The organism is Pseudooctadecabacter sp. (assembly GCF_020627745.1).
Lineage (GTDB): Bacteria > Pseudomonadota > Alphaproteobacteria > Rhodobacterales > Rhodobacteraceae > Octadecabacter.
Window position 1 is genome coordinate 1 of the sequence record NZ_JAHDGE010000023.1, and the last position, 47,632, is coordinate 47,632.

Genomic DNA, 47,632 nt, shown 5'->3' on the forward strand with positions numbered 1-47,632 from the left:
GTGGCCGACAGCAAGTTCGTCATCAATTATTTCCGCCTTTCCGATGACAATCGTCTGCTGTTTGGTGGCGGGGAAAGCTACGGCTACCGCTTCCCCCGCGACATTGCGGCGACTGTGCGCAAACCCATGGGCCAGATTTTTCCGCAGCTTAAGAACGTGCAGATTGATTATGCCTGGGGCGGCACCTTGGGCATCACCATGAACCGCTTGCCGCATTTTGCACGTGTATCGGACCGCGTATTGTCGATCTCGGGCTATTCGGGCCACGGGGTCGCTATGGCGACCTTGGGCGGCAAACTCGCCGCGGAGGCGGTGCAGGGGCAGGCGGAACGGTTTGATCTCTTCGCGACCTTGCCCAGCCCGCGCTTTCCGGGTGGTGCGGCGCTGCGGTCGCCGCTGCTTGCACTGGCGATGATTTGGTACGGATTGCGCGACAGGCTTTAAGGCAACGCGCTGGCGGCTTTTTTCACGCTGTCTGCGATGACGCGGAATTGATCGGCCAAGGGCGACGTCTTGCGCCAGATCATCCCGATGGTGCGTTTGGGGCAGGGCGCGTCAAACCGCGCCACAGACACATTGGCCGACCGCGTTTCCACCGCCACGGCCATTTGCGGGATCAGCGTCACACCAATGCCAGCCCCGACCAGTTGCACAAGGGTCGAAAGCGACGACCCGTCCAACCCCTCACGCGGCAAGGCCGACCGCATGGAGCAAAACGCAAGCGCCTGGTCGCGAAAACAATGGCCTTCTTCCAGCAACAACAACTGCATCTTTGCCAAATCCCGCGCGGCGGGCACGGGTCTGTCGGCATCCTCATCCGGGCGGACCAGCACGAAGTCTTCGTCGAAAATGGCGACCTCTTCGAACGACGGTTCTGACACGGGCAGGGCCACGATGGCCGCATCAATACGGCCGTCCCCGAGTTCCGTGATCAGCTTCGGGGTAAGGGTTTCGCGGATGTGGATGTCCAACGTCGGGTGGTCACGGGTTAGATGGCCGATAAACGACGGCAGCAGATAGGGTGCAATCGTAGGAATCACGCCGATGCGCACACGTCCCGACATGGCCTGTTGGGATGACCGCGCCAAATCCGCAACCTCATCAACGGACCGCAGAATGGCCCGCACGCGGGGCGCCAGATCCTCGCCCAGACGGGTCAGACGCACCTGACGTGAGGCCCGTTCAAACAGTTGCGCGCCCAAGGTCGCTTCCAAATCCTTGATCTGCATGGACAAGGCCGGTTGGGAAATTCCGACCGCATCGGCGGCATGTCCGAAGTGTCGGTGTTCGGCCACGGCCTCAAAATACCGCATCTGTTTGAGGGTCAGGTTGTTCATAACCCTGCCTTATCGAACCCATCAGAAAATACAAGTTCAACTAATGATGCAGCCTTGCTAGACCGGTGCCAAATTCAGCATCTGGAGGACCACCCCAATGGACGGCACCGTCGAAAAAGACATGAACGATTCCCAAGCCAAATGCCCCGTGATCCACGGGCCGCGTCAGGCGACGGGCACCACGGCCAACCAGCATTGGTGGCCCAATGCGCTCAACCTCAAGCCGCTGCACCAGAACCATCCGGGCGGCGATCCGATGGGCGGCGATTTCGACTATGCCGAGGCCTTCAAGCAGCTTGATCTGGATGCAGTGATCGCAGACCTGACCGCGTTCATGACCGACAGTCAGGAGTGGTGGCCAGCAGATTATGGCCATTACGGCGGCTTGATGATTCGCATGGCTTGGCACTCTGCCGGGACGTACCGTGTGGGCGATGGCCGTGGCGGCGCGGGGTCTGGCCAGCAGCGGTTCGCACCGCTGAACTCTTGGCCGGACAACGGCAACTTGGACAAGGCGCGTCGTTTGCTGTGGCCAATCAAACAGAAATACGGTGCGAACCTAAGCTGGGCGGACCTGATGATCCTTGCGGGCAATGTGGCGCTTGAATCCATGGGCTTCAAAACCCACGGCTTCGCAGGTGGCCGTGCCGATGTGTGGGAGCCTGAGGAGGATGTTTATTGGGGGCCTGAGACCGAATGGCTGGGCGATGACGCCATGCGCTATGATGATCCGCGTGAATTGATCGGCAATCTGGCCGCCGTTCAGATGGGCCTGATTTACGTCAACCCCGAAGGCCCCATGGGCAATCCTGACCCGCTGCTCTCGGCCCATGACGTGCGTGAAACATTCGCCAAGATGGCCATGAACGACGAGGAAACCGTCGCCTTGGTCGCGGGCGGTCACACCTTCGGCAAAGCCCACGGTGCCGCCGATCCCGAGGCCTACGTCGGGGCCGAGCCTGAGGGCGCGGATATCGCCGAACAGGGCCTTGGCTGGAAGCAGGGCTTTGGCAAGGGCCACGGCGTTGACACGATTACCTCCGGCATTGAGGGCGCGTGGACACCTACGCCGACCCAGTGGGATATGTCCTATTTCGACATGCTCTTCGGGTATGAGTGGGAGCTGACCAAATCCCCCGCCGGTGCCAACCAGTGGCAGCCAAAGGACCTTAAAGAAGAGGACATGGCCCCCACGGCGGACGGCGAAGGCAAAACCTTCATCATGATGACCACCGCCGACATGGCGATGCGCATGGACCCGGCCTACGAAAAGATCAGCCGCGATTTCCATGCCAATCCTGACAAGTTCGCCAAGGCTTTTGCCAAGGCATGGTACAAGCTGACCCACCGCGACATGGGCCCTTATGAGCTTGGCTTGGGCAAATACGTCCCCGATCAGCCTGAAAGCTGGCAGGACCCCGTGCCCGCCGTGACCCACGATCTGATCGCGGGTGCCGATGTGGATGCGCTGAAAGCGGCGATTGCGGACAGTGGTCTGACGGCCTCTGAACTGGTGAAAACCGCTTGGGCCTCTGCGGCGTCTTTCCGTGGGTCCGACAAACGGGGCGGGGCCAATGGCGCGCGCGTCCGTCTGGACCCTGCGAAAAACTGGGCGGTGAACGATCCGGCGGAGTTGGACAAAGCATTGGCCAAGCTGGAAGAGGTCCGCGCGGCCTTTGGCAAGGACGTGTCGCTGGCCGACACGATTGTGCTGGCCGGTGGCGTGGGCGTTGAAATGGCTGCGAAAGCGGCAGGCCACGACATCACAGTACCGTTTAACCCGGGCCGCACAGATGCCACGCAAGAGATGACCGATGTGGAAAGCTACGCTTGGCTTGAACCCAAGGCAGACGGTTTCCGCAACTACATCAAAAGCGGTGCGATCCGGTCTTCTGCCGAACATCTGGTGGACCGTGCCCAGCTGTTGACCCTGACTGCACCGGAGATGACCGTTCTGGTCGGTGGCCTGCGGGTCATCGGGGCCAACACCGGTGGCACGACGCACGGTGTGTTCACCGACACACCCGGCGCGCTGGACCAGTCGTTCTTCAAGAACCTGCTGGACATGAACACCGTCTGGGCCCCCAAAGGCGCGGACAGCGGCATCATGGAAGGCCGCGACCGTCAGTCCGGTGATCTGAAATGGACCGGCACACAGGTCGATCTGGTCTTCGGGTCAAACTCCATCCTGCGGTCCTTGGCTGAGGTCTACGCCTCCGCCGATGCAGAGCAGAAGTTCCTGAATGACTTCGTATCCGCATGGGTGAAGGTGATGGAGCTGGATCGCTTTGACCTGAAGTAATCCCGAAACACAGAACAAACGACGGCGTCCCGCGCAATCGGGGCGCCGTTTTGCCTTTTGACGCGGGGTTTGCCCCCCAATGTGACGATTCCCCATGGAAACGGGCCCCAAGCCTTGCTAGCAATTCGCATCCTGAATCAGGCGCGATCAACGCGCAGGTCAGGGCCAGACCTTGGGAGAGGGGCACAATGGCAACGGATACGGTTCTCAGCGTCGCTGGGTTGACCAAAAGCTTTGGCGGCCTGCAAGCCGTGCGCGGCGTGGATTTTGAGGTTGAGCGCGGCGCGATCGTCGGGCTGATCGGCCCCAACGGTGCGGGCAAAACCACCACCTTCAACATGATCGCAGGTGAACTGCCGCCGACAGCGGGCAAGATCACACTGATGGGCGAGGATATCACCGGACAAAGCACCGATACCCTTTATCACAAGGGGCTGATGCGGACGTTCCAGCTGTCCCACGAATATGCGCGCATGACGTCCATTGAAAACCTGATGGTCGCCGCCCCCGATCAGACCGGCGAAAGCATCTGGTCCAGCTGGTTTGCAAACGGCCGCGTCAAAAAGCGTGAGGCTGAGGTGATTGAACTGGCCCGCGATACGCTTGAATTTCTTGGTCTGACCCATGTGGGCGAAGAACTGGCAGGTAACTTGTCTGGCGGTCAGAAAAAGCTGCTTGAGATCGGGCGCACCATGATGAACGACAGCAAGGTTGTTCTGCTGGATGAACCCGGGGCAGGGGTGAACCCCACGCTCATGCGCAAAGTCGCTGAAATGATTGAACAATTAAATCAGGATCGTGGCTATACCTTCTGCATCATCGAACATGACATGGACATGATCGCGCGGCTCTGCGGCAAGGTTGTTGTGCTGGCCGAAGGTCAGGTTTTGATGCAAGGCACGATGGATGAGGTCCGCAACGACACCCGCGTCATCGACGCCTATTTTGGCGGAGAAGTCGTATGACGCCTGTGCTGTCCCTTAACAACCTGAAGGCCGGCTATGGCCAGACGGAAATCCTCCATGATCTGTCGCTGCATGTGATGCCCAACGAAATCGTGGCGATCATCGGCCCGAACGGGGCAGGGAAGTCGACGGCGATGAAATCGGTACTGGGGCTTTTGAACATCCGCGAAGGATCGGTCGAGCTGAACGGTGAAAACATCACCGACACGCCCGCGCAAAAGGTCATCGAGCGTGGCATTTCGTATGTGCCGCAGACCAACAATGTGTTTGTGAACCTCAGCGTTCAAGAAAATTTGGAAATGGGCGCTTGGACGCGGCCAAGCGGGGTCGAGGCTCGGCTGGATGAGATGTATGACCTTTTCCCCGACCTCAGCGAGAAACGCAATCAGGCGGCGGGGTCGCTGTCAGGCGGGCAACGTCAGATGGTCGCCATGGCCAAGGCGCTGATGGTGGATGCCAAGATTTTGTTGCTGGATGAACCCACTGCGGGCCTCAGCCCCAAGTATCGGGGTGAGATTTTTGCCACCATTCAGAAGATTAAAAACACCGGTGTTCCCATTCTAATTGTTGAACAAAATGCCAAGCAAGCATTGGGTGTGTCTGACCGTGGCTATGTGTTGGTCGACGGGGCCAACCGCCACGAGGGCACGGGGGCTGGCCTTGCTGGCGATCCTGAAATTGCACGCATGTTCTTGGGCGGGGGGCACTGATATGTGGGACGCATTCGGCTTTGAATTCGTAAACTTCTACCTCATCCCCGGTCTTGTGCTGGGCTGTATCTATGCGCTGGGGGCCATCGGCATCACGCTGACCTTTGGCATCCTGCGGTTCGCCAACTTCGCCCATGGTGAGATCATGATGTCGGGGGCTTATATCGCCTGGACCTTGATGACACTGGTGGGGGCAGCGGGCCTTGTGATCCACCCGCTGGTGGCGCTGCCCTTTGCCGCGATCTTTGTGATTGGTCTGTTTTTGCTCTGTGACCGGTGGTTTTACAAACCGTTCCGCAAGGCCGACACGATCAAGATCGTGATCGCGTCCTTTGGTGTGATGCTGATCATCCGGTCCGCTGTGCAGGTCATCTGGGGGCCCAACCAAATCGCCTTCGTGCGCGGCATTTCGCAACCCAATGCGGTCCTGCGAGAGATCACCGCCGATTGGGGTGCAATGATCATCATGCCCAACAAACATATCTGGATTTTTCTGGGCACCATCGTGCTGGTTGTGGCCTTGGGCTACCTGTTGAACCGCACGCGGATCGGCAAAGCCATGCGCGCGGTGTCCGACAGCCCTGATCTGGCCCATGTGACCGGCATCAACGTCGATATGGTCATCCGTGCCACGTGGATCGTAGGCGGTGTTTGCGCGACAGCGGCCGGTGTGTTCCTTGTGATGGACACGCAAACCTTGGAAACCACCATGGGGTTCCGCATGTTGCTGCCCATGTTTGCCGCCGCCATTCTGGGCGGGATCGGCAAGCCCTATGGCGCGGTCTTCGGCGGGTTGGTGATTGGTCTGGCCGAGGAACTCAGCGCCTATCCTTGGATCGGCGACACGCCGCTGTTGTCGCCGGGCTATAAAACCGGTGTCGCCTTTGCGATCATGGTGGTGATGTTGATCGTGCGTCCGCAAGGGCTCTTCAAGGGGAGGTCGTTCTGATATGGAAGCCTATCTGGGATATTTCCTTTACCTTCTTTCCTTGCTCACCGTGGGGGGCATCTACGCCATCTTCGCCTTGGGCCTGAACGTGCAATGGGGCTTCGCGGGGCTGTTTAACGCAGGCATCGTGGGCTTTGTCGCCGTGGGCGCCTATACCTATGCGCTTTTAACGACGGCGGAATCGACCTTCCACATCGGGGGCTTTGGCCTGCCATTGCCCGTGGGCATGGCCGTGGCCATGGCGATTGCGGCGTTGATTGCGGGGCTGATTGGCCTCGTGTGTATCCGGTTGCGGTCGGATTATCTGGCCATCGCCACCATCGGCATCGCGGAAATCATCAAGCTGATCTTCAAGAATGAAACCGACATCACCAACGGCCCGCGCGGCATCAACAAAATCCCGCGTTCGTGGGAGCATTTCAGCGAGGAACGATTTTACACCAGCTGGCCCATGTCGTGGTTTGCAAGCCCCGAACAATGGGAGGCGTTCTTTGCCAGCCTGCCCAACTGGTACTGGCAGCCGCTGTTTGCAGGCACGATCCTGCTGATTGTCTTCATCATTTACAAAATGCTCGAACGTGCACGCACGTCGCCTTGGGGCCGCATGATGACCGCCATTCGTGAAAACGAACCGGCCAGCCGTGCCGCCGGTAAGGACGTGACCAAACGCCGGATTGAGGCGTTCGTGATTGGCGCCGCCATCATGGGGCTGGGCGGGGCGCTGTTTGCGCAGCACTTGCGTCTGATCGAACCCACGAACACCTTTGACCCGTCCAAAGTAACCTTCCTTGTCTGGGTCATGCTGATCGCAGGCGGGTCCGGCAACAACCGTGGCGCTGTTTTGGGCGCATTTCTGATCTGGACAATCTGGTCCGCGTCAGAGCTACTGATCGCAGGCATGATCGACCTTGTGGGCGCTGTGTTCAGCACGCTTGATCCGTCGATCCTGGCAACGAGGGCAGGGTTCCTGCGCATGATGCTGATCGGCATCCTGATGCAAGTGATCCTGCAACGCTATCCCGGTGGGATACTACCTGAGGTGAGACCCGCATCACCGAAGGCCGAAAAAACGACCGCGGGTGCAACGGGAGAAACCAAATGAAAAAGATCCTTCTGGCCACTGCGGCCACGTGCATGGCGACCTCTGCCATGGCCGACGTCAATATCGGCAACCCAATGGCCATGACCGGCCCAATTCCTGACCTGAACGCACCAATTGCTGCGGCTGTTGATCTGGCGGCTGCCAACGTCAACGCACAGGGCGGCATGTTCGCGGACGGCGAAACGCTCAACATCATCCGCGCGGATTCCGCGTGTGATCCAACGGCGGCTGTCGACGCTGTGACCAAGCTGATCAACGTAAACTCCGTCTCTGCGATCGTGGGTCCTGTCTGTTCCGGTGCGACCATCGCGCAGGCTGAATCCGTGTCGATCCCGGCAGGCGTTGTGACACTGTCCGTGTCCGCATCCAGCCCAGCCATCACCAACATGGAAGACGGCACCGATCTGGTGTTCCGCGCTGCGGCCTCCGACGCGTATCAGGGCGTGGCTCTGGCTGAACTGGCGCTGGCCAACGGCTTTGACAACATCGCCGTCAGCTATGCCAACGACGACTACAATGCCGCCATCGCGGAAGTCTTCGTGCAGGCCTACACAGACCTTGGCGGCACTGTGACCGCGAACGAAGCACACGAGCCGAACAAAGCGTCCTACCGCTCCGAAGTTGCCACCATCGGTGCGACGTCCGAAAACCTCGCTCTGTTCTCCTACTACGGGTCTGGCGGCATCACGCTGATGCGCAACGCGCTGGAAACCGGTGCCTTCACCAACTTCATCGGTGCTGACGGCATGTTGTCTGATGAACTGATCGAACAGATCGGCGCAGAGAACCTGATGACGTCGACTTTCACGACATCTGCCTCCGACGACAGCACACCGTCCTTCGCCGCATGGAAAGCCATCGCGGACGAGGCAGGGGTGCCAGCCTCCGATCCGTTTGTGGCCAACGGCTATGACGCGACCTTCATGATGGCGCTGGCGATCGAAGCCGCAGGCTCTGACGACCGCGCCGCCATCGCCGAAAGCCTGCGTGCCATCGCATCCGGCCCCGGCGAAGTCATCCTGCCGGGCGAATGGGCCAAAGCGAAAGAGATCCTCGCCGCTGGTGGTGAGATCAACTACGAAGGTGCTGCAGGCAATCAGGACTTTGACGAAAACGGCGATGTGGCCGGCAACTTCTCCAAGTCCGTCATTGTCGACGGTGCGTGGCAGGCAGAATTGATCCAGTAAGGATCGTCTGACCATCCAGAAACAGACCGGGGCCTGTCCGTCAGGCTCCGGTCTTTTTCGTGGTAAACGGGGTGGGCCGGATAAATTACCAAATCATTGGTTGCGGAACCAAGTTATACAATTCTCATAATCAGTATTATGTAAAATTTATGTGGAAGAGAATTTGGTTGAATGATCAGTGCTTTACCGCAGGCAATGCATCCGGTTTGACCGAAAAGTAAAAAATGTTTCGCGCCTTGCCGATCAATGCTACGCATAGGCCATGGATACATTCCTCACCTATCTGGACCGTGTGACCAATGCCCCGTCCGTAGAACAGCTGTGGTCGCTGCATACAGACGCGATGGCCGCCTACGGGTTCGACCGTTTGATCTACGGCTTTACCCGCTATCGCAGCGGCGGATCATTGGGCGACCCTCAGGATTGGGTCCTGCTGACCAACCATGGCGACACCTTTATGGAAGGTTTCCTCAGCCACGGGCACATCTACCGCGCGCCCATGGTCCGTTGGGCGCTGAACAACACTGGCGCATGCAGCTGGCGTTGGATGTCCGAACCGGGAAACATCCTGGAACCTGAAAAAGCCGCCGTGGATTTCAATATCAGTCAGAATGTGACCGCAGGCTACACCGTCAGCTTTCTCAGCGTGTCCGAACGCACCAAGGGTGCGATGGCACTGACAGCGCGCCCCGGTCTGACCCAGGACGACGTTGAGGACATCTGGGCCGAACACGGCGATGCCATCACGGTGATGAACAATGTTATGCACCTGAAAATCCAGACACTTCCGTATTCCCAACGTCAGCTGACAAAACGTCAACGTGAGGTGTTGCAATGGGTTGGCGATGGCAAGACCACGCAGGATATCGCGATCTTGCTGGAACTGACGCCCGCAACGATCGAAAAACATCTCCGCCTCGCGCGTGAGGCGCTGGATGTGGAAACCACCGCACAGGCTGTCCTAAAGGCTGCGTTCTACAATCAGATGTTTGTGATCGATTCAGAGGCAGCGTAGTCAGAATTCGCACAAATATCTTGCAAACCCAGTCTCAAATCCATGTTTTAGGACCGGGTAAGGGATTCCGGACTGTGGTTTACCCTAGGTAAATGTGAAGATGGTCCTGTTCCGTGAGTGGTGGCCTTAGGCCTGGGAACAGCGTCTTCGAACCCTTGTGATTTCAAGGCCAGCGAAGGGGCGCCGGGTAACCGGACGTCGGCCTGTTCGGGCTTAGCCTTTGACAGGTCGACAATCAGTGTCTGTTGCGCAGTTTACCTATCCCTGAGATGCGCAACGTAGCGGTCCCGCTTTCTCCCAAAGCGGGGCCGCACCATCGTAGGCAAAGAAAAAGGCCGCCAAAATATGGCGGCCTTTCAATGCGTTCTAGGGCGATCTTAAAGTTTAGCCGCCCTGTGCAGCCTTGGCCACTTCGGCAGCAAAATCTTCTTTTTCGACCTCGATGCCTTCGCCGACTTCAAGACGGGCAAAGCCCGTGATCTTGGCGCCTGCATCAGCCGCCGCCTGCCCCACGGTCACGTCGGGATTGACGACGAAGGACTGGTTCAGCAGCGTGGATTCGGCCACGAACTTCTTCATACGGCCAACGATCATTTTTTCGATCACAGCCTCGGGTTTGCCTGACTCCCGGGCAATATCCATCTGAACCTGCTTTTCCTTCTCGACCACGGCGCTGTCCATGTCGGCCTCGGACAAAGCGGCTGGGTTTACAGCGGCGATGTGCATCGCAATCTGTTTGCCCAAGGCTTCGTCGCCGCCTGTCATGGCAACCAACACGCCGATCTTGCCCATACCAGGGGCGGCCGCGTTGTGGACGTAAGTGACGACTGTTTCACCTGTCAGAGCCGCCATGCGGCGCACGGACATGTTTTCGCCGATCACGGCAACCGCGTCGGTCACGGTCTGTTCAACGGTCTTGCCGCCCATGTCGGCTGCTTTCAACCCGTTGACGTCATCCACAGACAGGGCCACATCGGCGATACCCGCAACCATCTTCTGGAAATCGGCGTTCTTGCCGACAAAATCGGTTTCGGAGTTTACTTCAACCGCGATGCCCTTGCCGTCTTTGACAGCGACAGCCACCAGACCTTCCGCCGCCGTGCGGCCGGATTTCTTTGCCGCCTTCGCCAGGCCCTTGGTGCGCAGCCAATCGACCGCCGCCTCCATGTCGCCGTCGGTTTCGGTCAGCGCCTTTTTCGCGTCCATCATGCCTGCGCCTGTGCTGTCGCGCAGTTCTTTCACCAATGCAGCTGTAATCGCCATCTTTGGTCTCCTTAACGGTAAGATTTGTCCGGACGCAAACGGTGTCGCGTCCGGGTTCAGGATTTTGACAAGTTAAACTGTCAGCCTTTTGCGGCTTCAACGGTCTCTTGCGTGGATTCCAGCTTGTCGAGAAGGCCGTCATCCTTGGCGGCCACATCGTCGTGGGCCGTCTCGTCAGACACTGCGCCGGTTTCGACACCGGTGGACGCAGGTGCAAGTTCTTCTTCGACCGAGGCTTCCATTTCGCCGATGTCGATGCCGGCGGCACCCATCTGCGCGGACATGCCATCCAGCGCGGCACGGGCGGCCAGATCGGTGTAAAGCGCAATCGCGCGCGCCGCGTCATCGTTGCCGGGGATAATGTAATCCACGCCTGCAGGGGAACAGTTGGTGTCAACGACAGCCACGACCGGAATGCCCAGCTTCTTGGCTTCGGCGATGGCCAGATCTTCCTTGTTGACGTCGATGACGAACAGCAGATCAGGAACACCGCCCATTTCGCGGATGCCGCCCAAAGACGCCTGCAGTTTGCCCTGCTCACGTTCCATGCCAAGACGTTCTTTCTTGGTCAGGCCTTCGAAGCCACGCTCGGCTGCTTCGTCGATCGCCTTGAGGCGGTTGATCGACTGGGACACAGTCTGCCAGTTGGTCAGCGTGCCGCCCAGCCAACGGTGGTTCATGTAGAACTGTGCGGATTTCTCAGCAGCGTCCTTGATCGGCGCCTGTGCCTGACGCTTGGTGCCAACAAACAGCACGCGGCCGCCTTTGGAGACAGTATCGCGCACAACCTGCAGGGCCTGATCCAGCATGGGAACCGTCTGTGTGAGGTCCATGATGTGGATGCCGTTGCGGGCGCCGTAGATGAATTCTTGCATTTTCGGGTTCCAGCGCTGTGTCTGGTGTCCGAAGTGAACGCCGGCCTCAAGCAGCTGGCGCATGGTAAACTCTGGAAGAGCCATGGTCGTTTCCTTTCCGGTTTCAGCCTCGACGGGGGTATCAGGCCCCTGCCCCACATGGGTGACACAGGCCCAACCGGTGGATGTCTTGGGATGTCTCCCCAATGCACCCGCCCCCGTCTGGGGATTTCGTGTCGCGCGTATAAAAGGCGGGTGTCCGATGCGCAAGCCCCCAATATGCGAGTGGGGCTTTATGACCGGCCAGCATTCACCAGCAAGCCATCCGTTGTCGCGTCAGGCGACCTGATGACGGAACGCATCCGCCTGATCCTTGGCCCCTTGCAGGACCTTGAGGCCTGCCAGAAAGACCACAGCATTGCGCCCTTTGGACTTGGCCTGATAGAGGGCGCGGTCCGCAGCCTCCAGCATCTTGTCGATCTCGACGGGCGACCGCATCCAGACGGCACCGACAGAAATGGACAATGGCAAGGCGTCGCAGTCCACTTCGAAGCCAGCGTTTGACACGACTTCGCGGCAGCGTTCCGCAATGGTTTCCGCCTCTTGAGCGTCAATATTGGGCAGGATCACCGCAAATTCGTCACCGCCCAGCCGGACAAAGACATCGTCCATCCGCAAGTTGTTGGAAACCAGTTTGACCACATGCCGCAACACGTCGTCCCCAACCGAATGTCCGTAGGTGTCATTGGTCTGCTTGAACCGGTCCACGTCAAAATACAGCAGCGCCCGCCCCGCTGTTGAGGGCAGTTTGGAATTGAGCTGCGGATAGGTCAGATCAAGCCCGCGCCGGTTCAGCAGTCCGGTCAGATGATCGGTGTTGGCATTGACCATGGAGGCCTGCGCTTCGGAGATAAAGGAAAACTCGCCCGTAATCAGGTAGTGGATCAGGAGCGAGCCGAGCACGCTCGAGACGACCATATAAGGGAAAAGGTTGGTGAACAGATCAGCCCACATGGCTTGCGGCGTGGCAAAGATCGCAACGCCCTGACTGGACAAAAGGATGCCGAGGATCAGCGACTTGGCCCATTTTGCCAGGTTCAGATCCTTGATAAACACCCGCCACAGACAGCCCATGGCAAACACTGTTGCCATGCCCACAACCGCAGGCACGACACCGGGCTGTCCGATATAGGCGCGATACAGGATGCCGACACCCAGCGTGATCGCCCCGGCAATCGGGCCCAAAAGGGCCGCCGCCGTGCCCACCAAAAGCGCCCGCATGTCAAAGATGCCCGTGTTGTTGGGCAGGATGATCGGATCGGACATGGACATGACCAGCGCAAAGGAAAAGAGCGCGCCCATCACAGCCTTGTTCCGCAAGGGCCGTCCGCCGCCGCGTTGCAACAGACTGATCATCAGGATCAAGGCCATGATCAACGCGATCGCATCCACGAATGTCGTTGTCATTTTCATCAGGTCGGTCATCGGGCTGTCCCACGGAGTTCCATGAAACAGCCCTATCCCAAAGGTCACTAATGAACCGTTACCCGGCCCCGATTACTTGCCGCCGTGGTTGTGAGAAGGTTAACGCCCCTCAGAGGAACACGCGCTCCACCACCCAGTAGGCACCCACCAGTGCGATGGCGATACTGGCCGGCATGGCGACCATGTGGCGGTAGGTGTCAAACCGTTCCACCGCGCAGGACGCCGAACACAGCCCGCTGAGCGCTGCGACCATAAACAGCAGCGGCAAATAGGCCTCTACCGCGTCTGGGCCCATGGCCGAAATCGGGATCATCGCCACAGGCACGGCCACAATCGCGATCGCCATGTAAGCCCAGGCCGCACCACGGTTCACCTTGCCGTCCTCGCTCAACCGGATGGCGCTGACCACGATGATGAAGGCCACCGCGATGCACAAAAGCTGGCCCAGTTCCACCCCGATGTTAAAGCCCAGAAGGGCCGGAATGACCGCACCGTCCGGCAGGCCATAGGCCGTCAGAACGGAGGCAAAGCCGAGCCCGTGCAACAGCCCGAAGCCGAAGATAATCGCGGGCCGCCACGGGTTCAGCCCGTCGGTAAAGATGTTCTCGACCGCGATGTAGACAATCGACGCCGCGATGATGCTTTCCACGATCCACATGTATTCATCGGGGATGTTGACAATCCCCAACGTCGCCAGCGCCAGCGTCACGGTGTGCGCGGCCGTAAACGCCGTGACCTGCCACAACAGAGGACGGATGCGTGCGGCCAGAAAGAACAGCCCCAAAACAAACAGGATGTGATCCAGACCCAAAGGCACGATGTGTTCGACACCTACGGGGATAAAGCGGAAAAACGCCTCCCATCCGGTCATCTCGTTGCCGCCGCCCAAAAGGACCTCTTCGGTCAGGCCGCCGCCGGACAGATATCCGTCCCAGCCGCCTTCGACGCCCATCTGACGCAGAACCAGCACGCCGTACTCGGCGGGCCATTCGATCTGCATCGTCGCGGCGTCTTCCGGCAGAGGCGCGGAAAACCGAACGGTGGACTGGCGCACGACCTCTACATCGCCGACCTCGGGGACCATCACGGCGTCAAGGGTCAGTGGCGCCTCTTCTCCGTTGACCAGAACAGTGATGTCTTCGGCCATCGTGGGCCAATAGCTGCGGAACGCAGCCTCGAATGCCGCCGGATCCTGGGCGCGCAAGGCATCATATGTTTCGGCCTGGGGCGCGTTTTCGGTGTCTTCCAACCCGTCAAGATCAATTCCTGCCACAAGGCTTTCGAAATTGCCCTCAAGGCTGAAGGTCAGGCGGCCGTCGACGGCCTCCATATCGCCGATCGTGGGCAAGACCTCATGTGCAGCCACCGATGACGCCGCCGTGATCCATACCAACGCGGCCATTGACACCAGCCATCCCAGTGTCACCTTAGCCCCAACCCAACCGGAGTTTACAATGCGCATCCTTGCCGCCCTTTTTACTATTATGTCCGCCCTGCCCGCCCAATCCCATGAATTCTGGATTGAACCGCTGGACTATCAGATTGAATCGGACACTACGGTGCAGGGTATCCTTGTCAACGGGCAAGAATTCGCAGGATCAACCGTGGCCTATCTGCCCTTGCGGTTTGACCGTTTTACCATTTCGTCGGGCATGCGGCAGGCGGATGTGGAAAACCGGATCGGGTCGTCGCCCGCCCTGGATACAGAGCCTTTTGGCGAAGGCCTGCACGTGGTCAGCTACCAGTCGCGCATGTCGACCCTGCCCTATACCGAATGGCAGAAATTTCTGAATTTTGCCGACCACAAGGATTTTCAGGATATCGAAGCGCGCCACGACGCCCGTGGATTGCCCCGTGAAGGGTTCCGCGAAGGATACTGGAGGTTCGCCAAATCGCTGGTCGGGGTCGGGTCGTCCCTGGGGCGGGATTTCCGCACCGGGCTGGCGGTGGAATTCGTAGCGCTGGACAACCCCTACACAGCCGATCTGTCGGACGGTCTGCGCGTGCAGCTTTATGTGCTGGACGACCTGAAGGCCGACGGACAGGTGGAGCTGTTTGAAAAAGCCCCCGACGGCTCGGTTGAGATCACCTTGCACCGCACCGATGCCGACGGGATTGCGACCCTGCCGGTCAAGGCAGGACACAGCTACCTCGTGGATCACGTCTATCTGCGCGAACCCTCGGCGGATCTGGCCGAACAGGCGGATATCGTATGGGAAACCTTGTGGGCCGCGCTGACCTTTGGTGTGCCTGAATAAGTCACCTTAGGGGAGTGAGGCTGGCCGGCCCTCCGGGGGGAGTTTTTCAGGCCAGATGAAGACAGGGGACAGGTCTAGCCATTCAGGCGGCGTTCAAGATCGGCGTTGAAGGCGGCAAGGTCTTCCTTCGGGTCAAGATCGGTGACAGGGGTCAGGGTCAGTTGCACGTGGCGGCGGCCTTTTTGGCGGCCAAGAAAGCTCCAGAATTTGTCGTGTTGGGCGGGCTGGAATTGGCCCAGCCCGTCAATATGCAGCGTCATGACAGGTGTATCCGGATGCGCGGCCAGAATGTCGCGGACGCCGGACAGATGCGGCGCGATGATTTCTTCGGGCTGGCGGCGGATTTTCCCTGCGGGGAACAGCAAGACGGAATTGCCGTTGCGCAGCACCTTGCCGATGATCTTCAGCACCTTTGTCTTGCGCGCCGCGCGCCGTTCAGCCTCCCATGATTTGGGTGACGACAATGCGATTGCACCGGACACATACATGGGAAACCATTGGGCCTTGTTGTGGAATTCATCCCAATGGACTGTGGGCCGCACCCGCGCAGTGGAATACAGCATCGCCGCAATCAGCGGTCCGTCGTGGCGGCTGACGTGGGTGGCGAGGATCAAGGTGCCGGGTTGGGCCTGCAACAGATGTTTGCCGGACACGCTGACGTTATAGAACAGCGCGTAATAGCTGCGCACGAGAACGAAGAAAAAGTGCCGAGTCCAGCGCCCCAGCGTTTTGTCAAAGAACCGTTTCATATCCTACCCTTTCGTCATAACTCTGCGTCAGGTCTGCGCTGATCACAATCATGAACATTGTTCATGTGATTTCTTAGTTCAAGGCGAAACCATCACGGGTCAGGGAAACCCGACCTGTCGGGACACATTGACCTCCCTGCGCAAAACCGCCATTCGAGGGGCATGAAACAGCCAGATATCCTTTGTATCGGATCGGTCCTGTGGGACATCATCGGACGGTCCACCTTGCACATGCGCGCGGGATCGGATGTGCCGGGCCACATCACCCGCCTGCCCGGCGGTGTGGCCCTGAATATCGCCATGACGCTGGTGAATTTCGGTCTGACGCCTGCGGTCTTGTCCGCCGTGGGGCGCGACGCGGAAGGCGATGAACTGGTGGGTGAGGTCAGCCGCATGGGCATCGTGACCGATCACCTTTACCGGTCCGATGATCTGCCCACCGACGCCTATATGGCGATCGAGGGCGCCAACGGGCTGACGGCGGCCATTGCCGATGCCCATTCGCTGGAACAGGCGGGCATGAAAATCCTGCGACCTTTGTTTGATGGCGCCCTTGGCACCGATGCGGCCCCGTGGTCCGGCCTTGTGGCGCTGGACGGGAACCTGACACGGGATCTGTTGGCCGATATCTCAAAATCGGCGCTCTTTGCGGCGTCTGATCTGCGCGTGGCCCCGGCCTCCCCCGGTAAGGCGGAGAGGTTGCTGGCGCTGGTGGGTCACCCGTCGGCCACGCTTTATGTGAACCGTGAGGAGGCAGGATTACTGTGCCAGACCACATTTGACGCCGCCCAGGACGGTGCGCGCGCTCTGGTGGCGCGCGGCGTGCACCGCGTCCTTGTCACCGACGGCGGCAACCCCGCAGCCGAGGCCACGGGCGACATCCTGCGTCTGGCCCAACCGCCCGAGGTGCTGGTGACCCGTGTCACCGGCGCAGGCGACACCTTCATGGCCGCCCATATCGCATCCGAAGTGCAGGGCATGGCCCCGCAAGCGGCCCTTGAACGCGCGTTGAGCGCCGCCGCCACCTATGTGTCCGGAGGAACCCCATCATGATCCCCCTTCAATACAGCCCCGAGGTTCGGACCGCCAAAGAGGCCGGCGCGCCATTAGTGGCGCTGGAATCCACCATCATCACCCACGGGATGCCCTACCCCCAGAATGTGCAAACCGCCCGTCTGGTCGAGGACGATATCCGCGCCCTTGGCGCGACACCGGCGACCATCGCCGTCCTCGCTGGCACACTACACATCGGGCTGACCGAGGAGCAGTTGGACCAGTTGGGACAGGCCCGGGATGTGGCGAAACTCAGCCGTGCGGATATGGCCGCCTGCATCGCCACAGGCGGCACCGGTGCGACCACAGTGGCCGCTACCATGATCGCGGCCCGTCTGGCGGGGATTGACGTCTTTGCCACCGGCGGCATCGGCGGCGTGCACAAGGGCGCGGAAACCACTTTTGACATCTCGGCCGACCTGCACGAACTGGCCCAGACACCGGTGACTGTTGTGGCCGCAGGGGCCAAGGCCATTCTGGATCTTGAGAAAACTTACGAAGTACTGGAAACCCTCGGCGTGCCGGTCATTGCCTTTGGGCAAGACCATCTGCCTGCGTTCTGGTCCGCGACCTCGCCGCTGACCGCACCCCTGCGGATGGACGATGCCGCCAGCATCGCACGCGCCCACCGGATGCGCGCCGCCATGGGCCTGCCTGGTGGCCAGCTGGTCGCCAACCCGATCCCCGCTGACGCGCAAATCCCGGCTGAAACGCTGGCCCCGATCATTGCGCAGGCGCTGGATGAGGCAGACGCCCAAGGGATCGCCGCGAAGGCCGTCACGCCGTTCCTGCTGGGCCGGATTTTCGAACTGACCGATGGCGCGTCCCTGACGGCCAATATTGCGCTGGTGCGCAACAATGCCCGGCTGGCTGCACAAATTGCAGGCAGTTTGACCGGCTGAGGCAACCAATGACCGCGCGGCGCATTGTGGAACATCACACCATCGCCTACATAATCCCCAACCGCATGTTTTTCAGGCCCTATTCCCCGTGACACACACCCCCGACCCCCAACCGCGCCGCGGCTTCATCGCCAGCCTGCGCAACAATTTTATCGCGGGTCTGGTGGTCATTGCGCCCATTGGTCTGACGCTGTGGTTGATCTGGACCGTGGTCGGCTGGGTCGACAGCTTCGTGTGGCCGTTCGTGCCCGACGCCTATCAGCCCGAACAGCTTCTCAACCGCGTGATGGGCAATGCCAGCCCTGCGGATGAAGACTGGGTGACCGTCAACGTGCGCGGCATCGGGGTGATCATTTTCCTCATCTTCACCATGCTGGTGGGCTGGATGGGCAAGGGTCTTTTGGGGCGCAGCTTTCTGCGCTGGGGCGAAAGTGTCGTGGCGCGGATGCCCGTGGTCCGGTCGATCTACAACGGCGTCAAACAGATCGCCGAAACCGTCTTTGCCCAGACCGAGACCAGTTTCGACAAGGCGTGCCTGATCGAATATCCGCGCAAGGGCATCTGGGCCATCGGCTTTGTGTCGACATCCACCAAGGGGGAGTTGTTGGACAAGGTCGGCGTCGGCCCCATGACCTCCGTCTTTGTGCCCACCACACCCAACCCCACGTCAGGCTTTTTGCTGTTCTTCCCCACCGCTGACATCATCGAACTGGATATGTCGGTCGAGGATGCGGCCAAGTTGGTGATCTCAGCCGGGTTGGTCTATCCGGGCGAAAAGGACACCGAAATGCCGCCCGCCCTTGATGAACTGGCGGACAAGATAAAGTCCGGCAAATCAGACATTTAGGGGGCGAACATCGCCTCCAGATCAACGGTGTCACGTTCGTTGATGTCGTCGAAATGGGCGTCAAGAAACTGGGACGCAGCGGCCTGACCGGCGGCCTTGAGCCGCGCAAGGACCACCGGATTGGGCAGTGATTTGGTGGCCACGCTCAGATCGTTCATCAGCTTGTCGTCCGAAATCATGTGCACCAGCACGTTGCGCATGGCCCCCTGCGGGATCGTGCCCGCGTGCAACAGACGTTTGACGAAATTGATGGCGCGCAATTCCCGCAACAGCGACGTGTTAAAGCTGATCTCGTTGATCCGGTTGGCAATCGACTGCGGATCGGTGGGGATGTCATCGCGGTGCAGCGGGTTGATGTTTACGACCACAATGTCATCCGGCACGTCGCCCTCAAACAAGGGAAACAGCGCCGGATTGCCCGTATATCCGCCGTCCCAATAGGTCTCTCCGTCGATCTCGACCGCCTGGAACAATGTGGGCAAACAGGCCGACGCCATCAGCGCCGGGCCGGAAATCTCGTCTCCGGTGAAAACCTTGATCTTGCCGGTGCGCACATTGGTCGCCCCCACAAATAGCGCCGGTCCCTGATCGGAACACACGTCATCATAACGGAACTGTTCCACGATGGGTTTCAGCGGATTGGAATAGAATTTACCGGTGCTGTAGGGCGACATGATCCGCGTGGCCATGTCAAAGGCCGCATAGGCCGGCGAATAGGCCATGGCCTGCGCCAAGAGCGGCGCCGCAGGAGCGACTGCATCCATCCACGCGATCAGCGCATCATCGGTCACCGCCCCGATCTGCGACCAGAACCAGTCCAGATTGGCCTTGGCCCCCGCGCGCCCGTCCTTGGCCCATCCCGCCTTGAGGGCCGCACCGTTCATAGCCCCCGCAGAGGTGCCCGACATGGCCGCAATCTCAATGCGTTCGTCATCTAGCAGCCGGTCCAGCACGCCCCATGTGAATGCACCGTGGGCACCGCCCCCCTGCAAGGCCAGATTGATCCGTTTCACCATGCGCCCGAATCCTCAGCGCGGATATCTGCGCACAACCCGTGCAGGATGTCGCTGTTGAACCCGTTGATCACAACGCGGTCCAGCCGCCATCCACGGAAATGGTCGTCCCCGTGATCTGCGCCGCTGCATCCGATGCCAGAAACACAGCCGTGCCGCCCAGTTGTTCAACGGTGGCAAATTCCTTGCTGGGCTGACGTTTCAGAAGCACATCGCGCACGACGGTGTCGCGGTCCATGCCGTATTCCTTCATCGTGTCGGGGATCTGCTTTTCCACCAGCGGTGTCAGCACATAACCGGGGCAGATGGCGTTGCAGGTAATGGGGTCTTCTGCGGTCTCAAGTGCCACGGTTTTCGACAGGCCCACCACCCCGTGTTTGGCCGCAATATAGGCGGATTTGTAGGGCGAGGCCGTCAACCCATGGGCCGAGGCGATGTTGATGATCCGCCCCCAGCCGCGTTCGCGCATCCCCGTGACCGCCGCCGCCGAGGTGTGGAACGCCGAACTCAGGTTAATCGCAATGATCGCATCCCATTTTTCGGTGGGGAACTCCTCGATCGGGGCCACGTGCTGGATGCCTGCGTTGTTGATAAGGATGTCACACCCGCCTGCTGCAACCACCAGACGGCGGCAGTCTTCGGCCTTGGACATATCGGCGGCCACATATGTCGCCTCTACCGAAAAATTCTCCGCAATTTCGGCGGCCAGCGCGTGATCTTCGTCGCGGTCCGTGAAGGAATTGAGCACCACATTCGCCCCCGCCTTGGCCATCTCGCGGGCCACGCCCAGCCCGATGCCTGAATTGGACCCCGTGATAACGGCTGTTTTTCCCGCAAGCGCGCCTGATGTCGTCATGGTTCGATCTCCTTCATGTTGCATTGCAGCATAGCGGTGAAAGCGGGCGCGGCAATGGCTGGCGGCATCACAGCTCCGACATTGTGCCGTTGGCCCCCGTTTCATCGTCTTTGTGCCCCAATCTGTTCCCATTGTGGCGCTATCACCGAAGATATCTTCAGCAATCAGGCCCCGCATCATGTCATCTGACGGCCCCCTTCTAACCAATGCCTCCGCCGCGCGGTTCCTGTACGGATCGTTCCGCTTGCACGATGGCGCATGGGTCTTTGAGGGCAGCGTCATCACAGGCGCGGGGTTCACCTACGATGCCGCGACCGGCCTGCCGGTCACCGGTCAGGTCGCAGCCATCGCTCTCCAGACCCGATCCGAGGCGGCGGTTCTCGCCGTTCATGCCCACCGCGCCTGCCCCGATCACGACGTCGCGGTGCTGAACCATGTCTATGAAGACTGCCCCACAGGCTGGTTCGATCCGGTGGCGGTCTTCGGCCCCGCCGCGCTGTCCCGTTCCGAACAAAACGCACCGGCGGTCCGTGACATGCCCGAACTTGCGCTTCAGACCGGTGACATTCTGACCGACGCCGATTTGCGCGACATCTTTGGCACGCGGGTGCGCAAGCTGCAGCGTCTGGCCCGCACCGCCGTCCGGCCGGATGTGGATTTCTGGGATATCGACCCGGACGGGGCCTCTGCCCACCGCGCATCCGCCTAACGTGCCCCAAATCTGGCCGCAGGCCGGCTGCGCGCTCCGCGTCAGAACACCGATTCTCTGATCATTAACGAAGGTTAATCCGGAAGGTCTGAAATGCACCTGTCCGTCGCCGATTTATCCAATAAAACTTGGACAGAAAAAAACCCTGGCCGAAGCCAGGGTTAAGTCATTGAGGCAGGTTTCATACAGGCAAGAAACCTATCGAGCAGTGCCCTTCTTATAAGCAAATGCTTGCCCGCATCCAAGCTAAAAGTTTGAAATGGTTTGTTTCCCCATCTAGGCTACTCCCAAAAGAAGCCATAATTCATCGGGGGAACCACACCACATGACACGTCCATTCCTGATCCAAACGGGTCGATCCTTGCGCGCACTGGCCCTTGCGGCCACCACATCCGCGCTGGCCACCATCGCCGCAGCCGAGCCGATGCATGGCATAGCTATGTATGGTGACCCCGCCCTGCCCCCAGATTTTGCGCATCTGCCCTACGCCAACCCCGACGCGCCCACGGGCGGCGCGATGGTCACATCGACCGTTGGCAGCTACGACAGCCTGAACCCGTTCATCACCAAAGGCACGTCTTATTGGCAGCTGCGGTTCTTGATGGGTGAAAGCCTGATGGCGCGGTCTTTGGACGAACCTTTCACGCTCTACGGCCTTCTGGCCGAATCGATTGAGACCGCGGATGACCGCTCATGGGTGGAATTCACCCTGCGCCCCGAGGCCCGATTCTCTGACGGCAGCCCCGTGACCGTCGAAGACGTCATCTGGTCCTATGAGACCCTGGGCACCATCGGCCACCCCCGTTATGCGGGCTTTTATTCCAAGGTCGACACGATTGAACAGACGGGCGACCGGTCCGTGCGGTTCACCTTCAACGTCGAAGACCGCGAACTGGCGCTGCTGGCGGGCCTGCGTCCGATCCTGCAAAAGGCCCAGTGGGAGGGGCTGGATTTTGCGGAATCCGGCATCGACAATATCCCCGTCGTGTCCTCGCCCTACGTGATCACCGATTTCGAACCCAACCGGTTCATCGAATTCAGCCGCAACGAAGATTATTGGGGCGAAGATGTCGTGCCCTTTGTGAACGGTCTTTATAACCTCGACACCCTGCGGATCGAATTTTTCGGGGACGAAGTGGCCGCGTTCGAGGCGTTCAAGGTGGGCGATGTGAACTCCAACCGCGAATTCAACGTGAACCGGTGGGACAGCCAGTATAATTTCGAACTGTTGCAGACCGGCGAATACGTAAAATCCGTCCTGCCCCATTCGCGCCCGTCCGGTATGACCGGTTTCGTGATGAACACACGGTCGGACCAGTTTGCCGACATCCGTGTGCGTGATGCGATGATGCATGCGTTCAACTTCGAATTCATCAACGACACGATCACGGGGGGCGCGCAGCCGCGCATCACGTCCTATTTCTCCAACTCGCCCTTGGCGATGCAGGAGGGTCCGGCCACGGGCCGCGTTCTTGAGTTCCTTGAACCCTTCGCAGACAGCATCCCCGAAGATGCGATCAGCGGCTACGCCCTTCCCGTCTCAGACGGATCCGAACGCAACCGCGCCAATATCGGCGCCGCTTTGGCGCTGATGGAAGAGGCGGGCTACACCATTCAGGACGGTGTCATGACCGGCGAAGACGGCACGCCGTTCACCTTTGAAATCCTGCTGGAAAACGCCTCGACCGAGAACACGGCGATCATCGACATCTACACCGAAAGCCTCAGCCGGTTGGGGATCACCCCCACGGTGACCTTGGTGGATGGCGCGCAGTACAAAGAACGCACCGATGCCTATGATTTCGACATGACCTACTACCGTCGTGGTCTGTCGCTGAGCCCGGGCAACGAACAATACCTTTATTGGGGGGCCGAGGCTGCGAACACCACAGGGGGCCGCAACCTGATGGGGGTGCAGTCCGAAGCGATTGACGCGATGATCAACCGCCTGCTGACCTCGGACAGTCAGGACGATTTTCTGGCCGCCACCCGCGCCATGGACCGTCTGCTGACCGCTGGGCGCTATGTCATTCCGATTTATCAGTGGAACATCAGCCGCATCGCCCACGACGCGGACCTGAAATTCCCCGATACCATGCCGATCTTCGGCGACTGGCCCGGCTGGCAGCCGGACGTATGGTGGTACGAAGAGGGGTAAGGTCGCCACCAATCCCCGACCTGCATAATTTTCAACAGCGCCGCCCCGATGCGGCGCTGTTTTCATTTTTGTGTAAGGAACTTGCGTTATGGCGTCCCCCGTTCGTGTCTATCATCAGGAAACTCAAAAATGTCAGCATCCTTGTCTTCCAAAACCGTCCTGCTCGGCCTGTCCCTAACCCTGTCGCCCGCAGCCTTTGCCGAAACTCTGACCGGCCCACAACGCAACGCAGTCCGCTCTGCAGAAAGCTATCTGGCATTCGCCGGTTTCTCGCGCACCGGATTGATTGAACAATTGTCCTCCGCATTCGGTGACGGGTACGACGTCGCAGATGCGACTGTTGCGGTTGATTCTCTGGGGGTGGACTGGAACCGGCAGGCTGTCCGGTCAGCGGACTCCTACCTCAGCTTCATGGGCTTTTCCTGCAACGGCCTGATCGAACAGCTGTCCTCGGATGCGGGTGACGGGTTCACTGTCCAGCAGGCACAATTTGGGGCGCAACAGGCAGGCGCTTGCTGACTGGCGTCTGGTCTGACAGGTAGATAATAAGTGACCGTCACACCCCTGTTACAAACCTGACCTAATCGGCCCTCATGAATATACTTGTCCTGTGCACCGGCAACTCGGCCCGCTCAATCCTTCTGGAATCCATTTTCAACCGAGACAGTGGCGGGCGCGTCACCGCCTGGTCCGCAGGCTCAACCCCGTCGGGCAAGGTCCATCCGCAGTCGCTCGCCCTGCTGGCGGAACTGGGCTATCCGACCGACGGCCTCAGCTCCCAAAGCTGGGACGTTTATGCCGAACCCGATGCGCCCAGAATGGATGTTGTCATCACCGTGTGTGACAGCGCCGCTTCGGAAACCTGCCCCTATTGGCCCACCACGAACGGTCACGCCCCCGTTCAGGTCCATTGGGGCATCCCCGATCCGGCTGCCGCCGCCGCGCCCGACTGGGACAAGGCATTCTCTTCGGCCTATATGCGCCTGCGTGCCAAGGCGGACGCCTTTCTGGTCCACCCGGTTGAGGCCTTCTCTCCGGCGGAGCTTAAGTCCGCCCTGCAGTCGGCCGCCTCCGCATGATCGCGCGTCGCCTTACGGCAGAGGCCCTCGGCACCGCTCTTTTGCTGATTGGCGTCGTAGGGTCCGGCATCATGGCCCAGACCCTGACCGATGACACAGCGCTGGCGCTTCTGGCCAACGCCATTGCGACGGGCTGCACGCTCTATTTCATCATCACCGTTCTGGGGCCGCTGTCTGGTGCCCATTTCAATCCGGTCGTCACTCTCGCCTTTGCGCTGCGCGGGGACCACCCGTGGGGTCTGGCTGCGGCCTATATTCCGGTACAGGTCATCGGCGGCATTGCGGGGGTGTGGCTGTGTCATGTGATGTTCGATCTCGACATTATTCAGGCGTCCGGCACCGCGCGCACCGGTTTGCCCCAATGGGTGTCTGAGGGTTTTGCCACCTTCGGGCTGCTGTTCGTCATCTTTGGCGGGTTGCGCAGCCGCCCCGATGCGGTGCCGACACTGGTCGCCCTTTATATCACGGGGGCCTATTGGTTCACGTCCTCCACCAGTTTTGCCAACCCCGCCGTGACCATCGCACGCGGCTTTTCGGACACTTTCGCGGGCATTGACCCGTCACATATCGCCGCTTTCATCGCGGCCCAGATGATCGGCCTTGCCCTGTCGCTCCCCGTGATCGGCTGGCTGTTCCGGCCCGAAAGCCATTAACCAAACCTCAATCTTACCATGCTTGGGTAAGGGTCCCTTCCGTAAGGGAACCAATCCGGCTGCAGCGCGTTTGCATCGCAGTCAATCATGGGAGGATACCAATGTCTTGGACCACTGCACTGACCCACTGGCCCCACCTTCTGGAACAACTGGCGGCTGATTTTCCGCAGCTTAATCTTGAGGCGCTGAAACGGTTTCGCGGTGACCGCGACAAGATGGAAGGTTATCTTGCAGACGCCCATGATCTGACAGCCCGCGAAGCCCGCACAACCCTCGACGACTGGCTGATGTACCGCGCCCCCGTCATCGCAAGTCAGGCAGCTGCCTGACCACTACGCCAGCGATGTGACCCACAAGATGGTCGCATCCTCGTTGGAGACCGAAATAACGTTATGCCCCATGGAGGCATCGTAATAGGCGCTGTCGCCGCGTTTCATTTCGATGGGTTCGTAAAATTCGGTGTAAAGGCGGATGACACCCGTCAGGACGTAAAGAAACTCTTCTCCGTCGTGACGCACCCATCCATCAAATTCATCGGCACTGCGCGCGCGCACCTGCGCACGGTACGGCAACATCTGCTTTTTCGTCAGACTTTCTGCCAGCAGTTCATGTTCATAGGTGGCGGTGGCATGGCCCGTCCCCTCCCCTGACCGCGTCACGGCCATCCGGCCATTCACCTGATCCCGCTGCGGGGGCGTAAACAGCTGGGGCACCGAAATCTGCAGCCCCACGGCAAGTTTTTTCAACGCATCATAGGTGGGTGACATCTGCCCGTTCTCGATCTTGGACAGGGTCGAGCGCGCCAATCCGGCCTGCGTCGCCGCCTGTTCCAGCGTCCATCCCTGTGCCTTGCGCAAATCACGGACCCGCATGCCCAGATCCAAAGGCTGCGCTTGCGCGTCCTCACCGTTTTCGCGGGCAATGGTAATCAACTGTCTGGGGTCTGTACTGGTCATACCCCCCTATAGGGCAGCGCACGGGCGGCTTGCAACTCTGCTGCGCGCTGGGGTAGCGATCAGCATGACCCTCGCACCCGCGCCCGCCTCTGCGCCCCCGCCGCATCCGTTCAACATGGCCGCCCATGTGCTGGCGCGGTCTGCGCAGGCGCCCGACAAAATCGCATTGGCCGTGCTCGGCCCCGCACGCGCAGACCGCTGGTCCTATGCGCGGCTGGAAAGTGCCGTGCGCGGCACCGCCACGGGGCTTTTGCAATCGGGCCTGACTGCAGGCGACCGCGTGTTGATGCGGCTGGGAAACACGCCGGATTTTCCGATCACCTTTCTGGCCTGTCTGGCCGTCGATCTGGTCCCCGTGCCCACATCCCCGCAATTGACCAGCCCCGAGGTGACAGCCCTCGCACACCAGTTGGGCCCGAAGGTCGTTGTGGCCGACGATGCAACACCACGTCCCGATCACCCCGCCCCTGTGCTGACGACCGACATTCTGCGCACGTTCCACAGCCTGCCCCCTGCAGGTTTCGTCATGGGTGACCCCGACCGCGCAGGCTACATCATCTTCACCTCCGGCACGTCGGGCCGCCCGCGCGGTGTGATCCACGCCCACCGCGCCATCTGGGCGCGCCAGATGATGATGGACGGCTGGTATGGCCTCACCTCCGGCGACCGGATGCTGCACGCAGGCGCGTTCAACTGGACCTACACGCTGGGCACCGGTCTGATGGACCCATGGACCATGGGCGCCACCGCGCTGATCCCTGCCGCGGGCACGCCCCCTGCGATGCTGCCCCTGCTTTCAAAACGCCACGATGCGACGATCTTTGCCGCAGCCCCCGGTGTCTACCGCCAACTTCTGCGCGCGCCCATGCCATCCTTGCCAAAACTGCGCCATGGGCTGTCGGCAGGTGAAAAGCTGCCCGATACGGTCCGCGCTGGCTGGGAAGACGCGACGGGCACGCCCATATTTGAAGCCTACGGGATGTCTGAATGTTCGACCTTCATCTCTGCCAGTCCCACGACCCCCGCTGACGCGGGCACCTTGGGGCCACCGCAACCCGGTCGTCGGGTCGTCCTGTTGGAGGACGGATCGCCAGCCCAAAGCGGTGAAATCGCAATTCACCGCGATGATCCGGGCCTGATGCTGGGGTACCTCAACGCCCCCGAAGACACCGCCGCGCGCTTTGACGGCGGCTACTTCCGCACCGGCGACCTTGCCAGCCTCTCCCCCAATGGGCACATCATTTATGAAGGCCGTGCGGATGACATGATGAACGCAGGCGGCTACCGCGTCTCCCCGATTGAGGTTGAAACCGCCCTTGCCCTGCATCCCAACATCCTTGAAGCCGCCGCCGTTGAACTTCGCGTGAAATCAGACGCTTCGGTCATCGCGGCCTTTTACGTCGCGGACAATGTGATAGACGAAGACGAACTGGCCGCCCATGCGGCCCATTATCTGGCCCGCTACAAGTGTCCGCGCCTGTTTATTCGCGTCGATGCCCTCCCCCGCGGGGCCAACAACAAACTGCTGCGCCGCCAGCTTCGCCAAGATTGGAACGCCCGCCATGGTCAAACTTGATATCCTGTCCGACCCGATTTGCCCGTGGTGCTATATCGGCAAGACCAACCTTGATCGCGCGCTGGAACAGATCGGCGATCATCCCTTTGAAATCGAATGGCATCCGTTCCAGTTGAACCCCGACATGCCGGCAGGCGGCATGGGCCGACGGGAGTATCTTGAGGCGAAGTTCGGCGGCAAAGAGGGCGCGGTGCGTGCCTATGCCCCCGTGGTTGAGATGGCCGAAAAGGTCGGCCTGAAGATCGACTTTGAGGGGATGCAGCGCACGCCCAACACCATGGACGCCCACCGTCTGATTCACTGGGCGGGCATCGAACAGCGCCAGTCGTTCGTGGTGCAACGTCTGTTTGAAGCCTATTTCCGCGACGCCCGCGATATTGGCGATCATGAGGTCCTGCTGGACATCGCCGACGGCTGCGACATGGACGCCGCCGTGATTGGTAAACTGCTGGCCTCGGACGCAGATGTGGCGGACATTCAAAAACGCGACGCCCACAGCCGTGAGATGGGCATTCAATCGGTGCCTACGTTCGTGGTGGCCAACCAGCACGCCGTGCCCGGCGCGCAACCCACCGAGATGTGGGTCAAAGTCATCGGTGAGATCATGGACCAGATCGAGGCCGCCGAGTGACCCCAGTCACAAAGCGGCTAGGCCAGACGGAGTTTGTGGCGCTTATCGCCATGCTCATGGCGACGATCGCGTTTTCCATCGACGCCATGTTGCCCGCCCTGCCCGAAATCGGGGCCGAGCTGACGCCTGATACCTTGAACAACGCGCAACTGGTCATCACCAGTTTCGTGTTGGGCATGGGGTTGGGCACGTTTTTCACCGGCCCTTTGGCGGACAGATTTGGCCGCAAGGCGGTGATCGTCACGGGCGCGTGGCTGTATATTGCGGCGACGCTTTTTGCCTATTTCGCCCAGACGCTTGAGACGATGTTGATCGCGCGCGTGCTGATGGGGTTGGCGGCCGCCGCCCCGCGTGTGGCTTCCGTGGCGATGGTGCGTGACCTTTATGCAGGCCGCGATATGGCGCGGATCATGTCCTTTGTGATGTTGATTTTCTCACTGGTGCCCGCGCTTGCGCCGTCACTTGGGGCGCTGATCATCGCGGTATCGGGCTGGCGCGGGGTGTTTGTGGCCTTTGCGCTTTTTGCGGCCGTGACTTCCACGTGGTTGATGTTGCGCCAGCCTGAAACCTTGCCCGCAGACCGTCGCCGGTCCCTGCAATTCGCCCCGCTTTGGTCCGCCGCACGGGAGGTCGTGACACATCCGACCGTGCGTCTGGCGACACTGGCGCAGACCCTGTCCATGGGGATGTTGTTTTCTGTCCTTAGCTCCACCCAGCAGGTGTTTGATGTGACCTACGGCCAAGGGCACAGTTTCCACTTCTGGTTTGGCGGCATCGCCGTGTTGGCGGCCTCCGCTTCGCTGATCAATGCGCGGATCGTGCAGCGGCTGGGGATGCGCCCGATCATCAAGGCGATGTTTCTGGCGCAATCGGCGTTGTCGCTGGCGATGATTGGGGTTGTGTTGCTTGGCCTGCCTGTCCGGTTTGAACTGCTGTTCTATGCCTTCTGGACCACATCGGTGTTCTTTCAGGCCGGGCTGACGTTGGGCAATCTGAACGCGCTCGCGTTGGAACCCATGGGCCATATCGCAGGCATGGCCGCATCCTTGGTCACCGCCATCGCGACGGTCGGCGCGGTGATCATCGCGGCCCCCATCGGGTTGCAGTTTGACGGCACACCGCTGCCGCTGGCTGTGGGCACATTCATCTGCGCCGTTCTGGCCTTCTGGATCACCAGCAAAATCCGCCGAGACACCGACTAAAATTTGAGAATTCTAGTCACCCGTTCAACAGCCGTGCGGCCGCCGGTGCGAAATAGGTTAACACCCCGTCACACCCTGCGCGTTTGAAACACATCAGCGATTCCAGCATCACCTTGTCACCATCCAACCAGCCGTTTTGCGCCGCCGCCTGCATCATCGCGTATTCACCCGACACCTGATAGGCAAAGGTCGGCACGCCGAATTCGCGTTTCACACGGCCCACGATGTCCAGATAGGGCATCCCCGGTTTCACCATGACCATATCCGCCCCTTCGGACAGATCACGTTCCACCAACCGCATGGCTTCATCCGAATTGGCGGGGTCCATCTGATAGGTGTTCTTGTCCCCCGTCAGCGCCGACGACGCCCCCACAGCATCACGGAACGGCCCGTAAAAGGCGCTGGCATATTTCGCCGTGTAGCTCAGGATCGTCACATGGCTGTGCCCCGCCTCCTCCAACGCGCCGCGGATCGCGCCGATGCGGCCGTCCATCATATCGGACGGCCCCAGAATATCGGCCCCGCACTCCGCCTGCACCAGCGCCATCTTGACCAGCGCCTCAACCGTGCGGTCATTGACGATCGCGCCGTTTTCCACAAATCCGTCGTGGCCGTTGATGTTGTAGGGATCGAGCGCGATATCCGTCATCACCGCAATCTCGGGACAGGCGTCCTTGATCTCACGGATGGCGCGGTTGGCGATGTTGTCTCGCGACCATGCCAGCGCGCAATCCTCCGTCCGCGCGTCCATGCCGGTGTAGGGGAAAATGCAGATCGCCGGGATGCCCAAATCCCATGCTTCACGCGCGGCAGCGCCCACGCGGTCCACCGTGCGGCGCACCACTCCGGGCATGGAGGCCACGGCCTCCTCCCGGTCCGTCCCCTCCATCACGAAAATCGGCCATATGAAATCCGCCGGGCTCAGCGCGCTTTCACGCACCATGGCCCGCAAAGCGGGGGTGCGGCGCAACCGGCGCAGACGGGTCTGGGGAAACGGGGGCAATGTCATAGATCGGGCCTTTCAAGTCACACATTTTGGGTCGCACGAATTGCCGCACATCACAAGGCTGGGCATTGCCCGCCTGCACCGCTAGGTTGCGCAAAAATCAGACACATCACATCCCACAGGCTGCCACCCCCGTGAACTGGACCAACACCCTTTTCGAAGTCATCGACATGCGGAGCTTTTCGAACCTGTGGTTCTGGATCGCGCTTGCGGTGATGTGGTCATCGGTCAGCCACTGGGTTCTGGGCGTGCCCTTCGACATGATCCAGCGGGCCAGAAAACAAGGCGGCACAGCCGAAGATGATCTGCACGACATGGTCCGCATTAACGTCAACCGCCTGCTTTATATTGCCGAAGTCTCCGGCCTCGTGCTGTCCGGCGTTCTGTGCTTTATGCTGACCTCCCTCGCAATTCTTGCCTTCGTCTATGACGTCGAATTTGCGCAGGCCGTCTTCTTGCTGGCCTTTCCCATGACGCTTGTCGGTATGCTCAGCCTGAACACCGCCAAAATCATCGCCCGTGACATGCCCCATGGCGACGACCTTTACAAACGTCTCAGCCGTCACCGTGTGGCCACGCAATTCGTCGGCATGTTCTCCATCTTCATCACGGCGATGTTCGGGATGTATAAAAACCTCGCCGTGGGCATCTGGCTGTAACGCGCAGCCATTGACACCGGCCCCCGTCGGGGTAGGTCCGGTCCCATGGCCCATTCCAAACACATCACCGTTTCCGGCGCGCCCGAGGGGTTCGATGCCCGTCTCATTCTGGCAGAGGCCGAAAAGGGCCCCGTCGTTCATGTCTGCCGCGATGACAAACGGCTTGAGGCGACCCGCGCTGCATTGGCCTTCTTTGCGCCCGATATGCCGGTCATCATTTTCCCCGGTTGGGATTGTCTGCCCTATGACCGCGTGTCACCCAACGCCGACATTTCTGCGGCCCGCATGGCGGTGCTGGCGGGTCTCGCCCATGCGATGCCGGACCGGTTCGTTCTACTGACGACCGTCAACGCCGCCACACAGAAGGTCCCCGCCCGTGATGTGCTGAGGGAGGCTGCGTTCTCCGCCCGTGTCGGCGGGCGGATCGACGAAAAAGCCCTGCGCGCCTTTCTGGTCCGCATGGGGTTCACGCAGGCCCCCACCGTGACCGAACCGGGTGATTACGCCGTGCGCGGCGGCATCATCGACATCTATCCGCCCGGACAATCCGGCCCTGTGCGCCTTGATCTGTTTGGCGACGATCTGGACGGCGCGCGCCGCTTTGATCCGGCAACCCAGCGCACCACCGAAAAGCTTGACCTGATCGAACTGGCGCCTGTGTCCGAGGTGATCCTCGATGACGCCGCGATCACCCGCTTCCGCCAGACCTACCGTCTGGAATTCGGCGCCGCCGGCACCGATGATCCGCTGTATGAGGCCGTGTCCGCTGGCAAAAAACACGCAGGCGTCGAACACTGGATGGGGTTTTTTCACGACCATCTAGAAACGCTGTTCGATTATCTGCCGGGTGCCACCATCACGCTGGATGATCAAAACGCCGCCCAACGGGAGGCGCGCTGGGTGTCCATCGCCGATCAATACGATGCGCGGCGTGAGGCGATGCTGGCCAAGGGTCGCATGGACAGCGTCTATAAACCCGCGCCACCTGAGGGGCTGTATCTGGACAACGCAGCATGGGAAGCCGCGACGGCCGCCTTCCGCACCTTGCAGTTCAACGCATTGCCACAGGCCACCGGTCCCGGTGTGATTGATGCAGGCGGTCGGATCGGGCGGGATTTCGCGCCCGAACGTCAACAGGAATCCATCAGCCTTTTCGGGGCCTTGGCTGATCATGTTAAAGTGAAACTGCAAGAAAGACCCGTTATCATCGCCTCATATTCCGAAGGCGCCCGCGAACGTCTGATGGGCCTGATCGAAGACGAGGGCGTGGGTGAGGCGATCCCCGTCACCGACTTTTCCCGCGTCGGCAAAACCGGCCTGCATCTGGCCGTTCTGGCGCTTGAGCATGGGTTTGAGGCCAAGGACCTTGTGGTCATTTCCGAACAGGACGTGCTGGGTGACCGTCTGATCCGCCAGACCAAACGCAAACGCCGTGCTGAAAACTTCCTGACCGAAACCCAATCCCTTACACCGGGCGATCTGGTGGTGCATGTGGACCACGGCGTGGGCCGCTATCTGGGGTTGGAAGTCGTGACCGCCGCCGGTGCGGCCCATGAATGTCTGCTGTTGGAATATGCAGAAAATTCAAAGCTGTATCTGCCCGTTGAGAACATCGAACTTCTGTCGCGCTTCGGCCATGAGGTCGGTCTTCTGGACAAACTCGGCGGTGGCGCGTGGCAGGCCAAAAAGGCCAAGCTCAAGGAACGCATCCGTGAGATGGCGGAACGCCTGATCCGTGTGGCCGCGGAACGCGCCCTGCGCACGGCCCCCGCCCTGACCCCGCCCGACGGGATGTGGGATCAATTTCTGGCCCGTTTTCCCTACGCTGAAACCGACGACCAACTGGCGGCAATCTCCGACGTCCTCGAAGACCTCGGCTCCGGCCAGCCCATGGACCGGCTGGTGTGCGGCGACGTGGGCTTCGGCAAGACCGAGGTTGCGATCCGCGCGGCCTTCGTGGCCGCCATGTCCGGTGTGCAGGTCGCGATCATCGCACCCACCACCTTGCTCGCGCGCCAGCATTACAAGAATTTTGCCGAACGGTTCCGCGGATTTCCCATCAATGTCAGACCTTTGTCGCGCTTTGTTGGCACAAAGGAGGCCACCGAAACCCGTGAAGGCATCGCCAAAGGCACGGTGGATATCGTCATCGGGACCCACGCGCTGCTGGCCAAATCCATCCGCTTCAAGAACCTTGGCTTCATCGTCATTGACGAAGAACAGCACTTCGGCGTGCAACACAAGGAACGCCTGAAACAGATGCGAACGGACATTCACGTCCTGACCCTGACGGCGACGCCCATCCCGCGCACCCTGCAACTGAGCCTATCGGGCGTCCGCGAACTGTCCATCATCGGCACGCCGCCCGTGGACCGACTGGCAATCCGCACCTACGTTAGCGAATTCGACACGGTCACCCTGCGCGAGGCGCTCTTGCGCGAACACTACCGTGGCGGTCAGTCGTTCTTCGTGGTCCCCCGCATCTCCGATCTGCCAGAGATTGAGGAATTCCTGAAAGAACAGGTGCCTGAAGTCAGCTATATCACTGCCAACGGCCAGATGGCCGCCGGTGAACTCGATGACCGGATGAACGCCTTTTATGACGGGAAATATGACGTGTTGCTGGCCACCACCATCGTGGAAAGCGGCCTCGACATCCCCACTGCCAACACCATGATCGTGCACCGCGCCGATATGTTTGGCCTCGCTCAACTCTACCAGATCCGGGGCCGCGTGGGCCGCTCCAAAACCCGCGCCTATGCGTATCTGACCTATAAACCACGCCAGAAACTGACACCCCAGGCCGAAAAACGTCTGAAGGTGCTTGGCAGCATCGACACGCTGGGCGCAGGCTTTACGCTGGCGTCACAGGACCTTGATATTCGTGGCGCGGGCAACCTGCTGGGCGAAGAACAATCCGGCCAGATGCGTGAGGTGGGGTATGAACTCTACCAATCCATGCTCGAAGAACAGATCGCCAAGATCAAATCGGGCGAAGTCACATTGGTCGAGGACGGCCAATGGGCACCGCAAATCAACCTTGGCGTGCCTGTCCTGATCCCCGAAGACTACGTGCCTGATCTGGACGTGCGTCTTGGCCTTTACCGTCGTCTCAGCGATCTGACCACCAAAGTCGAACTCGAAGGATTCGCCGCCGAATTGATCGACCGTTTCGGGTCACTGCCCAAAGAGGTGAACACCCTCATGCTGGTCGTCCGCATCAAGGCCATGTGCAAACGCGCCGGCATCAGCCAGCTGGATGGCGGTCCAAAGGGCGCTGTCATCCGGTTTCACAACGACAAATTCATCTCCCCCGAAGGGCTTGTCGAATTTATCGAAGACCAGCGCGGCCAGGCCAAGGTTAAGGACAACAAAATCGTCATCCGCCGCGACTGGCCCAACGACCGCGCCAAAATCCAGGGCGCGTTCGGCATTGCCCGCGATCTGGCCGCTAAGGTCAAGGATGCCAAGAAAAAGGCCGCGCCCGCCTGACGCGGGCCAAAACCCGCCGAACTGCAACTTGGTGCTGACAGGTCGCAAAATCCCGCCTATAGTTCTGCCCATAACGGGGAAAAACCCCGAACCTAGAGGCACGAGGCAGTTATGACCCTTCTTTCAAGACGCAATTTTGCGCTATCCGCGCTGGCGACCACCACCCTGTCCGCATGTGGCAATGGCATCGGCGGCGACGGCGCAGCCCAGATCGACGCCCGCGTCGACAGCACCCTGTCATTTATGTACAACAATTACCCCGGCACGCGGGATTTGGCGAACAAGGCCAGCGGCATGTTGGTCATGCCTGTCGTCACCGAAGCGGGCCTTGGATTGGGGGCATCCTTCGGGCGCGGCGCGCTGAAGGTCGGGGAAACCACGGTCGATTACTATTCCGCCGCCGCCGGCAGCGCGGGTTTGCAAATCGGCGCGCAGCAGTATTCCACCGTGTTGTTCTTCATGACGCAGGATGCACTGATCGACTTCCGCCGTGCGAACGGCTGGGCCGCCGGGGCTGACATTGAATATGCGCTCAACGACACTGGCGAAACCCTGCGGGCTGAAACGACGACGTCCCTGTCACCGGTGATTGCCGTGGTCTTCGCGCAGGCCGGGTTCCGGGCCGGTGCCACCATCGAAGGCACCAAGTACACGCGGATCATTCCGTAATTACGCTCTGAGCCGTTTACCCTTGGGATCAAAGGGCGGCTCAGCCAGCACCACGCCACGGTGGGCTTTGCCAAGGATCATAACGTCAACCTCTGTGCCGGCGGGGGTGTCTTTGAGGTACCCCAACGCCAGCGACATACCGACCGAATAGCCATAGGTGCCCGATGTCACACGACCGACAGGCGTGCCGTCAGGGCGGAAAACCGGCTCTCCTCCGGTGGCGTCGGCGGTGTCCACCTCCGTCACATGAATCAAGGACAGAACTTCACGTGATGGATTATCTTTAATCCGTAAATATTTGTCTCTGTGCAGAAATTCCTTATCCGACTTGATCAGTCGGTCAAGCCCGACCTCTTGCGGCCAGTATTCGGGGCTGTATTCGCGCCCCCATGATCCATAGCCCTTTTCAATGCGTAAGGACATCAGCGCGCGGCTGCCGACGGGGCCGCCCTCCAATTCACCTGCCGCGTCCAGAAGTGATTTGTAAACAACGGCTTGATCCTCTTCCTTACAGTGGATTTCCCATCCCAGATCACCCGTAAAGGACACGCGCAGGGCGAGGCATGTCACGCCCGCAAGCTCCAGCCACTTGGACCGCATGAAAGGGAAATCCGCAGTCTCCAATGAGGTATTCGTCAATGTCTGCAACGCCTTACGCGCCAAAGGTCCTGCCACGTTGAACCCGCACCAACTGTCCGTGCGGCTTTCAAATGTGGTGCCGTCGGGCAAGGGCACCATCGCCCAGAACCGCTGGTGATACCGTTCGGCCATGCCCGACCCGATGATCCAGAATTCATCTTCACCCATGCGGGTCACGGTAAAGTCCCCCGCGATCCCGCCATTGACCCCGATGAGCGGCGTCAGGCAGGACCGGCCCACCGCCTGTGGCATCCGGTTCGCAAAGACCGCATTCAGCCAGCTTTCCGCGTCCGGTCCGGTGCAGACGTATTTGGCAAAGTTTGAAATATCAATGATCCCGACCGACTGGCGTAACATCTTCGCCTCGCGCCCGACGCTGTTGAACCACGGCTGGCGGGTGAAACCCGCGCTGTCGGGCACATCGGCGTCAAAATAGGCAGGATGTTCCCAACCGTAATTCAGCCCGAACACCGCCCCCATGTCACGTTGCATGTCATAGACGGGGCGCACGCGAACCGGCCGGCCTGCCTCGCGTTCCTCACCGGGGAAATGAATTTTGAACCGGTGTGCGTATTGGTCCCCGACGCGGGCTTTGGTGAATTTTGCATCGGCCCATTTGCCAAATCTTGAAACATCCCATGCAAACATGTCGTAAGTCGACTCGCCTTTCGTGATCCATTCTGCCGCCATCAGGCCCATCCCGCCCGACTGGCTGAACCCCGGAATGATCCCGTTGCAGCAAAAGTAGTTCCGCAGATCGGGATGCGGACCAAACAGCACATTGGAATCCGGTGACCAGATCATGGGGCCATTGATGACCCGCTTGATCCCGGCCTCACCCACTGCGGGCACCCGGTCGATGGCGCGCATCATGTTGTCCTCGATGCGTTCCAGATCGTCAGCGAACAGCTCATGCCCGAACCCTTGGGGCGTGCCGTCCTCAGCCCAGAACCGGACATCCTTTTCGTAGGCCCCCACCAGCAAGCCCTGCCCCTCCTGACGCAGGTAATACTCCCCGTCGCGGTCTGCGACCGATGGCAACCGGCGGTCCAGGGCTGCAATTTCGGCAATCGTTTCGGTCACAAAATACTGGTGCTCAGTGGGCAACAGCGGCAGTTCGATCCCCGCCAGTTTCGCCACTTCGCGGCCCCAAAGTCCGGCGGCATTGATCACCCATTCGGCGTGAATATCGCCCTTTGGCGTCTCGACGATCCATGTCCCGTCGGGCTGCTGCACGGTCGCCGTGACGGGGCAAAAGCGGATAATCTCGGCCCCGCGCTGGCGCGCGCCGATGGCGTAGGCGTTGGTCACGCCTGACGGGTCCACATTGCCGCCGTCGGGTTCGAACATGATGCAGCGGATGCCATCGTAATTGACCAACGGATGCAGCCGCTCGGCCTCCGCCCGATCCACCTCATGGAAGTTCATGCCGTAAAATCGGGCCTTCGCGGCCTGCAACCGCAACTGGTGTTCGCGGTCTTCGGTCTGCGCAAGATACAGCGATCCGGGCTGGAATACACCACAGGACTGGCCGGTCTCCTCCTCCAGTTCATTGTACAAATTCATCGTATAGTGCTGAATACGCGAGATATTTGTGCTGTCGTGCAGGCCGTGGATGTTGGCCGCTGCGTGCCATGTGGACCCCGATGTCAACTCGTCCCGTTCAAGAAGCACCACATCCGTCCAACCCAATTTGGCCAGATGGTACAGGATCGAACAGCCGATTACGCCGCCTCCGATGACGACAGCTTGGGCGTGGGTGCGCATTGGGGTCCTCCGGTGGGCCATGGGTTTCCCCCAGCAGACGGTCTGAGCCGCGCCGTCACTTGGCCCTAACCGACATATCCCGTCGCATTTCGCCCGCGTCTAGCCGTTCGTCACCTCGGCCGGGGTCTGGTCCCGCAGCCGTTCCAGATCCTGACCGTAATCCATCTTTTTCTCCGCCCGTTTGAACGCACGTTTGGCGGCTTCGACGGCGGCCTCCGACAAATCGTCGTCGGGATGGCGCGACAGATGGTCGAGGGCCTTTTGCAAGGCCAGCTGGACCTCAACAATGCCACCGCCATCGCGCGCAATGGGGTCAAAGCCGTCCTCGACAAGGCTGGCCGCCTCAAGCGGGGGCAGCCACAGTCGCGGATGGGCCACTTCCACATCGGTGCGGTCCATCTCACTGCGGTATCCGTCGAAAATGCGCGCCATGCGTCCGACCACATCAATCGCGGTTCCCGGATCGTTGATCCCCGGACTAAGCGCTTTCGACCCGATCTCACCCAGCACGATCAAGCCAAACCGCGGGTCCTGTTCAAAGGTCCGCAAATCCCCGATCGAGATGCTTTCGTTCAATTTGTCAAAGATGCCGTCGGTTTTCGCGGTGATATAGGCAATCGCCTCTCCCTTATACACAAAGTGCCCGACAGGCGTGCTGAAGTAGATGTCGATGTCTTCCTTTTCTGCCAGTTCGGCCAGCTGCTGTTCATAAATGAACTGGATGTAGCCTGTCTCATCCGCCTTGACGGCCACCGCATCATCGGGGACGGCGTCCATATCCGTCAGGGGATTGGCCCCCAGACAGGGGTTTTCCATCCTCAACGAAAAGGCGGCCTTTGTCTTTTCCTCAATCCGGCGGGTCGTCTCAATCAGGCTGCCCAAGGTCTGCAAATGCACGATCCAGCGCACAATCGCGATGATGATCAGGATAAGGATGATGATGGTGAAGCAAAACAGGACCACGACCTGATCGTCGGAAAAAAGTTGTGTTTCCAACAAGATGATTGAGGCCAGCGCATAAATATAGGCACCAACAAGCGTGGACAATGTGGTTTGGGTGATTTGGTCATCCATCATCAGACGATGGATACGCGGGGTCCACTGGCTTGAGGCGGACCGGAACACGGACACCATCACGGTCAGTGAAAACGTCGTCACCGCCAGCATGGAATTCGCGATGATTTGCAACAGGGATCCGATCGACCCCGCGCCGATTACGTCCTTGATCCCGTCGGGGATGAATGGCTCTGTCAGTCGTGCGACGATAATGGCCAGCAACGACATGAAACCGATCAGGGCAATACGCACCCACAGTTTATTGAACTGCCGTCTGAGTTTTCGGACAAAGGTCGTTTCCCCGACCGTATCCAGCCCCTTGGAAAATACTTGGTTTATCTGCACGTGTTGCCCTTTGTCCAACGTCACGCCGGTCAAATAGCGCGGTATCGACGGAAGGCGACGGATGGCGTCGATTCTGTCTTGGCAGCGGCCATTTGTTTTGGCCAAGGTGGGCCAAACCAGTGCCCGGAGGCCACACATGAAAACCACATCCCGTGTCGTCATCATCGGAGGCGGCGTCGTCGGCGCATCGGTTCTGTACCACCTGACCAAGCTGGGCTGGTCCGATGTCATGTTGCTGGAACGTGCGGAACTGACGTCCGGGTCCACATGGCATGCCGCCGGAGGGTTTCACACCCTGAACGGCGACACCAATATGGCCGCGCTGCAGGGATATACCATCAAACTCTATCGTGAGCTTGAGGAGATCACCGGTCTGTCGTGCGGTCTGCACCATGTAGGCGGCGTCACACTGGCGGACAATGCGGACAGGTTCGACATGCTGGTCGCCGAACGGGCCAAGCACCGCTACATGGGGCTAGAGACCGAAATTATCGGCCCCGAAGAGATCCGCAAAATCGCGCCGATCACCAACACGGATGGCATTCTGGGCGCTTTGTACGATCCCCTTGACGGGCATCTGGACCCGTCCGGCACAACCCACGCCTACGCCAAGGCCGCGCGCATGGGTGGGGCCACCATCGAAACCCACACCATGGTCACGGCCACCACTCAAAGGGCGGATGGCACATGGGATGTGGTCACGGATAAGGGCACGATCCACACGGAACATGTGGTCAACGCAGGCGGGCTTTGGGCGCGCGAAGTGGCTGCGATGGCGGGCATCTATGCCCCCCTGCATCCGATGGAACACCAATACATCGTCACCGATGACGTGCCCGAGATCATGGAGCGTGACGCCGAACACCCCCACGTCATGGACCCAGCCGGGGAAAGCTATCTGCGTCAGGAAGGGCGCGGATTATGCATCGGCTTTTACGAACAGCCCTGCCGGCCGTGGGCCGTGGACGGCACGCCGTGGTCCTTTGGCGCTGAATTGCTACCCGATGATCTGGACAAAATCGAGGACAGCATCGAATTCGCCTACAACCGTTTTCCCGCGCTGGCCCGTGCCGGTGTGAAGACTGTCGTCCATGGGCCGTTCACCTTTGCGCCCGATGGCAACCCGCTGGTGGGCCCTGTGCCCGGCATGCGCGGCTATTGGTCCGCCTGCGGGGTCATGGCGGGGTTCAGCCAAGGCGGCGGCGTCGGTCTGATGCTGGCCCAATGGATGATCCACGGCGAATGCGAACGCGATGTGACGGCCATGGATGTGGCGCGGTTCGGGGATTGGATCACGCCGGGCTACACCCGTCCCAAGGTGATTGAAAACTATCAAAAACGGTTCTCCGTGGCCTACCCGAACGAAGAACTGCCCGCCGCACGACCCCACCGCACCACGCCGATGTACGACATCTTCACAAGCCATGGCGCTGTCTGGGGCCATCAATACGGGCTTGAGGTGCCCAATTACTTTGCCCAAGGCGATGAACCTACGTTTGAAACACCGTCCTTCCGCCGATCCGACGCCTTTGACGCCATCGCGCGTGAGGTCAAGGGGGTACGCTCGAACGTCGGAATAACCGAGGTGCATAACTTCGGCAAATACCGCATCACTGGCGCCCATGCGCGCAGCTGGCTGAACCGCATCATGGCCGGTCGTATCCCCAAAGAGGGTCGCATATCCCTGACGCCTATGTTGTCGCCCAAAGGCAAGCTGCTGGGCGATTTCACGGTGTCCTGTACCGGCGAAAACAGCTTTCACCTGACGGCCAGCTACGGCGCACAGGCCCAACACATGCGGTGGTTCCTGCAACATCAAGAAGATGGCGTAAGTATCGAAAATATCAGCGATAAACTCAATGGGTTCTCCATCGCCGGACCACATGCAACCGACCTTCTGGCCGCTTGTACCCGCGACGATACGGACATGCGGTTCCTCGACACACGCTCCATGACCATCGGCCAGACGGCCTGCACCGTCCAGCGGGTCAGCTACACCGGTGATCTGGGGTATGAGATTTATTGCGATCCCATGGACCAACGCGCCCTGTGGACAACTTTGTGGACGGCCGGTCAGCCCATGGGCCTCAGCCTGTTCGGGATGCGCGCGATCATGTCCCTCAGGCTGGACCGGCATTTTGGCAGCTGGATGCGCGAATTCAGCCCTGATTATACCGCCAAAGAAACCGGGATGGACCGGTTTATCCAATGGGACAAAGACTTTATCGGCAAAGAGGCTGCCGCGGCGGATGATCCCGACCGGCAACTGGTAACCTTCATCGTCGATGCAACAGATACGGATGTCACCGCCTATGAGCCGATCTTTCTGGATGATGAGGTCATCGGGTTCTGCACCTCCGGCGGCTATTCTCACCATCTGGGCAAATCCATCGCCTTCGGGCTGATCCCCAAAGGACAGGTGGCCGAAGGTCTGCGGGTTGAGGTTGAACTGCTGGGCGACCGCCGCCCCGCCACATTGATCACAACCCCGCTCTTTGATCCCGACGGCAGCCGGTTGCGCGCATGATCTTCATCTGGCCCAGAAAACTCCCGCCGGAGGCCCTAAAATTCGAGAATTTTAGGTTCCGCCGTGGAAGATAAAGCGCAGATTCCGACGGTGATCCTCGCCGCGGGCCGTTCTTCGCGCATGGGCGCGCGTGACAAATTACTGGAAGATATTGACGGCCTCCCCCTCCTCAGACGACAGGTGGAGCGGGCGCTGGAGAGTGGCTTGGTGATCGTCACCCTGCCCTCCGCCGATCATCCGCGCGCCGCTGTTGTGCCCGCCCGAGCGACCATTGTTGTCGTTGCGGGGCAAATGTCTGACAGCATCCGCGCGGGGATCGCTGCGGTGCCCGTTGATGCCCCCGGTGTGGTCATCCTGCCCGCCGATATGCCCGATATCACCGCCGCAGATATCTCCGCCGTCAAGGCAGCAGCGACGGATGATATAGCAATCGTGCGCGCGGCCACGCAGGATGGGAAACCGGGCCATCCGATCTACTTTGCCCGCAAGACTTTCTCTGATTTCAACATATTAGAGGGTGATCGTGGCGCATTTCGCATTTGCGAAAACTGGCCGGACGACACCAAAATTGTCCCGCTCAACGGACAACGGGCGCGCCTTGATCTGGACACGCCCGAAGATTGGGATCGTTATCGGAACCGGTCTAGGCCGTAAGAAGCCGCGCTTCATGACGTTTCAGAACCTTGCGCGCCGCAGACCAACCGGCAGCGCTTTCGACGTTCTTGAGTTCCGGGAACAGGCCGTACACCTCTTCGCGTTGTTCGTCACCGATGCTGCGCAGGGTGTAATCGGCGGGCTGAAAACTTTCCGTCCAGGCGCCGTTGGACAAGATAACTTCGTGACGGTCGAACAGAATGTGGAAATAGGCCACGGCGCCTGCTGGGTCACGGGACACACCGTCCATTGAAACCAGATGTTTGGCCGCCACCAGAACCTCATTCTCACCGAAAAACAGGGCAGCCCGTTCGCCGGTGATCAAGACGCGGTGGTTGGGGGACAGCAGCAGATCGGTCTCGGGCACCGCGCCGGATAAGGCACCGGCGGCCACGCGGATGGGGGCCCACTCAGGCGTGGCGATGACCTCTTCTTCGGTCACATCGCGCCGTCCGATCCAGCGGATTGCTTGCAATCCGTTGTCGCGGGTCATGACACGGTCCCCGATCTTAAGCGCCTCGACCGGAATTTCACCGCGATCCGTGGCAATCATGGTGCCAAGGGTAAAACACGGGACCAAATCCGCCGCCTGTCTGTCCGCCACAAGGTTGTAGCCCTGCCCCGGATTGCCATTGGCATAGATCGGGGAAATCAGCTGGATCGACTGGATCGGCGCCGCTTCAATCGCCGCCTGATCTGCGTTGGCGCTGAATTCGGGCATCAGATAGACGTCACCATTCGTGGCCTGACTGACCACTGCGGTGATATTTGCAGTCGTGCCATCGAAATAGGTGATCGTCGCGTTGAAGATCATCGTGGCGTCATGGGTTTGGGTCACGCCGTCGACGGTGAATGTGTCGTTCGATGCGTTGTTGTCGATATCGTAGGACGCGGGCTGAAGTCCGCCGGAAAAACTGTCCGCCTCCCAATCCTTGACATTGTCGGTTGAGGCCAAGGGATCCGTCGCGCTGCCATATGTACCAAGCCAGCTGTCGACGGCCGTTTGGCTGACAAACTGATTGCCTTCACCGGTGTCGATATCCGGCAAATTACCAAGAAAAAGAACTTCGAACGACGTGGGCATTTCGGACCTCGGGCAGCAGGGACAGCAGTATCCCGTTCAAGTTGTATGTAAGCATTCTGGCGTTCGATTTACGGGGAAAGTTCGGCCGAGACGACCACCTTCAATATTTTTGATTAAAATCGCCCATTTCCCGCCGAGGGCTGAAACCAATCACGGTTAAACGCCAAGATTGTTTCCTAAATGGAAACGGGGGGCCAGATGACCCCCCGTTCCTATGCCCCCCACCCAAAGGCGGGAAAGCAGCTGCATAGTCGTTTACTTCACCAACAGGCGTGCTTCGTGCTTTTTCAGGGCGCGACGCGCGGACTGGTAGTTGCCCAGACCTGTTTTCGTGGCCAGTTCGGGGAACAGTTCGAAGATTTCGTTGCGCTGGCTGTTGCCAATGCCCTTCAAGCTGTAATCGCCCGGCTGGAAGCTTTCGGTCCAGGCCCCGTTCGACAGAACCACTTCGTGGCGGTCGAACATGAAGTGGATGTAGGCTGTGCCCATCACGTCCACCTCGTGGATGCCTTCGCTGCCCACCAGATGCTTGGCTGCCGCGAGGACTTCACGCTCTTCGAAGTAGAGCTGTGTTTTCTCCGAGGCCACCAGACAGCGGTGGTTTGGCGACACCATCATGTCCCGCTCGGGCAGACCGTTGCCCAAGGCGCCTGCCTTGATCAGGATCGGCTTGAGGTGCGGGTTCGCCACCAGTGACTTGCCGGACATCTCCTTGCGGCCCACCCAACGGATCTCTTGGATACCGTTGTCGCGGGTGATGATCCGGTCGCCTTCGCGCAGTTCTTCGACAAGGCGTTCGCCCTTCGGGGTCGCGATCGTGGTGCCCGGCGTAAAGCAGGGGATCACGTTCTCGATTTCCGAGAAGGTCAGGGTCGTGCCGTCGAGGAAGGTGACAACACCGGCCTCCGGATCGTCGTCCTCGTACGTGATGAAGTCGACGTTGGATCCGGTCAGGTCAAGAACATCAACGTCATCAGACTGGCCATCGCCATCCAGATCGGGGTCTTCGCCACCGACGATCACGTCGCCCGCGCCCTCTCCGGGTGTGTCGACGATAAAGACATCGTTGCCCAGACCACCGAACTGGCTGTCAGCACCCTGACCACCGGTCAGCGTATCGGCACCTTCGTCACCGTAGAGCGTGTCGTCGTCAACGCCGCCGTCCAGCACATCGTCGCCGGTGCCACCGAACAGGGTGTCATCGTCGTCTTCGCCGAAGATGGTGTCGTTGCCAGCGCCGCCAAACAACGTGTCGTTGTTGTTGTTGGTGACCAGGTCTTCGCCCGGGTCGTTGCTGTCGCCGTCACCGTCCAGATCGTCGGGCAAGTTGCCGAAGCCACCGATGGTGCCAGGAACCAGACCACCGTAGATGGTGTCGTTGCCGTCTTCACCCGCGATTTCGTCGTTGCCTTCGGACCCGATGATGATGTCATCGCCGGTGCCGCCTTCGACGGTGTCGTCGTCGACGCCTGCATCGATCGTGTCGTTGCCGGAGCCACCGAAGATGGTGTCGTTGTCGTCACCCGTGGAGATGCTGTCATTCCCTGCCCCACCGAAGACCGTATCGAGGTCGTCGTTTGGATCAAGGTCCGCAGGATAGACACCGGGGTAGCCGACGTCCGGCAGGTTCTGACCGAAGTCAGGGCCCAGCGGGTTCTCGTCGTTGCCTGTGTCGATGATGTCATCGCCGTCGCCGCCTTCGACCACATCGTTGCCTTCGGCCGTGGCGATGGTGTCATCGCCTGCGCCGCCGTCAACGCTGTCATCACCGGATGCGCCCCACAGATCGTCGTTGCCTTCCCCACCGATGAGAGTGTCATCGCCGGAGCCGCCTTCGATCTTGTCGTCGCCTGCGCCGCCATCAAGGCTGTCATCGCCTGCGCCGCCGAACAGCATGTCCATATCGTCACCACCGTCGATGGTGTCGTCACCGATGCCGCCGCGGATGATATCGTTGCCCGCATCGCCAGACAGGCTGTCGTCGCCGGCGTTGCCTGTGATGCTGTCGTCACCCTCGCCGCCGAAGACATCGTCGTTGCCTGCGCCGGCCTGAATGGTGTCATCCCCACCGAAGCCGAAGATCACGTCATTGTTGGTGCCTTCATCGCCTGGCAGGATACCGTCATTGGCGTCCACGATATCACCATCGGCATCCACATAAGGAATGTCGGGGTTGATGATGTCGTTGCCTTCGGTGCCCTGCACCGTACCGTCGTTAATGCCGGTGACGGTGAAGGTGACGGTTGCCGTGTCTTGCCCGCCTTCAGGATCGGTGATCGTGTAGGTGACAGATGTTGTGTCCGTCTCACCCAGACCCAGATCGTCAAAGTCGCCATTGGCGTCAAAGTCGACCGTGCCATCGGGATTGATGGTGAACAGACCACCGTTGTCACCTGCAACAGGTGTTCCAACATTGGCCGGATCGCCGTCCACAGCCACAACTTCCAGAGGATCACCTTCCGGATCGCTGTCCACATCATCGCCGGTGTTGTCGGTGATGACGTTTCCGTCTACGTCGCCCTCGGCCTCGGTCAGTGTGACCGTATAGGCGTTGTCAGTTGCGTCCGGCCCGTCATTCACACCTGTTACAGTGATGGTGACGGTTTCGGTGTCTTCGGCACCCGATGGGTCGGTGACGGTGTAGGTGACCGTGGTGGTCGCCTCTTCACCTGTGCCGAGGTCTTCGAAGTCGCCATTCGGGTCAAACGTGACAGAGCCGTCGGGGTTGATCGTGATCAAACCACCGTTGTCGCCTGCCACGGGCTGGCCCACGTTGTCGGCATCGCCGTTGACTTCGGCCACGCTCAGCGGATCGTTGTCGGGGTCCTCGTCATTGTCCAGAACATTGCCGATCACCGCGGGTGCATCGTCCTCGCCCGCGTCAAACGTGTCTTCTTCGGCCACTGGACCATCGTTGGTGCCGGTGACAGTGAAGGTCACGGTGGCCGTGTCTTCCAGCCCCTCAGGGTCTGCGATGGTGTAAGTGACGGTGGTCGACGCGCTTTCACCCGTGCCCAGATCGTCAAATTCGCCATTGGCGCTGAAATCAACAGAGCCGTCCGCATTGATCGTGAACAAGCCGCCGTTGTCGCCAGCAACAGTGCCGCCCACATTGGCCGGATCACCGTCCACGGCCACAACCGTCAGGGGATCATCTTCGGGATCGCTGTCTGCCCCTTCGCCGGTGTCGTCCGTGATCGCATTGGCATCGTCATCGCCAAACGCCTCGTCCTGAGCGACGGTGTAGGAACTATCCCGCGCCTCCGGTGCATCATTGATGCCCTGCACCCTGATCGTCAGCGTGGCCGTACCGAAACCGCCATTGCCGTCAGAAACTGTGTATTCGATCTGGGTTTCCGCAGATTCACCGGGGGAGAGGTATTCGAATTCCTCATTCGCGGTGAAGTCGAAGGATCCATCGGGGTTCAAAGTGAACAGGCCGCCGTTGTCGCCAGCAATCGGTGTGCCGACGCCGCCAGCGTCGCCGTTGATCGCAACAACGGTCAGGGTGTCGCCATCAGGGTCGATGTCGAGGCCCGCATTGTTGTCGGACGGGTTGGTGATGACGTTGCCATCCACATCGCCCGTGCCTTCGTCTTCGGTGACAATGTACAGATCGGGGCAAGCGATCGGATCGTCGTTCACGCCGTTGACTGTGACGTCGACCGTAGCCGTGTCTTCGCCGCCATTACCGTCGGAGATCGTGTAGGTGATCGTCGTGTCACCGTTGAAGTTCTCGTCGGGCTCAAACGTCAGCGTGCCATCGGTATTGATGGTGACTGTGCCGTTGGGCGACGTGGCCTCGGTCACGGTGAGAGGATCACCGTCGGGGTCATTGTCGTTGTCCAGAACCGGGATATCGACGGAACCGTCCTCGTCCACCTCGGCGGTGTCGTTCTGTGCGACAGGGCCGTCGTTCACAG

The 47,632-nt window shown here is 60.1% G+C and carries 40 protein-coding genes; 26 read left to right on the forward strand and 14 right to left on the reverse strand.

Features of this window, described 5'->3' with window-relative positions:
- Positions 1-444, forward strand: a 444-nt coding sequence (locus tag QZ653_RS09995) for an NAD(P)/FAD-dependent oxidoreductase (RefSeq protein ID WP_296419914.1), incomplete at its 5' end; no start/stop codon positions are given.
- Here the strand turns inward: QZ653_RS09995 and QZ653_RS10000 are convergent.
- Positions 441-1,337, reverse strand: a complete 897-nt coding sequence (locus QZ653_RS10000; RefSeq protein WP_296419915.1) for a hydrogen peroxide-inducible genes activator — start codon at positions 1,335-1,337, stop codon at positions 441-443. The genes QZ653_RS09995 and QZ653_RS10000 overlap by 4 nt on opposite strands.
- Before the next feature lie 97 nt (positions 1,338-1,434).
- On the opposite strand from QZ653_RS10000, the gene katG reads away from it, so the two are divergent.
- From katG to QZ653_RS10035, 7 genes are all read left to right on the forward strand, one after another.
- Entirely contained in the window at positions 1,435-3,639 is a 2,205-nt protein-coding gene (katG, locus tag QZ653_RS10005; RefSeq protein ID WP_296419916.1) for a catalase/peroxidase HPI, read from the forward strand.
- A gap of 188 nt (positions 3,640-3,827) precedes the next feature.
- Positions 3,828-4,604 (forward strand): ABC transporter ATP-binding protein, encoded by a 777-nt coding sequence (locus QZ653_RS10010; protein WP_296419917.1) that lies wholly within the window; start codon positions 3,828-3,830, stop codon positions 4,602-4,604.
- Entirely contained in the window at positions 4,601-5,314 is a 714-nt protein-coding gene (locus QZ653_RS10015) for an ABC transporter ATP-binding protein (protein ID WP_296419918.1), read from the forward strand. Before QZ653_RS10010 ends, QZ653_RS10015 begins: the two co-directional genes overlap by 4 nt.
- A 1-nt stretch (position 5,315) precedes the next feature.
- Complete coding sequence (locus tag QZ653_RS10020; RefSeq protein ID WP_296419919.1) at positions 5,316-6,263, forward strand: branched-chain amino acid ABC transporter permease; 948 nt, start codon at positions 5,316-5,318, stop codon at positions 6,261-6,263.
- A gap of 1 nt (position 6,264) precedes the next feature.
- Positions 6,265-7,365 carry a branched-chain amino acid ABC transporter permease gene (locus tag QZ653_RS10025; RefSeq protein WP_296419920.1) on the forward strand — a complete coding sequence of 367 codons (1,101 nt, stop codon included), beginning with the start codon at positions 6,265-6,267 and terminating at the stop codon, positions 7,363-7,365.
- The gene (locus QZ653_RS10030; protein ID WP_296419921.1) at positions 7,362-8,552 is read left to right on the forward strand and encodes an ABC transporter substrate-binding protein; all 1,191 of its coding nucleotides are present in this window, start codon (positions 7,362-7,364) and stop codon (positions 8,550-8,552) included. Before QZ653_RS10025 ends, QZ653_RS10030 begins: the two co-directional genes overlap by 4 nt.
- A gap of 262 nt (positions 8,553-8,814) precedes the next feature.
- Complete coding sequence (locus QZ653_RS10035; protein ID WP_296419922.1) at positions 8,815-9,567, forward strand: LuxR family transcriptional regulator; 753 nt, start codon at positions 8,815-8,817, stop codon at positions 9,565-9,567.
- Positions 9,568-9,951: 384 nt separating this feature from the next.
- Here the strand turns inward: QZ653_RS10035 and tsf are convergent, their stop codons facing one another.
- The 4 genes from tsf to QZ653_RS10055 form a co-directional block, all read right to left on the reverse strand.
- Entirely contained in the window at positions 9,952-10,830 is an 879-nt protein-coding gene (tsf, locus tag QZ653_RS10040) for a translation elongation factor Ts (RefSeq protein ID WP_296419923.1), read from the reverse strand.
- Between the two features lie 80 nt (positions 10,831-10,910).
- Positions 10,911-11,789 carry a 30S ribosomal protein S2 gene (rpsB, locus tag QZ653_RS10045; RefSeq protein WP_296419924.1) on the reverse strand — a complete coding sequence of 293 codons (879 nt, stop codon included), beginning with the start codon at positions 11,787-11,789 and terminating at the stop codon, positions 10,911-10,913.
- A 231-nt stretch (positions 11,790-12,020) separates the two neighbouring features.
- Positions 12,021-13,169, reverse strand: coding sequence for a sensor domain-containing diguanylate cyclase (locus QZ653_RS10050; protein WP_296419925.1), 1,149 nt, complete (start codon positions 13,167-13,169; stop codon positions 12,021-12,023).
- A gap of 109 nt (positions 13,170-13,278) precedes the next feature.
- Positions 13,279-14,631 carry a HupE/UreJ family protein gene (locus QZ653_RS10055; RefSeq protein WP_296419926.1) on the reverse strand — a complete coding sequence of 451 codons (1,353 nt, stop codon included), beginning with the start codon at positions 14,629-14,631 and terminating at the stop codon, positions 13,279-13,281.
- 22 nt (positions 14,632-14,653) lie between these two features.
- On the opposite strand from QZ653_RS10055, the gene QZ653_RS10060 reads away from it, so the two are divergent.
- Complete coding sequence (locus QZ653_RS10060) at positions 14,654-15,427, forward strand: DUF4198 domain-containing protein (protein WP_296419927.1); 774 nt, start codon at positions 14,654-14,656, stop codon at positions 15,425-15,427.
- A gap of 74 nt (positions 15,428-15,501) precedes the next feature.
- Here the strand turns inward: QZ653_RS10060 and QZ653_RS10065 are convergent, their stop codons facing one another.
- Entirely contained in the window at positions 15,502-16,176 is a 675-nt protein-coding gene (locus QZ653_RS10065) for a 1-acyl-sn-glycerol-3-phosphate acyltransferase (protein WP_296419928.1), read from the reverse strand.
- A 162-nt stretch (positions 16,177-16,338) separates the two neighbouring features.
- Between QZ653_RS10065 and QZ653_RS10070 the strand changes: the two genes are divergently transcribed.
- The 3 genes from QZ653_RS10070 to QZ653_RS10080 all read left to right on the forward strand — a co-directional run bounded on the left by QZ653_RS10070 (position 16,339) and on the right by QZ653_RS10080 (position 18,978).
- Complete coding sequence (locus QZ653_RS10070) at positions 16,339-17,229, forward strand: PfkB family carbohydrate kinase (RefSeq protein WP_296419929.1); 891 nt, start codon at positions 16,339-16,341, stop codon at positions 17,227-17,229.
- The gene (locus QZ653_RS10075) at positions 17,226-18,131 is read left to right on the forward strand and encodes a pseudouridine-5'-phosphate glycosidase (protein ID WP_296419930.1); all 906 of its coding nucleotides are present in this window, start codon (positions 17,226-17,228) and stop codon (positions 18,129-18,131) included. Before QZ653_RS10070 ends, QZ653_RS10075 begins: the two co-directional genes overlap by 4 nt.
- An 88-nt stretch (positions 18,132-18,219) precedes the next feature.
- Entirely contained in the window at positions 18,220-18,978 is a 759-nt protein-coding gene (locus QZ653_RS10080) for a DUF502 domain-containing protein (RefSeq protein ID WP_296419931.1), read from the forward strand.
- On the opposite strand, the gene QZ653_RS10085 is transcribed toward QZ653_RS10080, so the two are convergent.
- A complete protein-coding gene (locus tag QZ653_RS10085; RefSeq protein ID WP_296419932.1) occupies positions 18,975-19,994 on the reverse strand; it encodes a patatin-like phospholipase family protein in 1,020 nt (339 codons plus the stop codon). The genes QZ653_RS10080 and QZ653_RS10085 overlap by 4 nt on opposite strands.
- A gap of 67 nt (positions 19,995-20,061) precedes the next feature.
- Positions 20,062-20,847: a 3-hydroxybutyrate dehydrogenase gene (locus QZ653_RS10090; RefSeq protein WP_296419933.1), complete on the reverse strand. Its 786-nt coding sequence runs from the start codon at positions 20,845-20,847 to the stop codon at positions 20,062-20,064.
- A 178-nt stretch (positions 20,848-21,025) separates the two neighbouring features.
- Here QZ653_RS10090 and QZ653_RS10095 point away from each other — a divergent pair, with 178 nt between their 5' ends.
- From QZ653_RS10095 to QZ653_RS10120, 6 genes are all read left to right on the forward strand, one after another.
- Entirely contained in the window at positions 21,026-21,556 is a 531-nt protein-coding gene (locus tag QZ653_RS10095) for a hypothetical protein (RefSeq protein ID WP_296419934.1), read from the forward strand.
- 325 nt (positions 21,557-21,881) lie between these two features.
- Positions 21,882-23,714, forward strand: a complete 1,833-nt coding sequence (locus QZ653_RS10100; RefSeq protein WP_412766007.1) for an extracellular solute-binding protein — start codon at positions 21,882-21,884, stop codon at positions 23,712-23,714.
- 129 nt (positions 23,715-23,843) lie between these two features.
- Positions 23,844-24,233, forward strand: coding sequence for an Ltp family lipoprotein (locus QZ653_RS10105; RefSeq protein ID WP_296419935.1), 390 nt, complete (start codon positions 23,844-23,846; stop codon positions 24,231-24,233).
- Between the two features lie 74 nt (positions 24,234-24,307).
- On the forward strand, positions 24,308-24,793 hold the full coding sequence (locus QZ653_RS10110; protein ID WP_296419936.1) for an arsenate reductase ArsC: 486 nt from the start codon (positions 24,308-24,310) through the stop codon (positions 24,791-24,793).
- On the forward strand, positions 24,790-25,446 hold the full coding sequence (locus tag QZ653_RS10115; protein ID WP_296419937.1) for an aquaporin: 657 nt from the start codon (positions 24,790-24,792) through the stop codon (positions 25,444-25,446). The genes QZ653_RS10110 and QZ653_RS10115 overlap by 4 nt, the downstream gene beginning before the upstream one ends.
- Positions 25,447-25,547: 101 nt before the next feature.
- Complete coding sequence (locus QZ653_RS10120) at positions 25,548-25,775, forward strand: hypothetical protein (RefSeq protein WP_296419938.1); 228 nt, start codon at positions 25,548-25,550, stop codon at positions 25,773-25,775.
- Positions 25,776-25,778: 3 nt separating this feature from the next.
- Here the strand turns inward: QZ653_RS10120 and QZ653_RS10125 are convergent, their stop codons facing one another.
- Positions 25,779-26,402, reverse strand: a complete 624-nt coding sequence (locus tag QZ653_RS10125; protein ID WP_296419939.1) for a helix-turn-helix domain-containing protein — start codon at positions 26,400-26,402, stop codon at positions 25,779-25,781.
- A gap of 64 nt (positions 26,403-26,466) precedes the next feature.
- On the opposite strand from QZ653_RS10125, the gene QZ653_RS10130 reads away from it, so the two are divergent.
- The 3 genes from QZ653_RS10130 to QZ653_RS10140 are packed head-to-tail and all read left to right on the forward strand — an operon-like array spanning position 26,467 to position 29,811.
- Positions 26,467-27,978 carry a class I adenylate-forming enzyme family protein gene (locus QZ653_RS10130; protein WP_296419940.1) on the forward strand — a complete coding sequence of 504 codons (1,512 nt, stop codon included), beginning with the start codon at positions 26,467-26,469 and terminating at the stop codon, positions 27,976-27,978.
- Positions 27,965-28,609 (forward strand): DsbA family protein, encoded by a 645-nt coding sequence (locus QZ653_RS10135; protein ID WP_296419941.1) that lies wholly within the window; start codon positions 27,965-27,967, stop codon positions 28,607-28,609. Before QZ653_RS10130 ends, QZ653_RS10135 begins: the two co-directional genes overlap by 14 nt.
- A 50-nt stretch (positions 28,610-28,659) precedes the next feature.
- The gene (locus QZ653_RS10140) at positions 28,660-29,811 is read left to right on the forward strand and encodes a multidrug effflux MFS transporter (RefSeq protein WP_296419953.1); all 1,152 of its coding nucleotides are present in this window, start codon (positions 28,660-28,662) and stop codon (positions 29,809-29,811) included.
- Positions 29,812-29,827: 16 nt separating this feature from the next.
- Here QZ653_RS10140 and hemB read toward each other — a convergent pair whose 3' ends face one another.
- Complete coding sequence (gene hemB / locus QZ653_RS10145; protein ID WP_296419942.1) at positions 29,828-30,820, reverse strand: porphobilinogen synthase; 993 nt, start codon at positions 30,818-30,820, stop codon at positions 29,828-29,830.
- 131 nt (positions 30,821-30,951) lie between these two features.
- Between hemB and QZ653_RS10150 the strand changes: the two genes are divergently transcribed.
- The 3 genes from QZ653_RS10150 to QZ653_RS10160 all read left to right on the forward strand — a co-directional run bounded on the left by QZ653_RS10150 (position 30,952) and on the right by QZ653_RS10160 (position 35,637).
- Entirely contained in the window at positions 30,952-31,476 is a 525-nt protein-coding gene (locus tag QZ653_RS10150; RefSeq protein ID WP_296419943.1) for a component of SufBCD complex, read from the forward strand.
- Positions 31,477-31,521: 45 nt separating this feature from the next.
- Positions 31,522-34,968 (forward strand): transcription-repair coupling factor, encoded by a 3,447-nt coding sequence (mfd, locus tag QZ653_RS10155; RefSeq protein WP_296419944.1) that lies wholly within the window; start codon positions 31,522-31,524, stop codon positions 34,966-34,968.
- A gap of 111 nt (positions 34,969-35,079) precedes the next feature.
- Positions 35,080-35,637 (forward strand): YSC84-related protein, encoded by a 558-nt coding sequence (locus QZ653_RS10160; protein ID WP_296419945.1) that lies wholly within the window; start codon positions 35,080-35,082, stop codon positions 35,635-35,637.
- Here the strand turns inward: QZ653_RS10160 and QZ653_RS10165 are convergent, their stop codons facing one another.
- On the reverse strand, positions 35,638-38,043 hold the full coding sequence (locus QZ653_RS10165) for a GcvT family protein (protein ID WP_296419946.1): 2,406 nt from the start codon (positions 38,041-38,043) through the stop codon (positions 35,638-35,640).
- Between the two features lie 99 nt (positions 38,044-38,142).
- Positions 38,143-39,444: a DUF2254 domain-containing protein gene (locus tag QZ653_RS10170; RefSeq protein WP_296419947.1), complete on the reverse strand. Its 1,302-nt coding sequence runs from the start codon at positions 39,442-39,444 to the stop codon at positions 38,143-38,145.
- A 136-nt stretch (positions 39,445-39,580) separates the two neighbouring features.
- Between QZ653_RS10170 and QZ653_RS10175 the strand changes: the two genes are divergently transcribed.
- Positions 39,581-41,971, forward strand: a complete 2,391-nt coding sequence (locus QZ653_RS10175; RefSeq protein ID WP_296419948.1) for a GcvT family protein — start codon at positions 39,581-39,583, stop codon at positions 41,969-41,971.
- Between the two features lie 63 nt (positions 41,972-42,034).
- On the forward strand, positions 42,035-42,625 hold the full coding sequence (locus QZ653_RS10180) for a nucleotidyltransferase family protein (protein ID WP_296419949.1): 591 nt from the start codon (positions 42,035-42,037) through the stop codon (positions 42,623-42,625).
- Here QZ653_RS10180 and QZ653_RS10185 read toward each other — a convergent pair.
- Together QZ653_RS10185 and QZ653_RS10190 are read right to left on the reverse strand one after the other, a co-directional pair.
- A complete protein-coding gene (locus tag QZ653_RS10185; RefSeq protein WP_296419950.1) occupies positions 42,615-43,709 on the reverse strand; it encodes a Hint domain-containing protein in 1,095 nt (364 codons plus the stop codon). The genes QZ653_RS10180 and QZ653_RS10185 overlap by 11 nt on opposite strands.
- 255 nt (positions 43,710-43,964) lie before the next feature.
- The coding region (locus QZ653_RS10190) for an Ig-like domain-containing protein (protein ID WP_296419951.1) at positions 43,965-47,632 on the reverse strand (3,668 nt) is incomplete at its 5' end.

Coding starts and splice junctions, on each gene's coding strand:
- QZ653_RS10030 (WP_296419921.1), top strand. CDS start 7,362: ATGAAAAAGATCCTTCTGGCCACTGCGGCCACGTGCATGGCGACCTCT.
- QZ653_RS10125 (WP_296419939.1), bottom strand. CDS start 26,402: ATGACCAGTACAGACCCCAGACAGTTGATTACCATTGCCCGCGAAAAC.
- QZ653_RS10090 (WP_296419933.1), bottom strand. CDS start 20,847: ATGACGACATCAGGCGCGCTTGCGGGAAAAACAGCCGTTATCACGGGG.
- QZ653_RS10055 (WP_296419926.1), bottom strand. CDS start 14,631: ATGCGCATTGTAAACTCCGGTTGGGTTGGGGCTAAGGTGACACTGGGA.
- QZ653_RS10075 (WP_296419930.1), top strand. CDS start 17,226: ATGATCCCCCTTCAATACAGCCCCGAGGTTCGGACCGCCAAAGAGGCC.
- QZ653_RS10020 (WP_296419919.1), top strand. CDS start 5,316: ATGTGGGACGCATTCGGCTTTGAATTCGTAAACTTCTACCTCATCCCC.
- QZ653_RS10070 (WP_296419929.1), top strand. CDS start 16,339: ATGAAACAGCCAGATATCCTTTGTATCGGATCGGTCCTGTGGGACATC.
- QZ653_RS10035 (WP_296419922.1), top strand. CDS start 8,815: ATGGATACATTCCTCACCTATCTGGACCGTGTGACCAATGCCCCGTCC.
- QZ653_RS10010 (WP_296419917.1), top strand. CDS start 3,828: ATGGCAACGGATACGGTTCTCAGCGTCGCTGGGTTGACCAAAAGCTTT.
- QZ653_RS10050 (WP_296419925.1), bottom strand. CDS start 13,169: ATGACCGACCTGATGAAAATGACAACGACATTCGTGGATGCGATCGCG.
- mfd (WP_296419944.1), top strand. CDS start 31,522: ATGGCCCATTCCAAACACATCACCGTTTCCGGCGCGCCCGAGGGGTTC.
- QZ653_RS10095 (WP_296419934.1), top strand. CDS start 21,026: ATGTCATCTGACGGCCCCCTTCTAACCAATGCCTCCGCCGCGCGGTTC.
- QZ653_RS10115 (WP_296419937.1), top strand. CDS start 24,790: ATGATCGCGCGTCGCCTTACGGCAGAGGCCCTCGGCACCGCTCTTTTG.
- hemB (WP_296419942.1), bottom strand. CDS start 30,820: ATGACATTGCCCCCGTTTCCCCAGACCCGTCTGCGCCGGTTGCGCCGC.
- QZ653_RS10015 (WP_296419918.1), top strand. CDS start 4,601: ATGACGCCTGTGCTGTCCCTTAACAACCTGAAGGCCGGCTATGGCCAG.
- QZ653_RS10175 (WP_296419948.1), top strand. CDS start 39,581: ATGAAAACCACATCCCGTGTCGTCATCATCGGAGGCGGCGTCGTCGGC.
- QZ653_RS10060 (WP_296419927.1), top strand. CDS start 14,654: ATGTCCGCCCTGCCCGCCCAATCCCATGAATTCTGGATTGAACCGCTG.
- QZ653_RS10135 (WP_296419941.1), top strand. CDS start 27,965: ATGGTCAAACTTGATATCCTGTCCGACCCGATTTGCCCGTGGTGCTAT.
- QZ653_RS10160 (WP_296419945.1), top strand. CDS start 35,080: ATGACCCTTCTTTCAAGACGCAATTTTGCGCTATCCGCGCTGGCGACC.
- QZ653_RS10000 (WP_296419915.1), bottom strand. CDS start 1,337: ATGAACAACCTGACCCTCAAACAGATGCGGTATTTTGAGGCCGTGGCC.
- QZ653_RS10165 (WP_296419946.1), bottom strand. CDS start 38,043: ATGCGCACCCACGCCCAAGCTGTCGTCATCGGAGGCGGCGTAATCGGC.
- QZ653_RS10110 (WP_296419936.1), top strand. CDS start 24,308: ATGAATATACTTGTCCTGTGCACCGGCAACTCGGCCCGCTCAATCCTT.
- QZ653_RS10065 (WP_296419928.1), bottom strand. CDS start 16,176: ATGAAACGGTTCTTTGACAAAACGCTGGGGCGCTGGACTCGGCACTTT.
- QZ653_RS10140 (WP_296419953.1), top strand. CDS start 28,660: ATGCTCATGGCGACGATCGCGTTTTCCATCGACGCCATGTTGCCCGCC.
- katG (WP_296419916.1), top strand. CDS start 1,435: ATGGACGGCACCGTCGAAAAAGACATGAACGATTCCCAAGCCAAATGC.
- QZ653_RS10120 (WP_296419938.1), top strand. CDS start 25,548: ATGTCTTGGACCACTGCACTGACCCACTGGCCCCACCTTCTGGAACAA.
- QZ653_RS10025 (WP_296419920.1), top strand. CDS start 6,265: ATGGAAGCCTATCTGGGATATTTCCTTTACCTTCTTTCCTTGCTCACC.
- QZ653_RS10130 (WP_296419940.1), top strand. CDS start 26,467: ATGACCCTCGCACCCGCGCCCGCCTCTGCGCCCCCGCCGCATCCGTTC.
- QZ653_RS10185 (WP_296419950.1), bottom strand. CDS start 43,709: ATGCCCACGTCGTTCGAAGTTCTTTTTCTTGGTAATTTGCCGGATATC.
- rpsB (WP_296419924.1), bottom strand. CDS start 11,789: ATGGCTCTTCCAGAGTTTACCATGCGCCAGCTGCTTGAGGCCGGCGTT.
- QZ653_RS10100 (WP_412766007.1), top strand. CDS start 21,882: ATGACACGTCCATTCCTGATCCAAACGGGTCGATCCTTGCGCGCACTG.
- tsf (WP_296419923.1), bottom strand. CDS start 10,830: ATGGCGATTACAGCTGCATTGGTGAAAGAACTGCGCGACAGCACAGGC.
- QZ653_RS10105 (WP_296419935.1), top strand. CDS start 23,844: ATGTCAGCATCCTTGTCTTCCAAAACCGTCCTGCTCGGCCTGTCCCTA.
- QZ653_RS10085 (WP_296419932.1), bottom strand. CDS start 19,994: ATGGTGAAACGGATCAATCTGGCCTTGCAGGGGGGCGGTGCCCACGGT.